Source organism: Caloranaerobacter longqiensis, from assembly GCF_050286925.1.
Classification (GTDB): domain Bacteria; phylum Bacillota; class Clostridia; order Tissierellales; family Thermohalobacteraceae; genus Caloranaerobacter.
Map to the genome: position 1 here is coordinate 1 of NZ_JBFWFX010000007.1, position 57,671 is coordinate 57,671.

Genomic DNA, 57,671 nt, shown 5'->3' on the forward strand with positions numbered 1-57,671 from the left:
AACAATTAGTTCTAGCCATTACTAATATAACTATGAGAAAACTGGAACAGGAAAATATTAAAGGGTTTAGACGTAAGGATATAGAGCTCATGACTAATATAGTTGTTGATAAGCTAGAAGATTATGTGATTAAGAATTAAGGCTAGGGTGTGATGCCCTAGTCTTTTTTTGTTTTTTTGAAAAATTTGATAAAATTTATTGTGTATGTATTAAGATATAAATACAATATATATTGTATGATTTGAAAATAATAAATTGAGGAGGGGTAGTGGTTGAATGAGATAAAGGATTTATTAAATTTAATGGCAATAAAGGTTATTAACGAAAACAGAAAATATTGGTTGATTAGAACTAAAAGCGGTAAGTATTTTGATGAATTTTATTTTGAAAATTTTATAGCTATTGGTTGGAATAAAATATGTGATTTAGAATTAATTAAACAGGGTGGAGATGAATTAAAAAGAGAGGTAATAAAATGTTACCCAGAAGAAAAAAGACCAGGTTATGTTGCAAATCAAATAATAAGATTTGTAAAAGAGATAAAAAAGGGGGATATAGTATTAGTTCCGAATAAAGATTCGAAGTATATTGCATTTGGAGAAATTTTAGATGACTCTATTTATATGGAGGAAATAATTAATGATGAATTGTTAGAAACAATGGATGAATCAGATATAGAAGAGTATTTAAATGATGAAGGAATAGAAGAAGAACCATGCCCATATGTAAAAAGAAGGAAAGTAAAGTGGCTAAAAACGATTAATAGTGATAAATTAGATCCCTATTTATATAGAGTTCTGCATTCTCATAATACAATTAGTGATGCAAATAAATATGCTCATTTTATTGATAGAAGTTTGCATTCTATATTTATAAAAGGTGATAAAGCGCATGTTATTTATGAAGTTAATGAGAAAAAAGAAATTCCAGCTATAGATATAATAAATTTTATTAATAGAGTAATTTCTATTGTTAGTGATTTTAATAATATAACAAATAGCAATTTAAACAAAGAAGATATTGATTTAAAAATAAATGTTCAATCTCCTGGACCGATAGAATTTTCTGGGCCGATAATAACTATTTTAGTTATGGCTTATTTAATAAATTCAATAATTGGTGGCAAGTGGAATATAGACTTATTAGGTCTTAAAATAAATCACGAAACAGAAGGATTGTCCAATAAAATATTAAAGTATTTTGAAATTAAAAATAAACATGAAATAGAAAAAATGAAACAACGCAATGAATTAATCAATTCAATAAATAAACTTAAGATTAAACTACCAGAAATAAATGAAGTATCATTAGATGCAATTGAAAATATAGAAAATATAGATAAGAACGAACAAGATAAAAACGAATGATAATAAAAGCAAGTGCTTAGCACTTGCTTAAATATTTTTCGTATGGGGAACTTACTTTAACAAATTTCTTAATGAATAAAATTGACGTTACTGAAAATAAAATCTCATAGAGATAAACTATGTTAAATAAGACTATTTCTCTTAAATTAAATAAATAGCCAAGTGTATATTTTTGAATCAAAAATAGCAATGAAAATATTAAAATGTAGCTACCTAATTTACTAACAAAATCTAATAAACGTAAAACAAGTTTCATGGTAGCCCCCTCCTTAATTTAATTATAACTCAAAAACGAAAAAAAACAATAAAAAATATTGCGAAATGCATTAAAATCTATAACAGTTTTTTAGCAAAAGATAAGCATAAACAATATATAGTATATAGTAGTTACTATAACTATGATATATAGTATATTCGTTAAAGTAACAGAAAATTATTTTTTTCAATTATATTAGATGCTTTAAATGTGTTAGACGAATTAAAATAGGTGGCAAGCTGCCACCTGTTTTTTTTAATTTTTTGTTACTGATAACATAACGGTACATAAAAACTGTTCACTTTATCAAACCTTAAGTGAACAGTTTTCAAGCAGCCAATTCATTTATATATTCATTTCTTCTTGACCATTTTACAGGTATAATACCATATTCTTTAAATGCATTTAATATTGAATTTGAAACTTTTTTATCTATATCATTTATAAAAGTATACAATTTTGCATCAGATGCTCTTGTTGCTTTTGTATCATTCCATGAAAACATAATAGACTTAGCTAAATTAGTATCTATATTATTAGCAATTTTTATTATTCGTTCAGGCATGTGTCTTGATCTTGGAATTGCAAAATCAAAATTGTAACTAAATCCGCTTTTGCCTACAAAATGTACATTAGGAATATATCTTATATCATTATCTATTAAGAAAGCTTCGACGTCTTCGATAAAAATAGATATTACACTATTTTTAGATAAAACAAATAAATCGTTTACGGCAAGCATAGCTTGCAATAGATTGTGTTTTTTTAACGGATAATCAGAAACATTACATTTGATAGTTAATGCATTATTTTCATCTAAATTAACACCAAAACCGTTTAGTATTGTATTTAATATCTTTTCTCTTTTCGACGTATTGAATTCAAAACCAGAAAGCATTAAATCGCTAATTGTATACCCATCATCAGACAGAACATAACCATTATCAGTTTTAATTATATATATTTGCATATAATCGTTGTGTCTATCGACAAAAGGAGTAGTAAGTTCTAAAACATCATCTTTAACATCATCTTTTAAATTTTTAATAGTTATATTTTCTTTCAACCAAGAAAGATAAGAGTCTATAAAATTTTTTGAATCTATCATTTAAATCACTTCCTGAATAGATGGAATTTTAGTTATATTGCAAAATTTACAAAATTCTAAAAAAGTCTGTGTTAGATTAGATAAATTAGTAAATGTTATCTCTTTAAATTCGTCTAAAGGATATGCCCATTTAATTCCCCAGCCTTCTTTATATATATGAATATGAGAAGGAGATATTACTGTTCCATCTGGATTTCTATGTGGCTTTGTGTCAATATCTAATCTAACAAGATGTATATTTGTCATGTATCTTTTTTGGTAAGTACATCTTGTAAGTTTTAATGTACCCTTTCTATTTATGTCTAATAAAAATTTCTCTTTGCCATCAGACGAAACAACATCTAATTTAACAAAATCTGCTGCTTTAGGGAAAATAATTTGGCTATCCATTATATATTTTTCCATTTTTATTAAATTATCAGCAGTTTCTTGTAATAACATATGTATTCTCTCCTATATAAATAATATTTATGCATTTATTTTAATCTTTTACCTTTTTATATATTTTATTATAACAATATATTGAATATAAATAAATGGTAGGTTAGCGATATTTTTATCTGGCAATAAGTAGTAATTAGCTACTTATTGTTTTTTGTTTTGTAAAAATAGTGTTGTATTACTAATATAGTTAGTAGAAAACAATGCAAAAACAATCATCAAATGCATTGAAAGAGTTTAAATATAGGTGGCAAGCTGCCACCTGTTTTTTTAAAAGTTATTTTGCAGACATTTTGCAGACGTCAAAAATACGTCAAAAATAAAATGTTATTTTAGGTTTATTTATGTTATTATAAAAAAGATAAAATGCAGCTAAATTGCTAATCTAACTTATTTATGTTTATATTTTCGTTTGATTTCGTTCTTGAAAATAGTTATACTAATACTAGTTATATGTATTATTTCAGTTATTTCAATAAAATTAATAAGAAGCAATGATATAAAGATAGATGAAGTAGGACAAGATATTAATGATATAGAAGATGAAGAAAATGTTAATACTTCACAAAAAAATATTGAAGAGGATACAGATAGAATTATAATGGTTCATATAAGTGGTGAGGTTTATAAGCCAGGATTAGTTATTTTGAAAGAAGGTGATAGAGTTATAGATGCTGTTAATGCAGCAGGAGGACTAAAAGAAGAAGCAGATTTAGACAGAATAAATTTGGCTAAAAAACTTGTTGATGAAGAAAAAATATATATACCTAAAAAAATGAAGAGAATTTTATTAACAATTCTCAAGAAAACGTTATATTTAATACGAACGTAAGTACCAATAAAATAAATATAAATAATGCAAGTCTTAATGAACTCATGGAATTACCAGGGATAGGTAAGGTATTAGCAGGCAGAATTATTGAATATAGAACTAAAAATAGATTCAATAGTATAGAAGAGATAAAAAATGTTTCTGGAATAGGAGAGAAGAAGTTTGAAGCAATAAAAGATTTAATAACAGTTAATTAGTTAGGAGGTTAAAGATGGCAGAAACGCTTAAAAGGCTTACAGAGTTAACTAATAGTTCTGGCTGAGCTGCTAAGATAGGTCCTGAGACCTTGGCACAGGTTCTGTGTCAATTACCTAAGACATATGATGACAACCTAATCGTAGGTATTGATACATCTGATGATGCTGCTGTATATAAAATCAATGAAGACATAGCAATAATCCAAACAGTTGATTTTTTTACACCGGTAGTTGATGATCCATATACTTTTGGACAAATAGCAGCGACAAATTCATTAAGTGATGTATATGCTATGGGTGGAGAACCAAAATTAGCTATGAATATAATTTGTTTTCCAAATTGTCTACCTCCTGATATCATGGCTGAAATTTTAAAGGGAGGATATGATAAAGTTAAAGAGGCAAATGCACTTTTAGTTGGGGGACATACTGTAGAAGATAATGAGCCAAAATACGGTCTATCTGTAACAGGTTTTATACATCCAGATAAAGTAATAAAAAATTGTAATGCAAAAGTAGGAGATTTATTAGTATTAACTAAACCAATAGGTTTAGGTATAATAAATACAGCTATCAAAGCACAGATGGTTGACCAAAAAACATATAATGAGGCAGTAAAAGTTATGACTACTCTAAATAAAATTGGGAAAGATGCTATGATGAAAGTTGGTGTAAATAGCTGTACTGATGTAACAGGTTTTGGGCTAATAGGTCATGCATTAGAAATGGCTTTAGGTAGTGATGTTACAATAAAAATATTTAGTAATAAAGTTCCTATTTTAGAAAGTGCAAAAGAATATGCAAAAATGGGATTGATTCCAGAAGGGGCATATAAAAACAAAAGTTTTGTAAATGATAGAGCATATATAAATGAAAATATTAAAGAAGAAATAAAAGATATATTATTTGATCCGCAGACATCTGGAGGACTTTTGATTTCAGTAGATAGAGCAAAAGCAGAAATGCTTATGGAAAACCTTAAAAATAATCCAGTAGATTATGCAATAATTGGAGAGGTTATTAGTAAAGATAAATATCCAATAATAGTTGAATAAAGTTTAATACTTAGGAATGGATGGTGTATTATGAATAACAAAATCAACTTATTTTCAATGCTTCCAAAAGTCGATGAATTACTATCTGATAATAGAATAAAAAGTTTGATGGATGAAATGCCAAGAGAATATGTTGTTGAAGCTATTAGAGAAGAATTAGATATCATTAGAAAAGGCATAAGAAATGGGAAATATAATGTAAATACTTTAAAAGAAGAAATAGAAAAATTATCTTTATATATAGTGAAAAGAGCAACTAATAAAGCTAAACCAAATTTAAAAAGAGTCGTAAATGCAACAGGAGTAGTTATTCATACGAATCTTGGCAGATCACTTATAAGTAAAAGTGTTCTTAATAACGTTGTTGAAGTTGCTAGCAATTATTCGAATTTAGAGTTTGATTTAGACAAAGGAATACGAGGTTCTAGGTACAGTCATATAGAAGAAATTCTTACTAAAATTACAGGTGCTGAAAGTGCATTAGTTGTAAATAATAATGCAGCTGCAGTAATGTTAGTTTTAAGTACATTAGCAAAAGGTAAAGAGGTAATAGTTTCTAGAGGAGAATTAGTGGAAATAGGTGGTTCTTTTAGAGTACCAGATGTAATGGAGCAAAGCGGTGCTAGGTTAGTCGATGTCGGCACAACTAACAAAACTCACCTATGGGACTATGAAAATGCTATAAATGAAGAAACAGCTGCACTTTTAAAGGTTCATACGAGTAATTATAGAATTCAGGGATTTACTTCTAGTGTAGAATTAGATGAACTAGTCGAATTAGGGAAAAAATACGATATACCGGTAATTGAAGATTTAGGAAGTGGCGTTTTAGTTGATTTATCAAAGTATGGATTATGTTACGAACCCACAGTTCAAGATTCGATTAAAAAGGGTGTAGATGTTGTAACTTTTAGTGGAGATAAACTTTTAGGAGGGCCACAAGCAGGAATTATAGTAGGTAAAAAGATTTATATTGACAGAATGAAAAAGAATCCACTAACTAGAGCATTTAGAGTGGATAAATTTACACTTGCGGCATTAGAACCTACTCTTAGTTTCTATCTTGATGAAAATGAAGCTATTAAAAAAATTCCTACACTTAATATGATAACCATGTCTAAGGATGAGCTTAATGAAAAGGCTAAGATTCTTTTTGATAAAATAAAGACAAATATTAATGATAAGTTAGAAATTAAAATAGTCGATCAGTTTTCACAAGTTGGGGGAGGTTCATTACCTCTTGAAAAATTACCGACTAAAGCGATTGAAATAAGCTCATGTTTAATAGGTACTTCTGAGTTTGAAAAAAGTCTTAGAATGTATGAAACCCCTATAATATCAAGAATATACAAAGATAAGCTCTATTTAGATGTACGAACAATACATGAAGATGAATTTGATATAATTGCTAATGCATTAAAGGCTATAGTAGATAACTTATAAAGGGGTGTTTATATGAAAAATGTTATTATAGGTACTGCAGGACATATAGATCATGGGAAAACAACACTTATTAAAGCATTGACAGGTAGAGAAACCGATAGATTAAAAGAAGAAAAAGAAAGAGGAATATCTATTGAGCTAGGTTTTACATATTTTGACTTGCCTAGTGGAAGAAGAGCAGGAATTATAGATGTTCCTGGGCATGAAAAATTTATTAAAAATATGCTAGCAGGCGTAATTGGTATGGATATTGTAATATTGGTTGTAGCAGCAGATGAAGGTGTTATGCCTCAGACCAAAGAACATTTAGATATATTGAATTTGTTAGATATTAAAAAGGGCTTAGTAGCAGTTACCAAAGCTGATTTAGTAGACGAAGATTGGTTAAGTCTTGTAATAGATGATATCAAAATGCAGCTTAAAGGTACTTTTTTGGAAAACAGCCCAGTTATACCTGTATCCTCAACAAAAGGAATAGGAATTCGTGAACTTATAGAAACTATAGATAAGCTTACAGAAGAAGTAGAAGAAAGAGATATTACGGAAACTCCAAGGTTACCAGTTGATAGGGCTTTTACAATATCAGGTTTTGGAACAGTAGTTACTGGTACATTAATATCTGGTAAATTTAAAGAGGGAGATGAAGTCCAAATTTTCCCTGGAAATAAAACAAGTAGAATTAGATCTATACAGGTACACGGTAAAAATACTAGTGAAGCTTATGCTGGCCAAAGAGTAGCAATAAATTTGGCTGGTATAAAAAAAGATGAAGTTGATAGGGGAAATGTGATAGCTCCTATAGGTTCAATGAAATCTACAATGATGTTAGATGTAAAACTACATTGTTTAAAAGATTCTAATAGGATTATAAAAAATCGTGCAAGATTGAGACTATATCTAGGTACTAGTGAAATATTAACAAGAGTAATATTACTTGATAGAGAAGAATTATATCCAGGAGAAAGTTGTTATGCCCAATTAAGGTTAGAAGAAGAAACAGTAGCTAAAAGAGGAGATAAATTTATTATTAGATTTTACTCGCCTATGGAAACAATTGGAGGTGGAGAAATATTAGATTCAAATCCACCAAAAAGAAAGAGGTTTGACGAAGCTATAATAAAGGAGTTTGAATTAAAAGAGAAAGGAAAGCCTGTTGATATAGTAGAAAACTTTATCAATGAAAATAGCAGAGAGTTTCCTAGTATAACAGATGTAGCAAAAAATACTGTTATTCCTCAGGATAAAATAGAGTTGCTAGTAAATGAATTACTGGAAAAAAATAAAATAGTTAGATTTAGCTTATTAAATGATAAACACGTGATTCATAAGGATTATTTTTCTAAACTTACTAAAGATGTTATTGAAGAATTAAATACATATCATAGAAATAACCCATTAAAATCAGGGATGCTAAAAGAGGAATTAAGAAGTAAATTATTAGGGCATATTAAACCTAAACTAGGTGATTTGGTGATAAATAAATTGAGCGAAGACGGTATAATTAAAATTATATTTGATAAAGTTGCATTAAAAGATTTTGTTCCTGAATTTAATGATTTACAAAATGAAATAAAAAATCAGTTAGAGAGTATATACATAAAGGGAAAGTACGCGCCTCCTAGAAAAGATGAAGTAATATCCCAATTAAAATATAAGAAAGAAGAAGTTATACAAGTATATGATGCAATGATAGATCAAGGAATACTTGTTAAAGTAACTGATGAATTAGCATTTCATAAAAAAGTATATGATGAATGTCTAGAAAAACTTAAAAAGTTTATTGAAGATAATGGTTCAATAACATTGTCTCAATTTAGAGATTTACTAGGAACTAGTAGAAAGTTTGCTATAGCTTTGTTAGAAGATTTTGATAGAAAGAAGATTACTAAACGCATTGAAGATAAGAGAGTTTTACTGTAAAATAGATAAAAAGACAAAGAACAAAATCTTCGATTTAAATAAATTATATAAGGTAGATTTTGCCTATATCCATTACGGAAATTATATTTAAATAGTTTAATAAGAAATATAATTTCCTATGGATTATAAAAGAAGGATTTTTGATGAATTTTGTAGAATCATTTCAATGTAGATTGATTTTAAATAAATAATTTGAGGTGATAAGATGGGCAATCATATTTTAATAGTAGACGATGAGCCCTTAATGGTTAAAGGTTTGAAGTATAGTTTGGAACAAGATGGATATAAAATAGATACTGCTTATGATGGTAATGAGGCTTTAAAAAAAGCTTTAGAAAATAGTTATGATTTAATCATACTAGATCTAATGCTTCCAGGAATTGATGGGCTCGAGGTATGTCAAAAAATTAGAGAGAAATCACAAGTACCTATTATTATGCTAACAGCTAAAGGTGAAGATATAAATAAAATTTTAGGGCTTGAATATGGGGCTGATGATTATCTTACAAAACCTTTCAATATTTTAGAGTTAAAAGCAAGGATAAAGGCAATTCTTAGAAGGGTAGTAGCTAGAGAAACGAAAATAAGTGACCAAGTTATTAAAGTCGATAACTTTACGATAAATACTTTGGGTAGAAAAGTAACAGTAAGAGGTAAAGAAATTAATTTAACGGCAAAAGAATTTGACTTACTTTTATTGCTTGCTTCTAATCCAGGTAAAGTTTTTAGTAGAGAGGAGCTATTAGAAGTTATTTGGGGATATGAATATTTTGGCGATTTGAGAACTGTTGATGTGCATATAAGGAGATTAAGAGAAAAAATAGAGAAAAACTCCAGTCAGCCTGAATACATTCTAACCAAATGGGGAGTTGGTTACTATTTTAGGAACAGAGCATAAAAGAAAAAGATTTGTTAGTATAAGGTGGAAGCTTGTGTCCACCTATTTATTATTGGTCTTAATATCACAAATGATAATTAGTATTTTTATAAGTCAGAATATTCTAAACATCTATATACAGGAAAAACGTCAGGAAATATTAACCAAGTCTAATATTTTGTCCAATAGAATTAAGTTTTATTTGACGAATAATAAAATTTTAGTATTAGATAATCTATTAAAAACGCTTGTAGAAAATTATAGTAAAGAAATTAAAGCAAGAATAATAATAGTAGATAAAGATAATATGGTTAAAAGTGATTCGAATAATGAGTTTGAAGGCTCTAGATTATATCATTCCGAAATTCAGAAAGCACTTGCGGGTATAAGTAATTCAAATGTTTACAGTTTTAAAGAGTATGGACATGTTATGTATGTAGCAGTACCAATTATATTTGATGATGAAATAATAGGAGCTACATTTGTATCAGTATCATTAAATGATATATATAATGTAGTTAATAGAATAAATAACAAACTGAGATTAATTTCTTTAGTAAGCATAATTTTAGTAGCAGTAATGAGCTTTATATTTGCAGATTTTATAACAAAACCGATTTCTGAAATGACCAAAGCAATAACTAAAATGGCACAGGGGAATTTAGGACTAAAAGTAGAAATTAAAACAAATGATGAATTTAAGCAGTTAGCTAATGCTTTTAATGTTATGAGTACTAAACTAAGTCAAGTTGATAAACAGAGAAAAGATTTTGTAGCAAATGTTTCACATGAATTAAGAACACCATTATCTTCTATTAAATTACTTTCTGAGTCTTTACTACATCAAAAAGAAGTAGATGCTTCAGTTTATAGAGAATTTTTGCAGGATATAGATTCAGAAATAGATAGACTAAATAGTATAATTGACGATTTGCTTATCTTAGTGGATTTGGATAAAGAAAAATTAACACTTGACTTTAAAACAACATATATTAACTTTTTCTTAGAAAAAATAATTGCTAGACTTAAGCCTTTAGCTGACAATAAGAAAATTAGTTTAGATTATATAGAAAAGGAAAAAATTCAGATAAAGGTAGATACTAATAAAATACAGCAAGCTGTAATAAATATTATTCATAATGCAATTAAATATACTCCTGAGGGAGGTAGAGTAGAGGTTAAACTATATACTGAAGGAGATTATGTAGTGATTCGTGTTAAAGACAATGGAATAGGTATACCTAAAGAGAGTTTGCCCCAAATTTTTGATAGATTTTATAGAGTTGACAAGGCTAGGTCAAGAAGTACTGGAGGTACTGGTTTAGGACTATCAATTGCACATCAAATAGTAAGTTTACATCAGGGAACTATAGAGGTAGAAAGTGAATTAGGAAAGGGAAGTACATTTTATATTAAGATACCTATTGATTTAAACTTAGCTTAATTTGGGGTGTTAAGATGAAAAGTAAAATCTTAATATTAGCTTTGAGTTTTATTTTCTTTTTTACTGGTTGTAATAAAAATAAAACAATTTATGAAGAAACAAATAGTTATTTGCCTATTAGTCCCTTTCCTAAAAAAAATATTCATAATATAACCCTCTATTTTCCAGATAAAGATTTAAACTATTTAGTTCCTGAAATTAGAGAAGTTGATATAAGAAACTATCCGATTGAAAAAATAGTTATTGAAGAATTATTAAAGGGACCACGTAACGAACAATTAACTAATTTAATTCCTTCAGGAACGAGACTAATTTCAACTGACATTATTGGGGAAGTTATATACTTAAATTTTTCGAAGGAATTAATAAAAGAAGGTTTAAGTGAGAAAGAAGAAGCTTTAGTATTATATTCTATTATTAATTCAGCTGCACAGATTGAGAATGTGGATAAAGTACAGATACTTATAGAAGGTGAAGCTAGAGAAGTATTTTATAAATATTTTACTATTGATAAACCTAAAGAGCCTAGTTCATTAATTATCAATAATAAATATGTTAGTCCGATTAGTACAGTTATAGAATATTATAATAATATTATTAGCCAAAACTATATTGAAGTTGCTAATTTATTTCATATTAATGAAGAAAAAAATATGAATTATTATACTATAGGGGCTTATTTTCAGAATTACTATGGTAATATTTCAGAATATTTAGTGAAAGAGTATAAAATAAATAATTATGATAAATTTGTAAATGTTTATGTAGTTTTAGAATTGTTCTATAACAACGATATGAATAAGAAAACTCAGGAGCAGGAGTTTATTTTAATTTTAGAAAATAGTAGGTTTAAAATTAATGAAATATTAAATAAAAATTTTCTTATAGACATAAAGTGAAAAACATTTTATTAAAAATAAAATATTTTTTGTAGGTTTTCATATGTTAAAATAAAAAAGTACTTGAAAATATATTAAAAAATCACTATAATTAATATTGCAGCAGTAATGGGGATAGATGGCGGCTGGTGTCGCCTCTGGTCTTCAAAACCAGTACGGGGCGTTAGGAGCGTCCTGGGTGGGTTCGATTCCCACATATCCCCGCCATTAATTAATATTTAGAGAAGGTATGCGGCATGAAAGTCGCTTTTTTTGTTTTTTGCATTTTTTGTTACATTCTTTGAATTTAATTTTGGGATTGGTATAATTATAGTAGTAGGGTATTGAAAATATATTTACATTTAAGTATAAATTGCTTATTGAAAGGGGATTTCCTATGAGTTCAGGAAAAAATATAATGGTTTGTGTTACACAACAAAAAACTTGTGAAAGATTAATTATGAAAGGATATAAGGCTGTAAGAAGCGATAATGATAAATTATTTGTAATACATGTGGTTAACGAAAAAGATAAGTTCTTGAATAATTCAAGTGATGGAGAGGCTTTAGAATATTTATTTAATGTTTCAAAAAAAGTAGGTGCTGATTTAACTGTATTAAGATCAAAAGACGTAGTGAAAGCTATGACTGATTTTGCTAAAAATCACAATATTACTAATATTATTATGGGTGCTTCGCCAGATGGTGAAGATTTAAAAGATCATAAAATAGCAATGAAACTAAAGCAGATGTTACCATTTGTTGACTTTACTATTATTTAGAAATAGTTGAATTAAACAAACTCTCTTGGGAATAATAAAAATACTGTAAATAATATATTTATCCAAGGGAGTGTTTTCATGGGAAAAAGATTAAATTTACTAGTATTTAGTGGTGATTATGATAAAGCTTTAGCTTCTTTAATTATTGCTAATGGTGCCAAGGATTTAGGTATAGATGTAACTATGTTTTTTGCATTTTGGGGCTTATTAGTTATAAGAGACCCAACCAAATTAGAATTTGAAAAGAAATCTTTTCTTCAAAAGATATTTAGTTTTTTTATACCAAAGGGAATTGAGAATTTGAGTTTATCAAAAATGAATATGGGTGGAATGGGACAGAAAATGTTAAAAAAGATGATGAAAGAAAGTAATAAACCACTACTTGTTGATTTTTTAAATGGTGCTAGAAAAAAAGGAGTTAAATTCTATGGTTGTAAGTTATCACAAGAGGTAATGGGTTTTAAAAAAGAAGAATTAATACCAGAAGTAGAAATTATAGAAGTATATGAATATCTCAAAGATGCTTTAGAGTCAGATATACAATTATTCATCTGAATAAAAATGGGGGGACATTATGTCTTTTATTAAAAGAGCATCTACAGCTATAAAATATTTATTAGATAGTAACGTTCCATTTTCAAAAAAGATATGGATTATATTAGGACTTATCTATTTAATTAGTCCAATTGATTTATTACCAGAACCGATATTAGGGTTTGGGATTATTGATGATATAGTTTTGATATTATACATTCTAGCTAAGCTAGCTGAGGATTTAGATGAATATATAAATAAAGAGAATAAAATAATAGAAAATGTCGAATATGAAGTTAAAAACGAAAAAGATTAAATATATTCATATTTGATGTCTAAAAACTGTGACAATTCGCATAAAAAATGGTAAAATAGACATATAGTCAATCGAAAGGAAGATTATATGTCGAGTAAAATATTTGAAAATCTTACCGCTATAGACATATATATTGAGAATAAACATCAGAAAATTATAAGATGTAAAGGTAAAATTTCTGGTGATGAGTATCTAGTAAATATTTTATTTGACAAGAGTTTATTTAAAAAAGAAGAATTAATTATATTAAAAGAAGAATTTGATTTAGTAGAAAAGGTTGAAGAAACTGAAAAAGGTGTTTATATAATTACTAGGCACGATGTCTATGAGAATATTTATGAACATATTCAAAAAAATAAAATTACCCTTAGCAATCAAATCAATTATGCAACTTTGATTTTAGAGAAAATAAATAAGATTAAACATTTACCATTAGAAGTTATATCATCAGCTGCAAAAAGTAACAATATTAAAGTAGATAAAAGTAATAAGTTGATTTTTACAGGACTAATAATTTTATCTGATGATAAACCTGTATCGTATGGTCAGATTTTAAAAGATATTGCCAATTTATTACATATAATTTTTGACGGTAATGAAATTTATAATGATAAAATATCTAAAGAAATACCACCAGATATACAAAAAATAATTGTAAAGTGTTTGGAAGAAAGATATGCGACTTTTGATGAAGTATTAAAAGATTTGAAATCATCTAAAATATACAGATTGATAAATCCAGAAAGAGAAGAAGGAAGAAAGATTCACTCTGTTAGAACTAATTTAAAAAAGAGAAAAATGAAATTCAAGATTAAAAAAGGTGCTCTTGTTTTAAGTATAATTGCATTTGTGTTATTGCCGTTTGTAGCTATTTCAATAGGCAAGATGATAAAATTAAATAAAGAAATAAAAGTTCCAATGAATAAAGAAATTACTATAGATGACTTAGAAAGCAAAAATAAAACACAAGAAAATGGTATATCTGAGCAAGATGATGTTGTAGATAAAGAAAGTGATAATACTTATGATGATGAAGAACTTTTAAGTTACTTTGATGAGGAGATGATTAATTCATTAGGGGAAACAAATATAGCGAGTATTTCCGAAGAAAAAATTTTTCAAGGTAGTTATTCTCTTAAAGTAGACAATTCTAAGGGTAAAAATGAAGAGTTTTTAATAGGATTAGTTGATTTGAATAACGAGAAATTTGATTATTTAAAAAATAGGAATGTAGATATTTCTATGTGGATAAATTCAAATCAAACACAAGATGCAATTATAACTTTGGAATTAATGAATAAAGATAAAATCCTCAGCAAAGTTAGCAAAAAAATATATATTATTAAAGATAATTGGACTTTATATAATTTAAATATAAATACAGATGCAGGAGATTATATAAAGATTTATATCACATCTGAAAAAGCAAGCGATATATGGATAGATTCATTTTCAGTAGAAATATTAAAGTAGGGCATATTGCCCTACTTATGTATCATTTAAGTTTATTTGCTAAATCACGTTCTGCTTGTTCTATCATTCTTCTAACCATGTATCCTCCTACATATCCTGCATATTTACCACCGTTTTTTAAAACTTCCCTTGTAATTGGGTCTATGTCTTCTCTTTCGTGTATTTTATCAAGACCTAATTCGTTTGCAATTTCTAGTTTTAATTCCATTAAAGCTTGTCGTGCTTCTGGAGCAGGTCTATTTCTTTTTGCCATTTCAACAACTCCTTTCTTTTTTATTTATAGTTTTCCTAATATTTATTTAATTAAATCATGATAAATTTACCAAATTGCAAATAGAATATGAACAAAATCATCGATTTAAATAGATTTAGGTAGATTTTGTTGAAATCCATTACAGAAATTATATTTGATTTTATTCGTAATTTAATAAGGTATATAATTTCCTATGGATTATAAAAAAGAGACATGCACAAAAAAATCGTGTTGCAATATACTATAAATTAGATAAGACAAAAGCGATAATGAATATCAATTGAAAAGGAGGATTATTATGAAGGGTAAAATTAAAAAAGTGTTTCCAGGAGGTAATACTGCAAAAGGATTTTATTCGTATTATAACTATATAATAGAAGATGATGCAAACCGAATTTTTGTTATAAAAGGTGGTCCAGGAGTAGGTAAATCTTCTATGATGAAGAGAATAGCTCAAGATTTATTAGAATTAGGTTATGATGTTGAATATCATCATTGTTCATCTGATAATAATTCGATTGATGGAATTGTTATTCCTGAGCTAAATGTAGCAATGATTGATGGTACAGCACCACATGTAGTTGACCCTAAAAACCCAGGAGCAGTAGATGAGATAATACATTTAGGTGACTACTGGGATGTAGACAAAATGGAAAAAAATAAAGAAAATGTATTAAAAACTAATAGAGAAGTAGGTAGATTATTTAGAACTGCATATAAATATTTAGAAGCAGCAAAACCTATATATGAAGACATAGTTAATAAAAATAGTGAAGCAATGGATTTTGGAAAAGTAAATATAGAAACTCAAAAATTGATCGAAGAAATATTTAGAGATATTAAAGTAAGTGAAGAACCAGGAAAAGATAGACATTTATTTGGTAGTGCATATACTCCAAAAGGATGGGTAGAATTTACAGATACTATTTTACAAGATGCAGAAAGAATATATTACATTAAAGGTGATATTGGAACAGGTAAGAGTACATTATTAGAAAGAGTATATAAAGAAGCACAGAGACGAGGATTAGATGTTGAAGTATATCATACACCACTTATACCAGAAAAAATAGAAACAGTATTTATCAAAGGTATAAATGTTGGATTAACAACTAGCGAAATGTTTAAAGATAAGAATAAAAAAGTTATAGATTTGAATAAATTCTTAGATATGAAGCTAATCGAAAAATATCAAAGTGAGCTTGAATATGATAAAGAAATAATGAATGATTTAATAGAAAATGCAATAAAGGTTATTAAAAAAGCCAAAGAAACACATGACTTACTAGAAACAAACTATGTACCAAACATGAACTTTGATGAGGTAGAGAGAGCAAGAAAAGAGATAGTAAGAAGAATATTAAGATATAAAAATAGAAGAAGCTAATGGTTATACACCAGGGGTTATACTGCCCTTGGTGTTGTTTTTTTAATTCTTGATAAAATACTTATAAAATCAATTTAATATTTTTTACCTATTTTTTGATTTATGGTAATATATAGTTAAAGATTATAAGGGGGATAAGAGTTAAGGAAAATATGTTTACATTTTGATAGAGGATAAGCAAGAAATACAAGACATATATGGAATAAATCAATTATACTATCTAACTAAGTAGGTAAATTAGGGTAATGAGGTCATGGTATCTGTTCCATGTTTTTTTATTTATATGAAAAAACTAAAAGTTAAATAAAGAAAGGGTGGAGCGTGATTAAAAAAAACATATATATTTTTCTAATGATATGGCTATGTAGTGTTATGTTAGTGGGATGTGATAATTATACTAAATTAACTTTTAAAGAAGATATAGATTTTATTAAAATACAGATTGGAGGAAAATATAAAAAGATTACTAATCCAAAGGATATTGATAATTTGATTTCTTTAATCGAAGAATCAAATTTAAGAAAAATTAAAGAAAAACAAAACGTGATATATTATAAAATCAATATATTTATTCATTCAAATGCAAAAGCAGAATATAAGAAAATTACTGTGATTAAAGATATAATATTTTATAATGGTAGCTACTATAAAAGTGAAAGCAATTTAGGGGAGCAGATTGAGAAGATTTATTCAGATATGAATTATCCAGAGTTAATTGATAAGGATGAAGCTAAAAAAATCAAAACTAAGAAAATGAATAGAAGAAATTTATCATTACAAAAAGCTTTGGAAGGTTATTGGATTGATTCAAAAGGAAATTGTTTATATTTTAAAGACAGATGGTTATATCAAGGAGAATATGAGTTTAGGTACATTATAAATTTTATAGAGAAAAATGAAAATTACATATATATTTCAGTATTTGGAGTGAAAGGTTTCTTTACGAAGGGGAAAAAGCTTTTTGACATGCATATAACTATAGATGATACTAAAAACAATTTAAAATTAAAAAAAGAAATGGTCGGAGGATATACATATAATTACAATATGATTTATGTTGATGGTGAGAATTACAAACTTGGAGCTTTTGAATCTAATTTTTTTAGAGATTAAACTAGATATCAAAGCTAAAAATTAAATTATGAAAATTTGTATACATCAATGAAAGTGGGGGATTAAGATGAATATATCAATAAAAGAATTTAATGAGGATATATTTACAATTACAGCAGAAATGATTACAGAATTATTGAATTATCATAGGAAATTAAATAATGCACCAAAGCAGTATTGGCATACACTTGAAGACGGAAAAGAAACTTTGAAAAAATGGATAAATACAGGAAGTGTTTATAATATCTTTTACAATGGAGAAGTAGTAGGGTTTTTCTATGTTAGATATGGTGGACAAAATGTAGCTTGGTTGGAAGATTTATATATAGTAGAAAAATATAGAGGAAAGGGGATAGGAAAATATGCTATGGCTAAATTAGACGAGATTATGACTGAAAAAGGTATAATTTCGATATTTGTTGACGTTATACCAAGAAATATAAGTGCGATGAAGTTTTATATAGAATGTGGCTTTGACCATCTTAATATAATCCAATTAAGAAAAAATTATGATAAGAGATTAGATAAAAAAGATGAAGTACAAATTTTAGGGTTTAATTTAAAGAAATATTAAGAAACAAAAGAACAGCAGACTGTGCGAAAACAAGTGCATAATTCTTTGTATTAAAGTTAAATTTACAAGAATCTAGTTATTAAATTTAATAAACATATATTAACTATCAGCTATATTTTTGTACTATATATTTGCATGAAATATTATACTGAGCATATTTAGAATGATTTTAGAAGTTGTCTTAAAAAAGTATGTACTTTAATCAGATTAAGAGATTTTCAATTGACAGTAGAGTATTCCTTTGGGACTATTAAAAGATATTTTTTGTGTCAGTTACATTTTATAATAAGAGCTAATACCAAAGATATAAACAATAGAGGTATTGAAAATTTATAAAATATAGCATTTGACCATTGTTTTTTATATTTTTCTCTACAAAATTCATGAAATTTCATAATTTTGCCTTCACTATCTTTAGAATCATCTTTAACAAATTCTGGTTTTATTAAGCTGTTTTGTTTTCTGCGATACCTATGATAACTCAATAGCTTTAAAAAACCTACATTACGAATATGAACTATAAGGGCAATACACAGGTAAATTAAACCTAAAATAAAAAAAGCATTTGAAAGTTTGAATATAAATGAATAATTTTTATTTAAGATTATGTACAATAATGTGAATAAAGTGGTTATAGCAGTTAATATTCTCATAAAAAGCCTCCTTATTGTTAATTTTAAAGCCAAATTTATGATACTATAAAAATAATACTATAAATAGTAAAAGATTTCAAATAATAGTTATTAATCATAATATCAAGTTTGTTCTTATTTGCTTTATCCTAATAAGCCTATCGAATAATATAGCCTACATGACCTTCTGTATTATATCCTATATGATTTTCCTTGTATTTATTCACAATACTATCCTAATTTTTTTTTAGTATTTTTACATGTTTGAAATTTATTTCAGATAATATGACTATGTAATTGAAAATGGAATGAAACCTTTGCTTTAAGTAAATTGAGGGAGATTTTGTTAAAATCTGTTAAGGAAATTATATTCAAATTATTCGCAATTTAACAAGATATATAATTTTCTATGGATTATAAAAAAATTGTATTTTGCAATAATAGAACAAAAAGAAATCAGAAAATTAAAAAAATATTGACATTGACAAAAAAATCATATAGTATTATTTTATGGAATATATATTCCATAAAATAGAAAGATATTTAGGTAGTTGTAAAATTAATTAGATGTAGATCAAAAATAGAAATAAAAGTAAAAAAGTTTATTTAAGTTTAGAAAATAAGAAAAAATACCTAGAAAATTATGATGGGGGTGGCATAATAAAACAAAGATGTAGCTAACCAAATTAACAGATTCATTAAAAATAAAATAATTTATTTACAAACAGTTTTCAGAGGGCTTCTCCTTTCTTTGAAGTTACATAATATTTCTAAAAAAAGTAGGAGAACCCTTTAAAATAAAACCAAATAAATATAATTTTTTTTTAGTTGCAGAATTTTGCAACAAACTAAAAAAATATTATAAAGGGGGAAGGGTATGAAAACAACCAAAAAACTATTAGTTATTTTTTTAACAATGACTATGATTATGTCATTGTTTGTAGGGTGTGACAAGAGTGGAAATGATACTAAAGTGGACAACGAAGTAGGAGTAACTGATGATGAGAAAAAAGACGCAGATGAAAAAGAAGAAGAATCACAAAAAGAAGAAAATGTAGTAAAAGTATACAGGGATACTAATAGCAAAACAAAGACTTTAAATCCTCATATTTACGAAACAACTGCTGAAGGCGATACAATGATGTATGTATATGGTAATTTATTAGAAATGATTACAAATGAATCAGGAGATAGTTACGAATTGTTCCCATTCCATGCTAAAGAATTACCAAAGAGGAATGAAGATGGAACTGTATGGACAGTAAAATTAAGGGATAATATTAAATGGGATGATGGAACACCAATTAATGCACATTCGTATGTATATTCTTATAAAATGCTGTTAGATCCAAAGCTAAAAAATCATAGGGCTAATGTATTCTTTGGAGAAGTTACAATTAAAAACGCTAAAAAATATTGGGAAGGAAAAGCTAAATGGGAAGAAGTAGGAATTAAGGCATTAGATGACTATACATTACAGTTTGAATTGGAATTCCCTGTACCTGAAATGGATTTCTATCTTTTATTCACAGATGGAGGAGCCACTTCTCCAGTACATGAAAAATTATATGAAGCTGGTATGAATGAAGATAGAACAGAGACTAATTATGGTACCTCTTTAGAAACTACACCTTCATGTGGAGCTTATAAGCTAGAGGAATGGATTAGAGACCAATATAAAGTATATGTAAAAAGACCAGATACTCCATTATCTGATATTTATGTGCCAGATAGAATCGAGGAAAGAGTTGTAGAGGAAGCTTCAACAGCACTTCAATTATTTGAAAGTGAGCAAATTGATACTACTAGTGTATCTGGAACAAATTACGAGAAATATGAAGAAGATCCAAGATTAGTATTTGCTGAGTCTACAACTGTTTGGTCAATGTTTATAAATATGACTTCTGAAACTAACCCTATTCTGAAGAATAAAGATTTTAGAAAAGCGTTATTCTGGGGTATGGATAGAAATGTAATTGCAAAAGATATAATGAAGACAGCAAAACCAGCACCTTATGTTGTTGCAAGCGGTAAAATAGCCGTTCCTTCAAAAGGATTAAGATATCGTGATACCGATGCAGCTAAATCGATATTGCCTAAGAATAATGGTTATGATCCTGATTTAGCTAAAGAGTATTTTGAAAAGGCTTATAAGGCTAACGGTAATAAACAAATAATTGTAGAGATTCAGTATTTCGATACTAGTGAGAACTTAAAGAAAATAGCAGAATTTTTAGAAGAGAGTTATGAGAACTTATTTGGAAAAGATAAATTAGATATAAAATTGAGAGCCGTACCATGGCAGGGTGTATATGAAAATATGGAGAATGGTAAATTCGATATAGCTTTTGGCGGATGGGCAGGTAGTAGATTTAACCCATGGTCTGGTATGGAAGTTTATACTTCTGAATTTACAAATAAAATCGATAAATTCTATAATAAAAAGTTTGATGAATTATGGGAAAGAACGACTAAAGGCGATTTGATCTTTAAAGAGAAAGAAAGATTAGAGGCCTTAGCTGAGATGGAGAAAATGTTATTAGATGAAGTTCCATTTTCACCTATGTTTGAAAGTCGTGCAGCAGTATTGTTCTTAGATAGAATTAAATTGAAAACTGGCGGCAAATATATTCCAGGTGATGGTTTTGCAGTATTACAAGCAGATATAGTTGATTAATTAGAATATTGTTTAAGTTTAAAAAACCTCGGGCTTTATGCCCGAGGATAGAAATACATTTAATCGCTAATGACGTATTATTTGCTATTGAGAGGTGTAAATGAGATATGTTAAGATATATTATTCAAAGATTAATCGCAATGGCAGCTACATTATTTATAATTGTTAGTCTATCGTTCTTTGTACTTCGTTTGATGCCGGGCAGTTTTATTAGCGATCCGTTGATGCCAGATGATGTTAGAGAAGCGATAGAAGACAAATACCATTTAAATGACCCATTAATAGTTCAATACGGATATTTTCTAAAAGATTTTGCGAGACTAGATTTTGGAGTTTCAGTAGCTATACAGCCTAAAGTTCCAGTAAATAAAATTCTTGCTACAAAAATTCCAGTATCTATGCAAATCAATATTTTTTCATTAATACTAACAATACCGCTTGGAACTATATTTGGAATTATGGCAGCTTTAAAGAAAAATAAAGCTGCAGATCATATTATTTCAGTAATGGTTATATTATTTATATCTATTCCATCATTCGTATTCGCTTCTACATTACAATATTTCATTGCATTCAAATGGGATTTATTACCGATATTAGTATCAACCGAAAAAACTTTAACTTGGTCGAAATTTGCATCAATGATTCTTCCGATTTTGAGTTTATCGTTTGGTGGTATAGCAGTTATTACAAGATATATGCGTTCAGAATTATGTGAGGCTTTAAACGCTGAGTATATGCTTTTAGCAAAAGCAAAGGGGTTAAATCAATTACAGGCAACTATAAGACATGCTATCCGTAATTCATTTATCCCTCTTGCAAACATAATTATTCCTATGTTTACTGGGATTATATTTGGTGCATTGGTAACAGAAAAAATATTCGGTATACCAGGAATGGGTAGTGTAATGATTGACGCTATTAACTCAAATGATCATCCAGTTGCTATTGGAGTATTGTTCTGGTATACATTGATTGTTCTTATAACTATTTTAATTGTGGATCTTTCATATGGAATAATAGACCCTCGAATTCGTGTTGGAGGTAGAAAGTAATGAAAACGGCAGTAGATAAAAAAATAAATAAAAGCGATTTTGAATTTGTTCAGTTAGATACTGAAATTCATGATCAAGAATTTGAAGGACAAGCTATTGGTTTTTTTAAAGATGCAATGCTTAGATTTGTAAAAAATAGAAGTGCATTAGTAGCGGCTATTATTATTTCGATTATAGTAATTCTTGCAATATTCGGTCCAATGATGAATAAATATACTTATAGAGAACAGCACATAGAATGGGCTTATTTGCACCAAGAATTCCTGGCCTTGAGAAGATTGGTATTTGTGATGGTACAAAAGTGATGAGAGTGAGAAAAGAAAATTTAGAAACTAAGTATAAAGGTTCAGTCGTTGAAATTATTAAAGAGTATAAAGAGAAAAATGTAGATATGGCTGAGGTTAGAATCGATATGTACAAATATAAAAATGCAGAAGATAAATATTTTTGGTTTGGAACAGATTCTTTGGGACGTGATCAATGGACACGTTTATGGAGAGGTTCTAGGATATCTTTGATTATAGCTTTGTTGGCTGTTAGTATTAATGTGATTATTGGGGTTACATATGGTTCTATTTCAGGGTATTATGGCGGTATGGTTGATATGATCATGCAGAGGATTATTGAAATTCTTTCAGGAATACCACAATTGGTAATTGTTATATTGTTTGTTTTATATATAGGCCCTGGTATCATACCGATAGCTATATCGATGGTACTTACAGGATGGATAGGTATGAGCCGTATGATAAGGGCACAATTCTATAAATATAAAAGAATGGAGTATGTGTTAGCTTCTAGGACAATGGGAGCGAGAGATGCGAGACTTATTTTTAGACATATTCTTCCAAATGCTATTGGGCCAATTATTACTATGGCTACATTAGCTATTCCGGGAGCTATTTTTGGTGAAGCGTTTTTAGCATATTTAGGATTGGGCCTTCAAGCTCCAGAACCTTCAATTGGTGTATTGTTAGCTGAAGGGCAAAAACAATTATTAAATCATCCTCATTTGACTGTGTTTCCAGCTATTGTAATTTCTGTTTTAATGGTTTCATTTAACCTATTTGGGAATGGTTTAAGAGATGCATTTGACCCAACACTAAGAGGACATGAATAGAAGTGAGGTTGTTGTTATGGAGAAGAGAGAGAAGATATTACAAGTCAAGGATTTATATATAACTTTCAATACTTATTCAGGTAAAGTTCATGCCGTACGTGGTGTGAGTTTTGATTTATATAAAGGAGAAACGCTAGCTATAGTTGGAGAGTCGGGTTCAGGAAAATCTGTTACCAATAAAGCGATAATGGGATTATTGTCTAAAAATGCCAATATAGAAAAAGGGGAAATAATTTACAAAGGCGAAAATTTAATTGAATATTCAGATAATGACTTTACAAAAATTAGAGGGACAGAAATTTCTATGATATTCCAAGATCCTATGTCATCATTAGATCCTATTATGAAGATAGGTAAACAGATTACAGAGGCATTGAGGATTAAATATAAGATTAAAAAAGAAGAAGCTAAACGCAGAGCTATCGAATTAATAGAAGCTGTAGGTATACCTGAACCTGAAAAGCGTTATAATCAATATCCTTTCCAGTTTTCTGGAGGAATGAGGCAAAGAATTGTAATTGCAACAGCTCTTGCTTGTGATCCGCAAATATTGATTTGTGATGAACCTACAACAGCTTTAGATGTAACAATTCAAGCACAAATATTGGAATTAATCAAAAAAATTCAAGAAGAACGTCAATTATCTGTTATATTTATTACTCACGACTTAGGAGTAGTTGCTAATGTTGCTGATCGTGTAGCAGTTATGTATGCTGGTAAGATTGTTGAGTATGGAACTGTTGATGAAATATTTTATGATCCTAAGCATCCATATACGTGGAGTTTATTGGCTTCAATGCCAGATTTAGATACTACTTCTTATGACGAGTTATTTGCAATACCTGGTACACCACCTAACATGTTATACCCACCAAAAGGTGATGCTTTTGCACCTAGAAACAAATATGCTATGAAAATTGATTTTGAAAAAGAGCCTCCAATGTATAAAATAAGTGATACTCACTATGCAGCTACTTGGCTTCTTCATCCTGATGCTCCTAAAGTTGATATGCCTGATATTCTTAAGAAACGTATCGAGAAGCAGAAGAAAAAGGCAGGTGTTATGAATGAAGCACTTTGATGAACAGCCAGTTTTAGAAGTTAAAAATTTGAAGCAGTATTTTACTAGTGGATTTGGTAGAAATAAGATAGTTGTAAAGGCTGTAGATGGTATAAGTTTTAAAATTTATAAAGGTGAAACTTTTGGGTTAGTTGGAGAATCTGGATGTGGGAAGACTACTACAGGACGTTCTATAATAAGGTTATATAAACCTACTGGTGGAGAAGTATATTTCAATGGGAAGTTAATTTCAGGGAAGCTATCTAAAAATGAGATAAGAGAAGTAACTCGTGGGATTCAGATGATTTTTCAAGATCCTATTGCTTCTTTAAACCCTAGAATGACTGTTAAAGAAATAATTGGTGAAGGATTAAAGATTAATAAACTATGTAAAAATGAAGATGAAATGATGGAAAAAGTGTATGAAATGCTTGAAACTGTTGGTTTGACAAGAGAACATGCTAATCGTTATCCACACGAGTTTTCTGGGGGGCAAAGACAGCGTATAGGTATTGCAAGGGCGTTAATTACAAAACCAGAATTAATAATTGCTGACGAACCTATTTCTGCACTAGACGTATCAATTCAGGCACAGGTTTTAAACTTATTGAATAAGTTAAAAAAGAAATTTGGATTAACAATTTTATTTATAGCCCATAATTTATCAGTTGTTAAATATTTTTCAGATAGAATCGGAGTAATGTATTATGGGAAAATAGTTGAACTAGCTGATGCTGAGGAACTATATAAACATCCAATTCATCCATATACTAAGTCGCTGCTTTCAGCTATACCATTACCAGATCCTAATTATGAAAGAAATAGAAAGCGTATTTTTTATGATCCAAGTATTCATAATTATGATAAAGAGAAGCCTGAGTTGGTTGAAATAAGGCCAGGACATTTTGTTTATGCTTCTAAGTCAGAAGTCGAACAATATAAAAAAGAGTTGTCTGAACAACCTAACTCCTATGCTTAATAGGAGTTAGGTTTTCTAGAAATACGAGGAAAAATGGAGAGGTATAATAATGGGTTTGAAAATGTCTTTCTCAGAAAAGGATTTGTTTATGGTTAGTAAAGATAATCATGATAGATAGATTCATTGGTAAAAAAGATTTCATTCAATTGTCAGATGGAGAGAAAATAGATTTTTGGTTATTAGAAAGTAAAAATTCAAAAGCAAATTTAATATTCTTTCCACCAAATGGGGGAAACATTTCATTTATGGTAAATCTGTTTCATAGATTGAATTCAGAATGTTTATAAATATTTATTCTTTTAATTATAGAGGTTATGGTAATAGTACAGGCAATCCTTCGATTGAAAATATTTTAAAAGATAGTGAGCAAGTTATTGAGAAAGTTTATAGTATAGCTGATAAATCTATTCCTACTATTTTAATGGGCTATTCATTAGGTTGCTTTACATGTTTGAATTCTTATAAGAGTTCAGTAATAAATAATTGGATAAAAGGTTATGTCTGTATATCTGCATTTTCTGGAATTGAAGATTTGACTATAGTTTTTGGTGCTACAAGTAATGATGCAGTGATAGATCCTAAGTTAAAAAGATTAGATAATCAAAAATCAGTTAGTAGAATAGATGTACCTATTTTATTTATTCATGGTGCACAGGATAATTTTATACCTAAATTTATGAGTGAAAAATTATATAAAATATGTCCATCTCGTAATAAAAAATTATTATTAATAGAAAATGCAGGACATAATGATATATTTAAAGATAATAATTTGGATAAAATTATCAATGAAATTAAATTAATGATTAAAAATATTGAAAGGTAATGGACTATATAAGGAGTGAAAGGAATGATAAAAGAAAGAAGAGAAACATTTAATGAGGTAGCAAAAGAATATGAAAGAATTAGACCTACATATCCAAAAGAATTATTTTATGACATAGTCGAATATTCAGAGATAAAAGAAGATAGTGAAATACTAGAAATAGGTTGTGGAACAGGTAAAGCAACACAAGGTTTTGTAGATCTTGGTTATAAAAATATAACATGTATAGAACTAGGAAGTGAACTAGCAAAACTAACAAAAGAAAAGTTTAGAAAAGAACGTACAATAAAAGTATACAATTCATCTTTTGAAGAATGGAAGGAAGATGGAAGTAAATTTGATTTAGCAATATCTGCAACTGCCTTTCATTTTATAAACCCTGAAGTTGGGTATCCTAAAGTAGCAAAATTATTGAATGAAAGAGGCTCAATAGGATTTTTTTGGACTATACATGTACAATCATATGATAACTTATATTTAGATATAAGTTATATAAAAAATATGCTTCTGATTTAGATGATACAAAAATGCCTACTCCTGAAGAAGTAATAAATCAGACTAAAGATACAATTCAAAGAACAAATTTATTTAAAGATTTAATGATCAAAGAATATAGTTGGGATGATTTTTATACATCCGATGAATATATTAGTTTACTAAATACCCACTCAAGGCACAGATTATTACCTGAAAATGATAGAGAAGCTTTATTTAAAGGAATAAAAGATATTATAGAAAAATATGGTGGTAATATTAAAAAGAAACAATTAGTAGCTTTATTTCTAGCAAAAAAATTATAATAAACAGCATATAACATAGACTCACAGTAATAGGTATAACATTTAGAAACAACAAGACTTATTAACAAATTAAATTTTTAAAAATTTAAGAAAAAAGCTCATGATAAGATAGTAGTTGGGTGGATTTAAAATTTAGTAGTAACAAAGAACTTAAAGAATTTTATTTAAAAATTTTTAGAATTGACTAGACTAGCGATAGAATATTAAAATATAATATAGTAAAAAATAAAGTAACTAATTTTGGAGGTTAATATATGTTAAATAGAGTAAAAGCTGTAATATTTGATTTAGACGGTACTATTGTAGATTCAATGTGGATTTGGGAACAAATTGATATAGACTTTCTGGCTAAAAGAGGTATTAAATTACCAAATGATTTGCAAAAGGCCATTGAAGGAATGAGTTTTACAGAAACAGCAATATATTTTAAAAATAGGTTTAACCTAAAAGAATCAATTGAAGAAATTAAAGAAGAATGGAATGCTATGGCTTATGATTTTTATAAAAATAGAGTTCCATTAAAAAAAGGCGTAAAGGAGTTTATAGAGTACCTTAAACAAAAAGGTATTAAATTAGGGATTGGAACAAGTAATTCTAGAGAATTGGCAATAGAGGTATTAAAAACTCACAATATACTTCATTACTTTGATACTATAAGAACATCCTGTGAAGTTGAAAAAGGTAAGCCACATCCTGATGTTTTTCTAAAGGTAGCTGAAGACTTAAAGGTAGACCCTAAGGACTGTCTAGTTTTTGAAGATACTTATGCTGGGGTATTAGCTGCTAAAAGAGCAGGAATGAAGGTTTTTGCTGTTGCAGATGAGTTTTCTTTTCCGTATAAAAATGAGATATGCAGCTTAGCTGATAAGTATATAGAAGATTTTAAAGAAATTGCTTAGGATAAAAGAGTCAAGCGGCTAGAATATTTTAGCCGCTTTTAAATTAATTTATATCAATTTTTTTAATACTGTCCTTTCCTTCTTTAATTTTTGGAAGAGTTATTTTTAATACTCCATTTTCATATTTAGCTTTTATTTCATCTTCTTTTACATTTTGAAGCCTAAAAGATCTTTGGAAAGTCCCATATCTGCGTTCTCTTCTAATATAACCTTCTTTTTCCTCATTGATTATATCTTTTCTATTTGCTTTAATAGTTAAATATCCATTGTTAACTGTAATATCAATTTGATCTTTTGAAAAACCAGGAATATCAGCTTCTATAATATATTCTTTATCTGTTTCTCTTATGTCAGTTCTCATTGATAATCCACTAACATTAAAAAAATCAGGTAAATCTAAAAAGAAATCATCATCGAAAAAGTTTTTAATAAAGCTTCTCATATGATTTCTTCTTCTATTATAAGGTGTCAAGTTGGGCATAACTTTAACCTCCTTATAGACTTATGATTTGTACTTCTTCTATATATTTTATACAAAGTTTTGTAAATTAGTCATAATAAATAATTACAGAAAAATATCTATTAGATAGAAAAAATAATAATTAACAAAAGATGATAACTATATTATTTTAGTCTATAATTATATTTAAGAATATTTATTTTCATTAATTTTTTTAACTTTCCCTTGGATAAAAGAGGTGATTTTATGGAACTAAGATTTATTTTAGGACGAGCAGGTAGTGGTAAAACATATCAAATTTTTAAAGAGATAAAAGATAGAATATTAAAAGGAACAAATAATAAATTGATTTTACTTGTTCCAGAGCAATTTACACTACAAACTGAATACGATTTTATTACTAAAATGGATATGCCGGGAATTATAGACCTTGAAATACTTAGTTTTGAAAGGCTTACTTATAAAGTATTTAGCCAAGTTGGCGGATTGAAAAAAATAGAAGTAAATGAGCTTGGTAAAACAATGATTTTAAGAAGGTTATTTGAGAAATATTCAAAGGATTTAATACTATATAATAAGGCTTCAAAGCAAGATGGCTTTATTTCTGACTTTTGCGCACTTATTAAAGAATTTAAAAGAAATGAGATAACACCCAATCTGCTTAAAGATAAAATAGATTTATTTCAAGAGGATAATATTTTAAATAAAAAGTTAAAAGACATTACTTATATGTATGAAAAATTTAATGAGTTTATGAAACGTAAGAAGTATTTTGATGAAGAAGATAAACTTGATTTACTTATAGAGAATATAGATAAAACTTCATTTTTAGATGGTGCAGAAATTTGGATAGACGGTTTTGATGTTTTTACTAGTCAAGAGTATCATATTTTAAAAAAGTTGCTTGAAAGAGCTTCAAGATTAAATATAGCTTTAACACTAGATTTAGACGATTTTGCTAGAGATTATGATGTTTTTGCCCCTACTAGAAAAACCTATGAAATATTATCTAAAATAGCTAAAGAAGCAAAAATTTCAACTACATATGTTAGTAGAGATTTAAAGCTAACAAAAAGCCCAGAACTGGTATACTTAGAAGGTGAATTTTTTTCTTATCCATATAAAAAATATAGAGATGAAGTTTCGAATTTTAAAATTTTTAAAGCTACAAATCCATATACAGAAGTTGAATACTTAGCTTCAGAAATTATATCACTTGCAAGAGATAAGGGGTATAGATGGAAAGATATAGCGGTAGTACCATCTTCAATTGATGAATATGGAATGATTATAAAAAGAGTATTTTCTGAGTACAAAATACCTTATTTTATTGATGAAAAGAGAAGTATATTAAATAATCCGATAGTCAAACTTATATTAACATCATTAGATATAATTATTAAAAATTTTAAATATGAAGATGTATTCAATTTTATAAAAACAGGTTTTACAAACCTAGACAGGATTGAATATGAGGAGTTAGAAAATTATGTTTTAAGTTATGGTATAGAAGGAGATAAATGGTTTAATGATTTTACTTATGGTGAAGAAGAATATGATTTAGTCTTTATAAATGAAATCCGAAAAAAGTTTATAAATCCTTTTGTAAAATTCAATGAAGAAATGAAAAAAAGAAGGAAGGTCAGCGATAAAACTAAAATATTATTTGAGTTTTTAATGGAAATAAATATCGAGGAAAAACTTGAAGAGAGAATACAAATATTGAAAGAAGCAGGTGAACTTGAACAAGTAAATGAAAACACCCAAATATGGAATATAGTTATAGAAGTGTTTGACCAATTAGTCGAAATACTAGGTGATACAATAATAAGCATTAAAGATTATAAAAAGATTTTAGAAGCAGGATTTGGAGAGTATGAGGTGGGAATTTTGCCACCTACTATTGATAAAGTACTTGTTGGTAATTTAGAAAGATCTAGAAGTCATGATATAAAAGCACTTTTTTTAATTGGTGTAAATGATGGTTTGTTGCCGTCTTCATATAGAGAAGAAGGGATACTGACAGAAGAAGATAAGCTTTCAATGAAAGAAGTTTCTATTCAAGTTAATGACGATATAGATTCAAGGATTAAAGAAGAAAGATTTTCAGTTTATAAATCAATAGCTAAACCAACTGAATACTTATGGGTAAGCTATCCGATAGCCGATATAGAAGGTAAAGCCTTAAGACCATCAATATATATAGAGAGATTTAAAAGACTATTTCCAAATATAATTGAGTTTAGCGACATAACGAAGAAAAGCGAAAAAAATATAGATTTAATATCAAGACCTGAATCTACTTATAAATACATGATTGAAAATTTAAGAAGATATTTAGATGGAGATAGTTTAGATGACATATGGTTAGATGTATATAATTGGTATTTCAACAATAACGAGTGGAAAGATAGATTAAGTAGTTTAATAGATGGGCTTTCTTTTGATAATCAAGAAAGCTACATAGGAGAAGAAAAGGCAAAAGCGCTTTATAGTATGCCATTTAAGTCGAGCATATCAAGACTAGAAAAATTTGTTAACTGTCCATTTTCACATTTTGTGAACTTCGGATTAAAACCTAAAGAGAGAAAAGAATTTAAAATAAAAGCTCCTGATATGGGTAGATTATTTCACTCTTCAATTGAAATATTTGCTAAAAAACTCAAAGACAGAAATATTTCATGGGAGAATTTAGACAAAGAACAATGTGATAATTTAGTAGATATAGTAATTGATGAGTTAGCTCCTGAATTTGAAAACAATTTACTTCAGAGTACTTATAGATATAAATATTTAGTAAAGAAATTGAAAAGAATTAGTAGACGGGCTGTATGGACTTTAACTGAGCATTTGAAAAGGGGAGAATTTAAACCTTTAAGATATGAATTAGAATTTGCTGATAGGAATAATAGTCAAATTCCACCGATTATTATTCAATTGCCAAATGGTGAAGAAATTAAACTTGAAGGTAGAATAGACAGAGTAGACATATATAAAGATTCAGATGGAAATTATGTAAAGATAATAGATTATAAATCAGGAAATAAAAAATTCAGTTTATCAGATGTCTATTATGGATTGCAGATACAGTTAATAGTTTACCTAGATGCTATTTTAGAAAACAAAGATAAGCTAGTTAAAGACGAATTATATCCTGGAGGTGTTTTTTACTTTAGAATAGACGATCCTCTAATCAATGGTGAGGGCATTGAAGAAGCTGAAATAGAAAATGAAATAATGAAAAAATTAAAATTAGATGGAATTATTTTGAAAGATGTTAAAGTAATTAAAGCAATGGATAGAGATATTGAGCAAAATGGAAAATCTTTGATTATTCCAGCTTCTTTAAATAAAAATGGTGAAATAGGGAAAAGATCTTCTGCACTTTCTAAAGAAGAATTAACAGCACTTATAAAACACGTACGTAATATTATTGCTGAAATTGCTATTGAAATACTCAAAGGCAATATTAAAGTTGAACCTTGTAAAATAGGAGATTTTACGTCTTGTAAATACTGTCAGTATATTTCCATTTGTCAGTTCGATACAAAATTTGAAAATAACAGTTATAGAAATATAAAGAAATTAACTAATGAAGAGGTTTTAGAAAAAATAGCAGAGGAAAGTAGAGGTGAAAAAAATGCCTAATTGGACCTCTGACCAATTAAGTGCGATTAAATTAAGAGATAAAAACTTGTTAGTATCGGCAGCTGCTGGTTCTGGAAAAACTGCTGTATTAGTTGAGAGGATAATTAGAATAATAACTGAAGATAAGATAGATATAGATAAGCTTTTGATAGTTACATTTACAAATGCCGCTGCTGGAGAAATGAGAGAAAGAATTTTAGATGCATTGACAAAAAAACTTGAAGAAGATGGTGAAGATGAATATATAAGAAAACAGATTTCTTTATTAAATAAGGCTTCAATAACAACCTTACATTCTTTTTGTAGAGATGTCGTAAGGAGAAATTTTCATTTAGTCGATATTGATCCTAAGTTTAGAATTGGTGATGAAACTGAGTTGAGTATTATTAGACAGGAAGTTTTGGATGAGATTTTAGAGAAAGAGTATGAAAAAGAAAACGAGTATTTTATAAAACTTGTTGAAGGATATGGAAGAGATAAAGAAGATATAAAACTTAGAGAGTTAATATTAAAAATATATTATTTTATTCAGAGTAAACCGTATCCAGAGAGATGGTTAAAAGAAAGTATCGAAATGTTTAATGTAGAAAAGGAAGAATTAGAAAAAGGTAAATGGATTAAAACTATAAAAGATATATTATATATTGAGCTTGATGGTGCTAAGCATATGATAAATAACGCTATTGAAACTTGCAAAAAAATAAACGGTCCAGTTGAGTATTTAGATGCTTTATATGATGATATGCAAAATATAGATTCACTTGAAAAAAGTCTGTCAAAAAGTTTACAGAATTTCTTTGATGAGATAAATAGTATAAAACACAAAAAATTGAAGTCTATTAAAGGAGATAGAAAGCTTGAAGTAAGCGAAGAAAAAAAAGAAAAGGTAAAAAAATTGAGAAATGATTATAAAAAAATAATCGATTCTATAAAAAATAAGATGATAACTAATGATATAGAATCTAATGCTAGATATCTGAAAGAGATTTATCCTATAATGAAATACCTTTATAAAATAGTTATAGATTTTGGGGAAATGTATAGAAACAGGAAATTAGAAAGAAGTATACTCGATTTTAATGATTTGGAGCACTATACGTTAAAAATATTGGAAAATGAAGATATACAAAGAGAATATCAGAATAAATTTCGATATATTTTTGTTGATGAGTACCAAGACAGCAACATTGTACAAGAAACTATATTAAACTGTATAAAAAGAGACAATAATTTATTCTTAGTAGGAGACGTAAAACAGAGCATATACAGATTTAGATTAGCTGATCCTAGTTTATTTATAGAAAAATACAATACTTTTTCAAAGAATATAGAAGATGTTAATGTAAGAATAGATTTGTCTAAAAATTTCAGAAGTAGACAGGAGATATTGGAAGGTGTAAATTATATTTTCAAAAAAATAATGTCAAGCAAATTAGGCGAAGTAGACTATACAGAAGATGCTTATTTATATAAAGGATTAGATTTTGGTGAAATTTGGGATTCAAGTATTGAAATAGATATTGTTGAAAAAGACGCCTCTGAACTTGACATTGATGAAGAGCTTGAAGAATTAACTGATATAGAAGTTGAAGCTAATATAATCGCTTCGAAAATAAAAGAACTTATAGGTAAAAAGACATATGATCCTAAAAAACAGGAATTCAGAGATATAATGTATAAAGATATTGTAATTTTATTGAGAGCAACTAAAAATTGGGCTTCAATTTTTACGGAAGTATTGTTAAAAGAGGGAATTCCAGTATATTCTGATGATAATACTGGTTATTTTGAAGCTTTAGAAATCAAGATTTTTATAAATTTACTCAAGTTGATTGACAATAAAAGACAGGATTTACCTTTATTAAGCGTAATGAGATCGTCTATTGCTAATTTTTCAATAGATGATTTGATAGCCATTAGAGTAAATAAAAGAGAAGGAACTTTTTATAGGGCTTTAGAAGAATATATAGTTACAAAAGATGATGAATTAAAGCATAGATTAGTGAAGTTTATTGAAAAGTTGGATAAATGGGCTGAAGAGTCTAAGTTTATGAAACTTGACGAATTTATATGGAAATTATTAAGAGAAACTAATTTTTATTATTTTGTAGGTTCTATGCCGGGCGGAAAACAGAGACAAGCTAATTTAAGAATTTTAGTTGATAGGGCAAGTCAATTTGAAAAGACATCAATTAATGGCCTCTTTAATTTTATTAGGTTTATAGACAAGCTAACAAAAAATAGTGGAGACATGTCAGCAGCAAAAACTATTGGAGAAAATGAAAATGTTGTGAGAATTATGAGTATACACAAGAGTAAAGGGCTTGAGTTTCCAGTAGTAATATGTGCTGGATTGGGGAAAAAGTTTAATCTGATGGATACTAGAGAAGATATTTTGCTTCACAAAGATTTAGGAATAGGACCTAAGTTTATAGACTCAGATAAGAGAATTTATATAGAAACTCTACCTTTGATAGCTATGAAAGAAAAAATGAAGTTAGAGAGTTTATCAGAAGAGATGAGAGTACTTTATGTTGCATTGACACGTGCAGTAGATAAGCTTATCTTATTAGGTTCAGTCAAAAATATTAATAATAGAAGTTTAAAGTGGTGTGATGGTACAAATCTTTATAATCTTGCAAAATCTAATTGCTATTTAGATTGGATAATGAGCGCTTTATCAGAACATAGAGATGGAATATTAATTCATCAGTTAGCTGGTTTGGAAACAGATGAGAATACATTAGACAACCATAATTCAAAATGGAAAATAAATATCATTGACAGAAGCAGTATTTTAATGAAAAAAAATGATGAACTGATGAAACGTAAAGAAATATTAAAAAAACTTAAATGTTTTAAGTTAGAGAAATCTTCTGAATATAGAGATGTTATTAATTTAAGGTTTAATTGGGAATATAAACAGGCAGAGGCAGTTGAGATACCTTCTAAACTTTCTGTTACAGATATAAAGAATCTTTCTTTTAAAGACATTAAGGATGCAGTTATGAAAACGCCGTCATTAATTAAGAAACCTAGATTTTTAGAAAGTAAAAAAGGTTTTACAAAAGCTGAAAAAGGTACAATAATGCATTTTATGATGCAGCATTTATCATTTAATGCTGACATAAACGAACAATATATTAAACAGCAAATAGATGATATGGTTGAAAGAGAATTACTAACTGAAGAAGAAGCTAAAGTTATTGATATATCTAAAATTTTAAACTTCTTTAAAAGCAGTATTGGACAGCGTATTATATCAGCAGAAAAACTGTATAAAGAAGTTCCTTTTGTACTTAGAAAAAAGGCTAAAGAAGTTATCAAAGATATAAGCAGTTGTGATGAAGAACTGCTTATACAAGGGGTGATTGACTGTTATTTTGAAGAAGAAAATGAGCTTGTATTAGTAGATTACAAAACGGATTTTGTATATAGCGGTTATTTAGAAAACATAATTAAAAAATATAAAGTTCAGATTGAACTGTATAAAGAAGCGTTAGAAAAAATAACAGGTAAAAAAGTAAAAGAAAGTTATCTTTATCTATTTGAACTTGATAAGGAGGTAAGAGTAATATGAGGATCCTCCATACATCAGATTGGCACTTGGGTAAGTATTTAGAAAATTATAGCCGATTAGATGAACAGGAGAAATTTATTAATGATTTGGTAGAAATAGTAAATGAAAAAGAAGTCGATTTAATTATTATAGCAGGAGATATTTATGATAATGGGAATCCACCTGCAAGGGCTGAAAAGCTTTTTTATGATGCTTTAAAGAGATTATCTAACAATGGGGAGAGGATCGTATTAGTAATTGCAGGAAATCATGATAGCCCCGAAAGACTTATTGCAGCAAATTCTTTGGCAACAGAGCAGGGAATTATTTTGTTAGGAAAGCCAAATAGTACAGTTGAAACTGGTATAGTAGGAAAACATAAAGTTATAAATTCCTGTGAAGGGTGTTTAGAACTTGAAATAAAAGGGGAAAAAATAGTGATCATAACTCTTCCTTATCCTAGTGAACAGAGGTTAAATGAAGTTTTGGGGGATATGTTAGATGAAAATGAAATGCAGAAAAGTTATTCAAATAAGGTGGGAAAGATATTCGAAAATCTATCCAAATACTTTAGAGATGATACTATAAATATTGCAGTAAGTCATATTTTTGTGGCAGGAGGAGATACTTCAGATTCAGAGAGACCAATACAGTTAGGTGGAGGTCTTACTGTTGATATAGATAAACTTCCATTTAAAGCACAATATGTAGCTTTAGGGCATCTTCATAAACCACAAAAAGTTAAATCCGAAAAGATAAGAGCGTATTATTCAGGTTCTCCTATACAATACAGCAGGAGTGAAATAGGATACAGCAAATGTGTATATGTAATTGATGTTAAACCTAAACAAGAGCCAAACATAGAAGAAGTATATTTAAAAAATTATAAACCTATAGAAATATGGAAGGTAAATGGGATAGAAGAAGCAATAAAGAAATGCGAAGAAAATAAAGATAGAGAAGTATGGGCATATTTAGAAATTGTTACTGATAAGGTTATTTCAAAATCAGAAATTAGAGAGATTAAAAAGATAAAACCTGATATATTAAGTATTATTCCTGTAATAAAGGATAAAGCTGAAGTGATAGAAGAATTCGAGGATTATAGTGAGAGAAATATAGTAGAGCTATTTACTGAATTTTATATAAGAGAGAAAAATGTAGAGCCTAGTGAGGATTTAATAAAACTTTTCACAAAAATAATTTATGAAGAAGGTGACGAAGGTGAAACCTATTCTTCTTAGAATTTCAGGATTAAACAGCTTTATAGAAGAGCAAACTATAGATTTTTCAAAACTAACAGAAAAAGGATTGTTTGGGATATTCGGTCCGACTGGCAGTGGGAAATCTACCATTTTAGATGCTATAACTATAGCACTTTATGGGCAGATATCAAGAGGGACAAAGGAATTTATAAATACAGATTGTGAGAAATTAAATATAAGTTTCATATTTGAAGTTGGCTTAGGACAGTCGAGAAAACGAGTAAAAGTAGAAAGACAGCTTAAAAAGAGTGATAGCGGAACTAGGACTACATTAGCAAGATTATGTTACTTAGATGAGAATGGAAACGAGACCAATATAATAGATAAAGTTTCCGATATTAATGAAGAGATAATCAAGCTGATTGGATTAAATCACAGCGATTTCATAAGATCGGTTGTATTGCCGCAAGGACGGTTCAGTGAATTTTTAAAATTAACTGGCAGTGAAAGACGTAATATGTTAGAAAGAATATTGGGCTTGGAAAAATATGGTACAGAATTGACTAATAGAGTTAAAAAAGCAAAAAGAGAGGAAGAATCAAAATTAAACGTTATACAAGGTCAGTTAAATAAATACGAAGATGTTAGTGAAGAAAATCTAAAACTATTAAAAGAGGAATTAAAGGTTATAGAGAAAGAAGAAATAAAATTAAAAATAGAAAATGAAAAGTTAGATAAAGAGTATGAAAAATTAAGTAAAATATGGGACTTACAAGTAGACTTAAAAAAATACAAAGAAATAAAAGAAAAATTAGAGTTTAAGAAAAAAGAGATTGAATTAAAAAGAGAAAAATATTTAAAAGGCAAAAAGGCACAAGGTTTAAAACCTTATATAAATAATTTGGATAAAACACTAGAAGAGATTAAGAAAAATGAGCAGGAATTAGAAAAATTAGAGTTAAGCTTACAAAATGTTTTAAAAGAAAAAGAAATCTTAGAAAGAAAATATTCAGAAATAAGTTTAATGAAAGATAATAAATTGCCAAGTCTTATAGAAAAGGAAACGGAGCTAAAAAATGCCGTTGAGTTACATAAAAGAAATGAAGAACTAATTTTAGAAAGAAATAAACTTAGAGAAGAATATTCAAAACTAAAAAAAGTATTTGATTCCTGTGAAAAAGCATTAAAAGATTTAAAATTAAAAGAAGAACAGAAAAATAAAGAACTTATAAAAATAGAAGAGAAAATGTCAACTATAAAAGTAAGTAGTGAACTTAGAGATAAAGTGATAAAAGGTTTGGAACTTGAAAAGAAGTATTTAGATTTAAGTAAAAAAATAAATGAACTAGAAGAAAAAGGTAAAAAAATCAAAGATATTACGGCTTTAAATCAAGATAAATTGAAAGAAATAGAAAAATTACTAAATGAAAAAAAAGAAATACATAAAGTTTATGAAAATAAAGTAAAAGAGCTAGAAGCTAATAGGCCAAAAGACCCTAAATCTTTATTAGAAGATGGAAAGAAGATAGAAAATCTTCAAAACAAATACAATGAGACAAAAGAAAATAAGCAGAAGAAAGAAAAAGTTTTAAAAGAATTAAATGAACTCAAAGAGCAAAGACAAAAAATCGAAAAAAGTCTTAAAGCTTTTAAGGAAGAACTAGATTTGATAAATCGAAAGATTGATATTCTAAAAAAAGAAATTGATAAATTAGAGTTAATTAATCATATGAATAATATAGTTATTAATTTAAAAGAAGGAGATCCTTGTCCAGTATGTGGTTCTTTGCATCATCCTAAAAAAGCAGATGTAGTTGATATATCTAAAATTGAGAATATACAAAAAGACAAATTGGAACTTGAAAAAAGAGAAGAAGAGTTAAACCTTAAAATAGAAAGCCTAAGTTCAGAAGTTTATAAGGTTATAGCAAAAGAAGAAAATTTAACTGAAGAAGTACAAAAATTAGATGAATTAATTAAAGATATAGAGTTAGAAACTATTAAGCAAGAAATAGAAGATCATAAGAGAGAATTAGAAAAAAATGAAGCATATTTAAACAAGTGGAACGAAGAATATGAAGAATATAGGAAAAAGATAGATGAGTTGAAAGAGAGTTTGGGTAGATTTGAGAGAGAAAAAGCAGTTTTATTGGAAATTATCAGGAAAGATAATGAGACGATTAAAGAAATTTTTAGAGAATTAGAAGCTAGTAGAGAAGAATATGACAGAGTGGAAAAGAAATATAAAGAAGTCAAAGATGCACTAGAAATTGAAAGTTTTATTAGTACATTTGAAGAGATTAAGAAAAAAGATTTAGAGTATGAAAAATTAGAAAATAAAGTTAAGGAAATAAGAGAATCAATAAAAGAAATAACAGATGAAATGAAAAAGTTAAACGATGAACGTAGTAAGATTAATAATGAAATGAATTTAATAATGGAGAATGGTAAAAATTTAACTTCAATAATAGAAGAAAACAAGATTAAGATTCAAACTGTTTCGCTAGGTAAAAATCCTTTACTATATCTAGAAGAAGTTAGAAAATTAAAAGAAGATATTATTAAAAAAGAAGAAGAAATTAGAAACAATTTAAAAAATAGAGAAAAAACACTAAAAGATTTACAGCTTAGTAAGGAAGGACTGTTAAAAACAATTAAGACGCTAAAAGATGCAGAAAATAATATCAAAAATGAACTAGCGGTTGTTATGAACAATTTAGGATTTGAAAACATTGATGAAATAAGGTCAAGCTATATAGATAGAGATATATTAGAACAATTAGAAAAAGAGATAAATGATTATGATGATGAAGTAAAAAAGGTTAATGATAATATAAAAAGAGTTGAAACTCAATTAAATGGTGAGACTCTAAGTGAAGACAACTGGAATGCCTTTATTGAAAATAGAAAAAGAAAAAAAGAAGCTCATAGTGAAATAAAAGAGCAGTTAGGTATGAAAAAAGAAAAAATAAGAAAAATGGAAAAAGATATTATTGAAGTCAAGAAATTAGAAAAAGAACTTAAAGATACTCTGAAAAAAGTTGATATGTTGAATGAAATTTCAGATCTCATAAAAGGAAATAGATTTGTTGAATATGTTGCAATAAGTCATTTGAAGTATATTGCTAGAGAAGCTTCAAAGAGATTGATGGATATAACTAATAATAGGTATAGTTTAGAACTTGACAGCAAAGGTAATTTTGTTATATGCGATAACTATAATGGTGGTGTAAAAAGAGATGTAAATACACTTTCAGGAGGGGAAACCTTTATTACTTCATTATCTTTGGCTTTAGCTTTATCAACGCAAATACAGCTAAAAGGAAATACATCTATAGAATTTTTCTTTTTAGACGAGGGATTTGGTACTCTTGATAGTAGTATTTTAGATGTAGTTATGACTTCGCTAGAGAAACTTCAAAAAGAAAAGTTATCAGTAGGAATAATAAGTCATGTTGATGAACTAAAAGATAGAGTACCTGTCAAATTAATTGTTGAGCCAGCGATATCAGGTGTTTCTGGGACTAAAGTAAGGATAGAGTATAGTTAAAATTGTTTAAAATATTTAATAAAGGATATGGAATGTTTTTGTAGAAGTATGAAGTATATTGTTAAATATTTGATTGAGGATGGTGAAATTATGAAGCAAAAGTTTTTTGTAGACAATAGAAAAAAACTTATGAATAAGGTTGAAAATGGTTCTATTATTATTTTATTTTCAGGTAATGCACCTTATCGTAGTGCAGATCAAAAGTATCCTTATACACCTAATAGGAATTTTTATTACTTAACAGGATTAGAGAGGGAAAATTTTATTCTTTGCATGTTTAAAAAGAATGATAAAGTTGAAGAAACACTATTTATAGAAAAATCTGATCCTAAGCTAGAAAAATGGGTTGGTAAAAAGATGACTAAAAATGAAGCTGAGGAGATATCAGGCATTAAGAATATTCAGTTTAAAGAAGATTTTCAAGAATTCTTAGCAATGAATATAGCAGTGAATAATATCGATACAATTTACTTGGATTTAGAGCGTAGAGAATGGAATTTAAATACAAACCCAGCTATTATTTTCGCAAATGAGGTAAGAGAAAGATATCCATATATTAATATAAAAAACATTTATAAAGATATTTGCAATTTAAGAACTATAAAACAGAAAGATGAAATAGAAAAGATAAAGAAAGCAATTAGTATCACTAAGGAAGGTCTTGAAAATGTACTGAAAAACTTAAAGCCTGGTATGATGGAATATCAAGCTGAAGCATATTTCGACTTTAAAGTAAAATCCTTAGGTGTTAAGAACTTAGCTTTTAAAACAATAGCTGCTTCTGGGGTTAATGGTACAATACTTCATTATGAACAAAATAATTGTAAAATAGCTGATAATTCTCTAATATTATTTGACTTAGGTGTTGAATATGAAAATTATTGCTCTGATATAAGCAGAACTTATCCTGTTAATGGTAAATTTACTGAAAGACAAAAGCAAATTTATAATATTGTATTAAATGCACAGCTTGAAACTATTAAAGCTATAAAACCTGGCATGCCTATAAAGAAATTGAATGAAATTGCAAAAGATGTATTAATTAGAGAATGTAAAAAAATAGGTTTAATAAAAGAAGATAATGAAATAACCAAGTATTACTATCATGGAGTAAGCCATTATTTAGGGCTTGATACACATGATGTAGGTAGTTATGAAAGAGAATTAGAACCAGGAATGGTTTTAACAGTAGAACCAGGTCTATATATTGAAGAAGAGGGAATAGGTATAAGGATAGAAGATGATGTTTTAGTAACAGAGGATGGTTGTGAGGTTTTATCAAAAGATATTATTAAAACAGTAGAGGAAATAGAAGAATTTATGAAGAATAAATAAAGAGGGCGTTAGCTCTCTTAAATTTTTTAGGAGGTTTTTATGAGAAAAGGAAATGTTATTTTCTTAATATTTTTTGTTTTTATGTTAATTATTATTGTATCTTGCAATAATATTAACAAGGATAGAGTCGAAGAGAATAAAGCTGCTGAGAATAAAATAGAAGATAGGAAAATAGAACAGACTAGTGAAGAACTAATAAGAAAAGAGAAAGGTTTTATATTTCCAAATAGTCATATTGAAAAGTTAACAGAAGAACAACTACTAGGGGTATCAAATAAACTCCTTGAATATGCTAGAAATGAGATTTTTGCACGAAAAGGACATATATTTAAAAAAGAAAAGTATAGAAATTATTTTGCTAAAAAAAGTTGGTATAAACCAATAACTACCGTAGAGTTTAGTAGTTTAAATAGTATAGAGAAATATAATGTAAATTTTATTAAATTCTTTGAAGACAGATATAGAAAAATCCATGAAAAATATGAAAATTATAAAACTAATTATGATGTTTATCCATGCAATAAAGAAATAAATGTAGATATTAATGGAGATGGCAAAACAGAGAGAATTTTATTCAAGCTGGAAAATATGAATAGTTATAAACTTTATATCAATGATTTAGTGATAGAAGGGGAACTAGTCTATTCTAGCAAATACTTTGCTATAGTTGATATTGATAAGAATGATAACTTCAAGGAGATTATAATAAGTGATTATGGACCTAGTGATGATTATGTATCGTATTTTTATTGTTATGATGGACAAAACATTATTAAAATGGGACAAACAGAAGGGCTATTCGAATATGGCATAAAAATAGATGGGGCGGGTAAATTTTCAGCAAGAACTAGGGGCAAGATATTACAGACTTGGTTTTTTGATAAATATTACACTCTATCAAAAGAGCATAAATTAATAGAAGTACCTCAAGACATCTATATTACTGATTATGATGTGTTTGTGAAAAAACCAATAAAGTTATTAAGAAGTAGGAACAATAGTGATGATTATTTTGTTTTACATGAAGGACACAAAGCTACTATAGTTGGGACCGACGATAAAGAATGGTGTTTAGTTGAAACTTCTACAGGTGAAAGAGGATGGTTTGCAGTAGATAAATTTTCGATTATACGAAGTGAAGGGTTAGATGTTTATAAAATATTTGCAGGCTTATGTTATGCTGATTAAACAATAAGAAATAATAAAAGGCAGACAACATAGAACAAATAAAATTAATTAAGGAAAAAATTGAAATAAATTGGTTTTTTTTTATATAATTAATAATGATATTTGAAAGATAAAAATAATAGCAAAAGTTATTGTAAATATAAAAATAAAAATATGAAATGAGTGTTAACTTGGGGGGGAGTCTATGAATAAAAGAATTTTTTTGTTTATATTAATTATTTCAATCATATTAACAATGGGCTGTACAAACAAAGATATATTGACTAATAGCGACCAAAAAACAGACATAGAAAAAACGATTGAATATCTTGCTTCAGAAAAATTTAAAGGCAGATTAACTGGTACAGAAAATAATAAAGAAGTAGAAAGATTTTTAGCTGAAAGCTTTGAAAAAATTGGTTTAGAAGAATATAAAGACAATAGTTTTTTTGTGTCATATAAGCATAATTTTTATAATCCAAAAAATCAAAAATTCGTTATGGTTTTAGAGTTTGATAATAATACTAAAGAAGAGCTAATATATGGCAAAGATTTTTTACCTCAAAATATGATTGCGAATTTAACTATAGAGGGTAATTCTACATTCGATATAAACGATAAAAATATTCAAAATTCAGTTGTAGTATTAGATAATCTAGCTGATTTGCAAAAAATATTCAACAAAGCCAAAGCAGTTTTAATAAAGAAAAAAATTTTTGACAAATATATAGTTGTCAGAGATAGCGGCTTTCCAATAATTCAAATAAGTGAAAGAGTATATGATTTGATAAAGGATAGAAATTGCAAAGTGAAAGTAAAATACAATTTAAAGAAAGAAAAAATCGAAGCGAATAATATTGTCGGGATTATAAAAGGGGGAAATAATGAAAACGCATTAGTTATTTCGGCTCACTTTGATCATGTTGGGGCTGCTGCTGATAAAGTGTTTTACGGGGCTGTTGATAATAGTTCTGGAGTGGCAGTTTTGTTAAATTTAGCAGAAAAATTAATTGAATATTCGAAAAAGAATAAATTAGATTATGATATAATTATATGTGCTTTTAATGGTGAAGAATTTAATCTACAAGGCAGTAGGGCTTTTGTAAATGAAATATTGCATAGATATGATAAAATCTATAATATAAATATCGATAGTATTGGGTATAAAAATGGAGACAAGCTACTTATAACAGGGGATGGTATAGTAAGTGGCTATCTTATAGATGATATTGATAGATTTTTTACTCAAAATGGTTATCAATGTCAAATCGAAACAGAAGGTGCATATATTAGTGACCATATTTCTTTTTCAGAAAAAAATATACCATCTATTAATTTAAGTGATTCAAATGTTAATGTTATACATACAGAAAATGATACAACTGATAAAATAGACTTTGAGTATTTAAATAAAATAAGCGACACACTTTTTGATTATATAATTTTGAATATTGAGAAGTTATTTAACATTTATAATGAAGAAAAGTCTATTACAGAACATATTCAAAATGATAAAGAAAGAGAAGAGATGGAAAAAATAGATAAGGAAAAAGAAAAACTAAAATTTGGGCAGTATAAGTTTGTCAATATAGATGATGAGATATATTTAATATATAAACAGGAGGAAACATTTAGTGATATTGAGGAAATAAACAAAGTTTTTCCAAATTTTAAAATACAAAAAAACATTGATAATTATGAGTTTAAATCAGCGACTGTGATAATTGATACTTTATTTCCCAAAATATCAGAGCATGTGATAGGTCAGATATATGAAGATAAAGAGATATCTAGTGACAGGATAAAGTATTTTTCACTTAATTATTTAAATAAAGCGGATGAAGATAATTTTATTGAAATAAATGTTAAAATTCAAAATGAAAAGTATGGATACATTAATAGTTTTTTTGGTGAACATAAAATAGAGAGAAAGCAGATTGTTGTGAATGGGCAAACCTTTGATATATTGTATGATGGAGATTCAAAACATATTGTTTTTGTTGAAACTCAATATAGCAAAAATAATAAAGATTATATTATAGGTATAGGAAAGTATTCAAAAACGGTTGTTAAAATAAAAGGTGAAACTAAAATTGCCAGAAAATTCGATTGGTCTGATGATTCTTTAGAAGATATAATAGATTTTCTTAAGAAAATAAATATAGATAATTTAGCGATATAAGATTTTGTTAGTTAATTATTTCGGTTGGGTGGAGTTTTTAAATTTAGCTCCACCTATTCTTTATTAGAATGTGCTATTCTTGCACATGCAGCTGCTACAATGCCACCTACTAAATCATCTAAAAAAGTATTGACTTTATCAGTAGTTTTACCAAGTTTGTCTAATTTGCCTATAATTCCAAATTTCATTTTATCTATATACCCATAGTTAGTAAAACCTATCGAACCATACACATTTGTTATACTTAGTGCTAATATTTCATCTATGCCATATAGTGGTTCATCTTTTTTTATCATAGACAGTAAAGGTTCTTTTAATAAATTTTTTTCAGCTAAAATATCGAGTTGTATTCCGGTTAATATTGCATTTTGTACTTCGCGTTTAGATAATACTTTTTCAATGTTAAAAATTGCGGTTTCTATAGAAATATCTGCATAGTCTTTTTGTAGTTCATAGACAAGATTAGCCATGTCTTCGATAGTAACTCCTCTTTCTTCAAGCATTTTTTTAACTATTTCTTTCAAAACAAAACCTCCTAAATAGATTCATAATATATATTTTATGCAGAAACCTTTGATTGTATTAATTAATATCAAATTATGATGTACGTTAATTTGTGATAATTAAAACATAATTTTGAATACTACCCTTTCCATATTGACTTGGGTAACATAGAGTTTTTATTTTTTGTAGCAAGAATATCTAAATTTTAATATCTATCTTAAAATTATGAAAAAGTTCTTGCAAATTGCTTTTTTTTATATATATTATAAATATATACTATTTATTTAATTTTAAGGGGATGTCAGAAAAGGGGGATACTATGAAGATAACTTTGGGAGAATGCCTTAAGATAGCAAAAGCTATAGAGGAAAAGATAGAATCATTATTAGCTGAAAGAGAACAGGTTGCCATAGTGCGCTATTTTAAAGATGAAGAGCCAGAATATCCAGAACGTACCGTAGAAGAAATAAGTGCAGAGATAGCTGCTCTAGCTGCTAAGTCTAGGTATTTACGTCAAGTAGTAGCACGTGCTAATCTGGATACCAAAATAGATTTTGAGGTAAATGGAGAAAAAATTAGTCTTGCAGAAGGTTTGTTACTTTTAATGCAACTATTGCGAGAAAGAACTTGTTGGAAGAGTTTGGCTGATAAACAACAAAAGACAAGAAATACAGATTATTATGCTAATGTTGAGTATGTAGAAGTTACTTATGATTTAGCAGAGGCAAAGAAAACATACAAAAACTATGAAAAACAAATTCGCAAATTACGTCTTGCCATAGATAGAGCAAATATAAATACTGAAATTGAAGTTCCAGATGACAAAATAGAATATTAAGCTAATATCTGCTAGGATTGCCAGGTACTAGGACTTCCTGGGGTTGCCGTACGGAAGGATAAATATAGTACGGCAAAAATAAAATTATGCTTTTGGTTTTTAGTGCTAGAAACAGCTCGTATGAGTTATGTGTTATGTGTTAGGTGTTATATGCGTATGACTGGAGATTATGTGTTAAGTTTCTGATTGGTTTATGAAAACAAAGCTAATTAATCTAGTACCTGTTGCACCTAGCAGATTTATATATCTATTAGTTATAAAAATAGGAAAGAATCAGGAGATTGTTGTGAGCTGTTCTCTCCTGATATTTTTTTATGCGATTTTGATTTCTTTTGATATATGTTATTATTTTGAACGATTTTATATGTTTTATTTAAAAAAGGTGGTGAGGTTAATGAGTAAATTATTTTTCTTTAACGGAAAAATCTTAACTATGGAAGATAACTATAAAGAAGTTGAATGTGTAGTAATAGAAGATAATAAAATAATTTTTTGTGGCAATTATGAAGAAGGTAAAGAGCTCATTAATGAAGATACTAAATGTATAGACCTTAAAGGAAGAACTCTTTTACCTGGATTTAACGATAGTCATATGCATTTAATTAGCTATGGCTTATCAAAGTATAAAGCAGACTTATCTAATGCTGATTCTATACCAGATATGCAGAAGACTCTAAAAGAGTTTGTTAATAATGAAAAAGTTAAAGTCTTTAAAGAATGGGTATTAGGACATGGATGGAATCAAGAAAATTTTATTGAAGGTAGATTGCCTAATAAAGATGATATAGATAAAGTAATTAATGACAGACCTGTATTTTTATCAAGAGCTTGTTACCATATATGTGTGGTTAATTCAATGGCTTTAAAACTTGCTGGAATAACTAAAGAGACTATAGACCCTGAAGGGGGGAGAATAGATAGAGATCCTATAACAGGTGAACCTACAGGGATACTTAGAGAAAATGCTGTATATTTAGTTTATAATCTTATACCTTTTACAGAAGATATAGGAGAGATAAAAGAAATAATTCAATCAGCTATAAATGATGCTAATAAGGTAGGAATTACTTCAATACAAACCGATGATTTTTCGCATTTAAAATCATATAAAAAGATTTTAGATGCTTATCAAGAATTAAAAAATGAGGAAAAACTTAATGCAAGGATAAATCTTCAAATGCTACTAGATACAAAAGATAAACTAATAGATTTTTTAAAGTTGAACAAAAAAACTGGTGATGGAGATGAAATGGTTAGGTTTGGACCATTAAAACTCTTGGCAGACGGGTCTTTAGGTTCAAAAACAGCAGCGTTAGAAGAACCTTATAGTGACGATACTAAAGCTAAAGGTGTATTAATATATACTACTGAAGAAATAGAGGAAATACTTACTTTAGCACATGTAAATGGTCTTCAGCTAGCAGTACATACAATAGGAGATAGAGCTATGAAGCAAGTTCTTGGAGTATATTCTAGACTAAATAAAATGTATTATAGAAAAGATGCTAGGTTCAGATTAATTCACTGTCAAATAGCATCTAAAGATATAATAGGCCAGTTTAAGAAACTAAATGTTATTGCAGATATACAACCTATCTTTATAAAGACAGATATGCAGATTGCAGAGAAGAGGGTAGGAAAAGAGAGATTAAGATATAGTTATGCATGGAAGACTATGTATGATGAAGGGATATTTCTATCTGGAGGTTCTGATGCACCTGTTGAATCATTTAATCCTCTTTATGGTATTTATTGTGCAGTAACTAGAAAAGATTTAAATGGTAATCCAGAAAATGGATGGTGTCCAGAAGAAAAATTAGATTTATATACGGCACTAAAGCTATTCACAATAAATCCAGCTTACTGTACATTTGAGGAAAATATAAAAGGCTCTATAAAAGTAGGAAAGTTAGCTGATTTAGTTGTTTTGTCTGAAGACATAACTAAAATACCATTGGATAAAATTAAAGATGTTAAAGTTGATATGACAGTATTAAACGGTAAAGTAATATTTAGCAGAAGTTAAAGCGGTGCAAAATTAGCACCGCTTTAATTAATCAACTTTAATTAATCAAGCTTATATTCCATATGATATTTTTCAGCTAAAGTTACAATTCTATTTTTATATTCAGTCATATATTCTTTTGATTTTTTTAGAAACTCGCTTGATTTTAAAAGCAATTCGTTATCTTTTTCTTCAATACCTTTTTGTAATAGCTCTAGTGCTTTTAGCTGATATTTTGCTCCTTCGATATAGAGATTATGTATCTCTTTTAATTCTTTAGTTTTAGGAGATATTTTCATTAATTTATTCAAGAAATCTTCATATGTTGGAATTATTTCGTCTTTTAAAGCTGAATAGAACGTACCATAAGTATAATTATTATTAGAAATTAGACTATTATATTTTTCAAGAGCATTATTTTCTATTTCAACTACTGGAGGAAGTTCTGCATTTATATAGTTAAATAAATCTCTTTTATTCTGATTTACACATCCAGTCAGCATAAGAACAATAATTAAAATTATGATACCAAAGCGTTTCATAATAACCTCCTTACTTTAAATTTAGTAATTTTAAATTATTGCTATTTATGTATTTAATTTTACCATTTTTATCAATAATTTTATAGTACTTATTAGATAAATTTAGGTAGTAATCAGCAAACTGATCTGAACTTTCAATAATTCCAACAATTTCGTTACTTTTGGTAATACCTTCACCTTGAATAAAATACTTATATTTATCACTCCAAAAATAATCTAATTCTAAGTTTTTTTCATTTATTAAAATAAATTTTTCTGGTATAGAATCTATATTTGCTTCCTCACTTTCGAAAATTTGAATAATTTTAGATGCTTTGATATGTAAATCTAAATTTTCATCTGTTATTTGTTCGATGATTCCATATTCAATAAGTTTAAACCATTTAGGATTTTTAAGTTTTGGTTTTGTCCATTTTTCATAGAAATATCCTTCGTAGTTTGTAGAAAATCTAAATACTTCTTCATAGGAACTGTTTCTTTTAGTAAAAATTCTTGTATACTTATCGTAGAAAAATGCACCGATGTTTTCTTCTAATTCTTCCTCAACTATAATGAATATCAGATTTTTAGGTTTATATCTTAAAGTGTTAATTTTATTAATATAGGCAAGATTTTCTATTTTATCTACATAAACATAGATGTCATTATGTTTTTTGTATATTCCAATTACACCTAAGTCCTTTGAAATATTAATAGCAATAATTAAGTCTTCTTCTTCATTATCTATTACATCAGCAGGATAAATTTTTACCTCAATATAGTCGATATAGTCTAGCCAATTGTCATATCCTAAATCTTTTAAGACGATTTTTTTTATTTTATTTTGAGCATCTTTTTTTAGTTTTTCATCTTTTGAAAAAAAGTTATCGACTAATTTTTCTGAAATATTACTACTTATCAAAAGAATTTCATTAAAAGTTGTTTTTACAACAGAAGCATTATAGTATTGCTGACCAATAAAAATTGTGATTATAAATAATATTAAAGTTAGAAATGCGATAGTTCCTTTTTTCATCTTTTCACCACCTTTAATACCTTCTATAAATGGATAAAAAAGTTATTGACAAATTATCAAAATGATATTATAATAAATATACTGCTTTAAGCAAATCTAAATGTTCCTTTTCAAAGAATCTAATCTATGGATCCTACTAAATCCATATAACCCTTTATGATAAATATTATTTAATATGTTTTCCAGATATTCTAATAAATAGCTATAGAAGAGGGTTATTTTATATATAGTTAAATAACCTATCTTGCTTATGCTCTGAAAAATAATTAAGAATATTTAAAATTTTCAGATAAAACAAGAGAAGGAGGTAGACTATGAATCAATTAAAAGAAAAGAGAGAAATTTCATTAAAGAGAGCGGCTGAGTTAAAATCAAGGATTGATGATTATTTAGAAGTTAGAGAGTCCATACCTAGAGGTCTTTATATGCAGGATAAATTTGAAGAATTAAAAAAGAAAATATTAGATGTGCTTGGTGGAACACAGGAAGATTGGAATGATTACAAATGGCAATTATCTAATAGGATAACGGATGTTGAAACTTTAAGTAAAATAATAAACTTGTCTGAAAAGGAAAAGAGAGAAATTGAGGAAGTTGGTAAAAAATATAGATGGGCTATATCACCTTATTATGCAAGTTTGATGGACCCTGATGATAGATTTGACCCAATAAGACTTATGGCTATACCAGCTTTTGCAGAACTGGCAAATGATAGTGGTGAAAGCGATCCTATGGGAGAAGAATATACAAATCCTGCAGGTAGTATAACGAGAAGATATCCTGATCGTTTGATTATTAATGTTACTAATGAGTGTGCTATGTATTGTAGACATTGTCAAAGAAGGAGAAATATCGGACAAAAAGATGAACATAAATCTACAGCTGTTATAGAAGAATCAATTAAGTATATTAGAGAAAACAAAGAAATTAGAGATGTACTTATTACAGGTGGAGACCCTCTTACATTACCTGATCATAGATTAGAATGGATACTAAAAGAGTTAAGAGCAATTCCACATGTTGAAATAATAAGAATTGGCTCAAGAACTCCAGTAACTATGCCACAAAGAATTACTGATGAGTTAGTAAATATGTTAAAGAAATATCATCCAATTTATCTAAATACTCATTTTAATCATCCAAAAGAAGTAACTGAAGAAGCTAAAAAAGCTTGTGAAAAATTAGCAAATGCAGGTATACCATTAGGTAACCAGGCAGTTCTGTTGAACGGTATTAATAACGATAAATTTGTTATGAGAGCTTTAAATCATGAATTATTGAAAATTAGAGTTAAGCCATATTATATATTCCATGCTAAACATGTAATTGGTACGTTACATTTTAATACTTCTGTAGATGATGGATTGGAAATTATGGAATATTTAAGAGGATATACTTCAGGTATGGCTGTACCGACTTATATTATAAATGCACCTAAAGGACAAGGTAAAACACCTATATTACCGCAGTATTTAATTTCTAGAGGTAAAGATTACTGTATGATAAGAACATGGGAAGGTAAAGTAGTAAAATATGAAAATCATCCAACAAAAGATATTAGAGAAATATTAAGTTAATATGGTTTTTAAGACTAAAAAAAGGAGCATTTTGCTCCTTTTTCTAATACTTTTCCATTTCTGATCCGTCATCATATTCATCTATAAAATCATCGTCAAAAAATTTACTGTATTCTTCTTCTATGACATCATCCAATTCTCCGTTTTGTAGGCTTTCAAGCTTTTCAATTACAAAATTGTATGAATCAACTAATCCTTCGCTGTCAAAAATTTCACTTATTTCTTCTAACGTTTCTATGGCAATATGTATTATATCAGAAAGGTCATTGACTTCGATACCTGACTCTTCATATTCTTTTTCTGAGATAAGATTTGATATTAGTTCTAATGCTTGTTCAACATCACTATTATTGCTGTAATAAATTTCATCATATAGTTTGTTTAGTTCGTTAACTTGTATTTTATTCTTATCCATCTAGAAACCTCCCTGTTTTTTATTTATAATATATATGTGTTTACTGCATTATATGAATGATAAGTTATATTATTCCATGAAAAATTTAGCTTAATTCGGGGATTTTGTTAACTAGCAATTAAATTTTAAATCATTAATAAACTAATTTCAATACCTAAATTGATTTTAATTTTTGGAGGGATTCAAAATGAAAAAATTTGAATATAAAATTGAAAACTTTAAAGCACATGGAGCTGTAAAATTAGTATTAACTCCTGAGCATGAGAAAAAAATGAATGAGTTAGGGCAGCAAGGCTGGGAATTAGTATCAATGAATAGTATTCTCAATGGCAGAAATATTATAGCTGTATTTAAAAGAGAAAAAATTGATTAGGGTGATGGATATAGATGTTTAAAGGTGAAATTTTAGAAAAAGGATTAGGACAGTTGTATATTTATATAGGAATAGTGATACTTACTTTTACCTTAAAAAGATATGGAAGAAAAAAATATAGATAGTAAATTTAATTACTTTAGAAGTTATAGCTAAAGCTGTGATTAGATACAATAATTTTTTTAAAACCTCCTTCATATTATAATGTAAAAGCATGAAAGGGGGAGGTATTATGGATTTTCAAATTTATGATATTTCTGTTGTTCCTTTAATAATGTTTTTGACTAAGCTAGCTCAGGAGTTAGGGTTACCTAAAAAATTTTGTCCTCTGGTATCTTTAGTGTTAGGTATAATTATTGGTATAGCTTACTTTGCACCTAATAATATTTTAAAAGGGATAATTATAGGAATTTTTTTAGCGGCATCATCAGTGGGTTTTTATAGTGGACCTAGGAATGTATATCAAGGATGTAAGTTAAAATGTATTGAAAAAAATAAGATTAAAAGAAAAGATGATAATGCAACATAAAAAAAGTGTAGCGATACAATAACAACACAATTTTATAAATCTTCCCTTGACTATCGATACAATTTTGATATAATTGATACTGGTAAACAATACATTACATCAATAGGGGGGACTTTTTTTGCAGAACAATAGTGTAAGAAAATTAACTTATGGTGGATTAATGATAGCTCTTGTATTTGTAGCTACAGCTATTATACCCCAAATTCCAGTTCCTTTTACTGAAGGTTACATACATGCTGGAGATAGCATGATTTTTGTAGCTGCAATTTTATTAGGTTGGAAATATGGTGCTATAGCAGGAGGTTTAGGTTCTTCTTTAGCTGATGTATATTTAGGATATACACGTTGGGCAATCCCAACTTTGATTATTAAAGGAATAATGGGAGCAATAGTGGGTTTTGTAGTTAAAGATATGGAAGATGGTAGTTTAGCAAAAGTTAAAAAGTTATTAACAGTTATTATAGGTGTTGGATGGGTATTTTTTGGTGCAGCTTTGAAGGATTATTTAGCTGTTAAGTTAGGAAATCTTCAAAACTCAGAACTTGCAAATTATTTAGTTGAAAAGTTTGATCTAAAAGGTATTAATGAGTTACAGGCGTTGGTTGATAAAGTGCAAACTTCATTGTTAGTCGCTATTATTTCAATTCCGTTATTTATCGTTATATTGAGTTTAATACTAAAAAGGCAAGGGAAAGAAATGGTTAGTGTAAGCAATCTTATGGGGATGACTTTAGCTGGAATATGGATGGTTATAGGATATTATGTAGCTGGAGGAATTTTAAAGGGAAATATGATAGTTCCTATTTTTAGTGTACCAGCTAATATTCTACAATTTGTTGGAGGGCTTATAATTGCTTATCCTGTTGTTTTAGGCTTAAAAAGAACAAATCTTATTAAAGGGATTTAGTAGTCTTAGACTTTACAGTCTGAGACTTTTTCTTTATACTTATAATCATAAAATAAATAAGAAAGAATAAAATATATGTAGCTTTATACGGGAGGGATTAGATGAAATTAACTGTATTAGGTAATAATGGACCCTATCCTAGACCAGGAGGAGCTTGTTCAGGATATTTGTTTGAAGCGGATAACAGAAAAATTTTGATTGATTGTGGGAATGGAGTATTATCTAGACTACTTAAAATATGTAGCATTAAGGATATTGATATTATTATACTTACTCATTTGCATAGTGACCATATAAGTGATATTATGGTTATGAAATACGCAATAGGTGTCAATAAAATGAAAGGCAAGTGTAATATAACTATACCTTTATATACACCTACTGATGATTATGAAATGGTAAAAAGGCTCAATTATAATAATTCGTTTAACATAATTCCGATAGAAGAAGATACCATTATTAATTTAGACGATATTGAGATTACTTTTAAAAGAATGAAACATCCAATTAAGACTTTTGCTGTCAAACTAAGAAAAGGTAGAAAAACTTTTGTATATTCATCAGATACTTCATATAATGAATCTTTAATAGATTTTTCAAAAAATGCTGATTTACTGCTTTGTGAAGCGGGAGTACTTGAAGAAGATAGAGAAGACAATGCTCCTCATTTATCTGCTAAACAAGCTGGTGAGATTGGTAAAAAAGCAGGAGTAAAAAGATTGATATTGACCCATTTTTGGCCAGAATACAATTTAGAAAGAGTAAAGATAGAAGCTAGTCAAACATTTGATTCAATTTTAGAACTTAGTCAAGAAATGAAAACTTATTATATTTAAATATTAAACTAATAAAAAGAGGATTAGAGTATCTCTCTAATCCTCAAAATTTTATACCCCAAAATCTTTCTTCTTCTAGAAGAACTTTTTGAGTTAATCCGTTATTTTGTAAATTCGATGTCATGTTTTTATGATGAGGAGTTTCTATAAATTTGATACCTAAAAGTATTGCTAAACAAAATACTAAGAGTATCAAATCGACTAGTGTTCTATTCTGTTTTAACATAAATATTCCTCCTACTAGATATAAAATACTATCAAGTATACTGTAGATATTAAAACAGATATAATCATAATTGGAAACCCTACTTTAATAAAATCTATGAATGTAAGTCTATATTTTGTTTTTTCTAGCATTCCAGCAACAATTACATTAGCTGATGCACCAACTAAACTACCGTTGCCCCCTAAGCAAGCTCCTAAAGCTAATGCCCACCAAAGAGGAATAGTGTTAATATTTGACATAGCTCCAATACTTTTTATTAATGGAATCATTGTTGCAACAAAAGGAATATTATCAATAAACGCAGAAGCAATAGCAGACACCCAAATAATCATTAATGTAGTTAAAAAAAGATTACCTTTTGTTACGAAAACTACTTTTTCTGCTAAAGCTTCTATTATTCCAACTTCCTCAAGAGCACCAACTAGAACGAATAGCCCTGCGAAGAAAAAGATAGTAGTCCATTCTAATTCAATTAAAATTTCCTCCGGATTTATTTTACTTAAAACTAGTAATGTAGAAGCTCCTATAAGTGCTACTGTAGCAGATTCAAATTCAAAAACTTGATGTAATGCAAATCCTATAATAGTAAATCCTAAAACTATTAGACTCTTTTTAAGTAGAGAATAGTCTTTTATAGCTTTGTATTCGTCAAAATTCATTATTCGTTTTTTATGTTCTTCATCGACATTAAGCTCTTTGCCATATATTAATTTTAATATAAAAATTACAACTATAAAGATAATTACTACTACTGGACCTAAATTAAAAAGAAAATCAAGAAATCCTAAGCCAGTTGCACTTCCAATCATAATATTAGGAGGGTCTCCGATTAATGTGGCTGTTCCACCAATATTTGCTGAAAGTATTTCAGGTAGTAAAAATGGTATAGGGTTAAGGTTTAATGTATCTGTAATAACTAAAGTAACTGGAGCTAATAACAGAACTGTAGTTACATTATCTAAAAGTGCTGATGAAATAGCAGTTATTATTGAAAAGGATAAGATAATTTTCCACGGATCACCTTTAGCTAATTTTGCTGATTTAATAGCGATATATTGAAATACTCCCGTTCGTTTAGTTATAGTTACAATAATCATCATGCCGATTAATAATCCTATCGTATTAAAATCGATAGATTCAAAGGCATATTCCTGACTAATTACTTTAAGACCTAGCATTATTGCCGCACCTAATAGTGCAACTGCAGTTCTGTTAATTTTTTCTGAAATAATGAAAGCATAAGTTAATATAAATACAATCGCAGCGATATAAACGTGAGAATTTGTTAGCATATCAACAACTCCTTTTAAATATATGGGCACGATTATTATTTTACTCCTATATCAAAATAATTTAAAATCTTATCTGTAACTCTAATATGTTAAATTAACTAATATTCCATTATTATTTTAGAATATCTCTAAAATTCATACTTATACTAATTATTTTAAAAATACAAAAATGGCCAAAGACCGTTAGAATGTTGACAAATTTAGACGGTCAAAGGCCATTTTTGAAATTAAAGAGTATCTGGATCTTTTTTGAAATAAACTCTTTCACAGTTTTCTTTTGCTGTCTTTATAATGTCTTGTATTTCTTTAATCTTAGATTTTATTGAATCGGCATATTCACGAGGTACATTATAATAAAGGTAAAGGTCTTCAAAATTTCTAATGGTTTTGTTCATTTCTCTATTTATATCAACAAACAAATCAAAAACTCTAGAGTTTTTTGCATTTTTAAACTGCTCGATATCAATTTTTATCGTTTCAATTACATCTTCTTCACATTTGAAAGTACCTGCAGGTTCAGGATAAGGTTCTATCCTTTCTAAAAAGTATTTATTATTTTTATTAACGTTATATACATATGAAATCTTTGTTCCATCTAAGTCAAATGTAACATAGCACATGTAAGAGTTTATTATATCAATCTTAGCTCCCATTTGCGTAAGTATCATATCATGTCTGTTAATTTCAGCTTTCATATATTTTCTCATAAATATACCTCCTTAATCAACTTAAAATAATTATATCACAATTTTGAAATTAGAAACATTTAACAAAAAATTTTTTTAAATGATATAATTATTTTAAAGTAAATTTCAATGGGGTTTTAAGTATGAAAAGACCATTTTCTTATTTTTTATTTCCATATATCCTTGGAATTTATTTTGGATATAAATTTCATATTGCAACAAAGTTATTACTTATAGGGTTACTGCTTTCTGTAGTTTTGATTATATTATCAATTTCAAAAGAAAAGTTATTTATATATTCTTTGGTTTTATCAGTTTTTTTTATTGGATATTATAATACTAATAGCATAATGAGGGGAGATAGATTAGATTTTTTATATGATAATAAAGTAGAATATACAGGTATAATAAAAAAAGAAATTATTAAAAATTCGTCTTACTCAAAATATGTGTTAATTACTGATTATATTAAAATTAATGGGACTACTTATCATATAAAAGAAAAAGTGCTGCTGAATATTAA

The 57,671-nt window shown here is 27.8% G+C and carries 54 protein-coding genes and 1 tRNA gene (1 of these 55 running past the window's edge); 43 read left to right on the forward strand and 12 right to left on the reverse strand.

Annotation, left to right across the window (positions count from 1 at the left end; translation table 11 throughout):
* Positions 1–272 precede the first annotated feature (272 nt).
* On the forward strand, positions 273–1,367 hold the full coding sequence (locus AB4Y15_RS07440) for a restriction endonuclease (protein ID WP_427339449.1): 1,095 nt from the start codon (positions 273–275) through the stop codon (positions 1,365–1,367).
* Between the two features lie 584 nt (positions 1,368–1,951).
* Here AB4Y15_RS07440 and AB4Y15_RS07445 read toward each other — a convergent pair.
* Positions 1,952–2,731, reverse strand: a complete 780-nt coding sequence (locus AB4Y15_RS07445) for a DUF1828 domain-containing protein (RefSeq protein WP_427339451.1) — start codon at positions 2,729–2,731, stop codon at positions 1,952–1,954.
* Positions 2,732–3,172 carry a DUF6978 family protein gene (locus AB4Y15_RS07450; protein ID WP_427339452.1) on the reverse strand — a complete coding sequence of 147 codons (441 nt, stop codon included), beginning with the start codon at positions 3,170–3,172 and terminating at the stop codon, positions 2,732–2,734. It abuts the gene before it with no gap.
* A gap of 412 nt (positions 3,173–3,584) precedes the next feature.
* On the opposite strand from AB4Y15_RS07450, the gene AB4Y15_RS07455 reads away from it, so the two are divergent.
* From AB4Y15_RS07455 to AB4Y15_RS07515, 13 genes are all read left to right on the forward strand, one after another.
* A complete protein-coding gene (locus AB4Y15_RS07455) occupies positions 3,585–4,004 on the forward strand; it encodes an SLBB domain-containing protein (RefSeq protein WP_427339453.1) in 420 nt (139 codons plus the stop codon).
* A gap of 44 nt (positions 4,005–4,048) precedes the next feature.
* Positions 4,049–4,201 (forward strand): ComEA family DNA-binding protein, encoded by a 153-nt coding sequence (locus AB4Y15_RS07460; protein WP_427339454.1) that lies wholly within the window; start codon positions 4,049–4,051, stop codon positions 4,199–4,201.
* 14 nt (positions 4,202–4,215) lie between these two features.
* Entirely contained in the window at positions 4,216–5,256 is a 1,041-nt protein-coding gene (gene selD, locus AB4Y15_RS07465; protein WP_427339455.1) for a selenide, water dikinase SelD, read from the forward strand.
* Positions 5,257–5,286: 30 nt separating this feature from the next.
* The gene (gene selA, locus AB4Y15_RS07470) at positions 5,287–6,699 is read left to right on the forward strand and encodes an L-seryl-tRNA(Sec) selenium transferase (RefSeq protein WP_427339456.1); all 1,413 of its coding nucleotides are present in this window, start codon (positions 5,287–5,289) and stop codon (positions 6,697–6,699) included.
* Between the two features lie 12 nt (positions 6,700–6,711).
* Positions 6,712–8,619: a selenocysteine-specific translation elongation factor gene (gene selB, locus AB4Y15_RS07475; RefSeq protein ID WP_427339457.1), complete on the forward strand. Its 1,908-nt coding sequence runs from the start codon at positions 6,712–6,714 to the stop codon at positions 8,617–8,619.
* Between the two features lie 205 nt (positions 8,620–8,824).
* The gene (locus tag AB4Y15_RS07480; RefSeq protein ID WP_427339458.1) at positions 8,825–9,517 is read left to right on the forward strand and encodes a response regulator transcription factor; all 693 of its coding nucleotides are present in this window, start codon (positions 8,825–8,827) and stop codon (positions 9,515–9,517) included.
* Between the two features lie 157 nt (positions 9,518–9,674).
* Entirely contained in the window at positions 9,675–10,940 is a 1,266-nt protein-coding gene (locus AB4Y15_RS07485; protein WP_427339459.1) for a sensor histidine kinase, read from the forward strand.
* A gap of 14 nt (positions 10,941–10,954) precedes the next feature.
* On the forward strand, positions 10,955–11,839 hold the full coding sequence (locus AB4Y15_RS07490; protein ID WP_427339460.1) for a GerMN domain-containing protein: 885 nt from the start codon (positions 10,955–10,957) through the stop codon (positions 11,837–11,839).
* 110 nt (positions 11,840–11,949) lie between these two features.
* Positions 11,950–12,046: transfer RNA gene (locus AB4Y15_RS07495), tRNA-Sec, on the forward strand.
* Positions 12,047–12,215: 169 nt separating this feature from the next.
* On the forward strand, positions 12,216–12,599 hold the full coding sequence (locus AB4Y15_RS07500) for an adenine nucleotide alpha hydrolase family protein (protein ID WP_427339461.1): 384 nt from the start codon (positions 12,216–12,218) through the stop codon (positions 12,597–12,599).
* 78 nt (positions 12,600–12,677) lie between these two features.
* Complete coding sequence (locus AB4Y15_RS07505; RefSeq protein ID WP_427339462.1) at positions 12,678–13,154, forward strand: DsrE/DsrF/DrsH-like family protein; 477 nt, start codon at positions 12,678–12,680, stop codon at positions 13,152–13,154.
* A gap of 19 nt (positions 13,155–13,173) precedes the next feature.
* Positions 13,174–13,449: a YkvA family protein gene (locus AB4Y15_RS07510; RefSeq protein WP_427339463.1), complete on the forward strand. Its 276-nt coding sequence runs from the start codon at positions 13,174–13,176 to the stop codon at positions 13,447–13,449.
* Positions 13,450–13,536: 87 nt separating this feature from the next.
* Positions 13,537–14,922, forward strand: coding sequence for a hypothetical protein (locus tag AB4Y15_RS07515; protein WP_427339464.1), 1,386 nt, complete (start codon positions 13,537–13,539; stop codon positions 14,920–14,922).
* Between the two features lie 22 nt (positions 14,923–14,944).
* Here AB4Y15_RS07515 and AB4Y15_RS07520 read toward each other — a convergent pair whose 3' ends face one another.
* A complete protein-coding gene (locus tag AB4Y15_RS07520; RefSeq protein ID WP_427339465.1) occupies positions 14,945–15,175 on the reverse strand; it encodes an alpha/beta-type small acid-soluble spore protein in 231 nt (76 codons plus the stop codon).
* Positions 15,176–15,473: 298 nt separating this feature from the next.
* Between AB4Y15_RS07520 and AB4Y15_RS07525 the strand changes: the two genes are divergently transcribed.
* The 3 genes from AB4Y15_RS07525 to AB4Y15_RS07535 all read left to right on the forward strand — a co-directional run bounded on the left by AB4Y15_RS07525 (position 15,474) and on the right by AB4Y15_RS07535 (position 18,249).
* Positions 15,474–16,562, forward strand: a complete 1,089-nt coding sequence (locus AB4Y15_RS07525; RefSeq protein ID WP_427339467.1) for a PRK06851 family protein — start codon at positions 15,474–15,476, stop codon at positions 16,560–16,562.
* Between the two features lie 321 nt (positions 16,563–16,883).
* Positions 16,884–17,675: a hypothetical protein gene (locus AB4Y15_RS07530; protein WP_427339468.1), complete on the forward strand. Its 792-nt coding sequence runs from the start codon at positions 16,884–16,886 to the stop codon at positions 17,673–17,675.
* 67 nt (positions 17,676–17,742) lie between these two features.
* On the forward strand, positions 17,743–18,249 hold the full coding sequence (locus AB4Y15_RS07535; RefSeq protein WP_427339470.1) for a GNAT family N-acetyltransferase: 507 nt from the start codon (positions 17,743–17,745) through the stop codon (positions 18,247–18,249).
* Between the two features lie 269 nt (positions 18,250–18,518).
* On the opposite strand, the gene AB4Y15_RS07540 is transcribed toward AB4Y15_RS07535, so the two are convergent.
* Positions 18,519–18,902 (reverse strand): DUF3899 domain-containing protein, encoded by a 384-nt coding sequence (locus AB4Y15_RS07540; protein WP_427339471.1) that lies wholly within the window; start codon positions 18,900–18,902, stop codon positions 18,519–18,521.
* Positions 18,903–19,758: 856 nt separating this feature from the next.
* Here AB4Y15_RS07540 and AB4Y15_RS07545 point away from each other — a divergent pair.
* From AB4Y15_RS07545 to AB4Y15_RS07595, 11 genes are all read left to right on the forward strand, one after another.
* Positions 19,759–21,558, forward strand: coding sequence for a peptide ABC transporter substrate-binding protein (locus AB4Y15_RS07545; protein ID WP_427339473.1), 1,800 nt, complete (start codon positions 19,759–19,761; stop codon positions 21,556–21,558).
* 107 nt (positions 21,559–21,665) lie between these two features.
* Entirely contained in the window at positions 21,666–22,613 is a 948-nt protein-coding gene (locus AB4Y15_RS07550; protein WP_427339474.1) for an ABC transporter permease, read from the forward strand.
* Entirely contained in the window at positions 22,613–22,918 is a 306-nt protein-coding gene (locus AB4Y15_RS07555; RefSeq protein ID WP_427339475.1) for a hypothetical protein, read from the forward strand. Before AB4Y15_RS07550 ends, AB4Y15_RS07555 begins: the two co-directional genes overlap by 1 nt.
* Positions 22,918–23,733 (forward strand): ABC transporter permease, encoded by an 816-nt coding sequence (locus AB4Y15_RS07560; protein WP_427339605.1) that lies wholly within the window; start codon positions 22,918–22,920, stop codon positions 23,731–23,733. The genes AB4Y15_RS07555 and AB4Y15_RS07560 overlap by 1 nt, the downstream gene beginning before the upstream one ends.
* Positions 23,726–24,814: an ABC transporter ATP-binding protein gene (locus tag AB4Y15_RS07565; RefSeq protein WP_427339476.1), complete on the forward strand. Its 1,089-nt coding sequence runs from the start codon at positions 23,726–23,728 to the stop codon at positions 24,812–24,814. The genes AB4Y15_RS07560 and AB4Y15_RS07565 overlap by 8 nt, the downstream gene beginning before the upstream one ends.
* Entirely contained in the window at positions 24,801–25,772 is a 972-nt protein-coding gene (locus tag AB4Y15_RS07570) for an ABC transporter ATP-binding protein (protein WP_427339477.1), read from the forward strand. The genes AB4Y15_RS07565 and AB4Y15_RS07570 overlap by 14 nt, the downstream gene beginning before the upstream one ends.
* Before the next feature lie 107 nt (positions 25,773–25,879).
* A complete protein-coding gene (locus AB4Y15_RS07575) occupies positions 25,880–26,059 on the forward strand; it encodes a hypothetical protein (RefSeq protein WP_427339478.1) in 180 nt (59 codons plus the stop codon).
* Positions 26,050–26,598 carry an alpha/beta hydrolase gene (locus AB4Y15_RS07580; protein WP_427339480.1) on the forward strand — a complete coding sequence of 183 codons (549 nt, stop codon included), beginning with the start codon at positions 26,050–26,052 and terminating at the stop codon, positions 26,596–26,598. Before AB4Y15_RS07575 ends, AB4Y15_RS07580 begins: the two co-directional genes overlap by 10 nt.
* Positions 26,599–26,622: 24 nt before the next feature.
* On the forward strand, positions 26,623–27,114 hold the full coding sequence (locus tag AB4Y15_RS07585; RefSeq protein ID WP_427339481.1) for a class I SAM-dependent methyltransferase: 492 nt from the start codon (positions 26,623–26,625) through the stop codon (positions 27,112–27,114).
* An 11-nt stretch (positions 27,115–27,125) separates the two neighbouring features.
* Positions 27,126–27,398, forward strand: a complete 273-nt coding sequence (locus AB4Y15_RS07590) for a hypothetical protein (protein ID WP_427339482.1) — start codon at positions 27,126–27,128, stop codon at positions 27,396–27,398.
* A 254-nt stretch (positions 27,399–27,652) separates the two neighbouring features.
* Positions 27,653–28,297, forward strand: coding sequence for an HAD family hydrolase (locus AB4Y15_RS07595; RefSeq protein ID WP_427339484.1), 645 nt, complete (start codon positions 27,653–27,655; stop codon positions 28,295–28,297).
* Between the two features lie 43 nt (positions 28,298–28,340).
* On the opposite strand, the gene AB4Y15_RS07600 is transcribed toward AB4Y15_RS07595, so the two are convergent.
* The gene (locus AB4Y15_RS07600; protein ID WP_427339485.1) at positions 28,341–28,778 is read right to left on the reverse strand and encodes an Hsp20/alpha crystallin family protein; all 438 of its coding nucleotides are present in this window, start codon (positions 28,776–28,778) and stop codon (positions 28,341–28,343) included.
* A 225-nt stretch (positions 28,779–29,003) separates the two neighbouring features.
* Between AB4Y15_RS07600 and addB the strand changes: the two genes are divergently transcribed.
* The 7 genes from addB (at position 29,004) to AB4Y15_RS07635 (ending at position 45,403) form a co-directional block, all read left to right on the forward strand.
* Positions 29,004–32,405 (forward strand): helicase-exonuclease AddAB subunit AddB, encoded by a 3,402-nt coding sequence (addB, locus tag AB4Y15_RS07605; protein WP_427339486.1) that lies wholly within the window; start codon positions 29,004–29,006, stop codon positions 32,403–32,405.
* Positions 32,398–35,985 carry a helicase-exonuclease AddAB subunit AddA gene (gene addA, locus AB4Y15_RS07610; protein ID WP_427339487.1) on the forward strand — a complete coding sequence of 1,196 codons (3,588 nt, stop codon included), beginning with the start codon at positions 32,398–32,400 and terminating at the stop codon, positions 35,983–35,985. The genes addB and addA overlap by 8 nt, the downstream gene beginning before the upstream one ends.
* Entirely contained in the window at positions 35,982–37,208 is a 1,227-nt protein-coding gene (locus AB4Y15_RS07615) for an exonuclease SbcCD subunit D (protein WP_427339489.1), read from the forward strand. Before addA ends, AB4Y15_RS07615 begins: the two co-directional genes overlap by 4 nt.
* Positions 37,171–40,719 (forward strand): SbcC/MukB-like Walker B domain-containing protein, encoded by a 3,549-nt coding sequence (locus AB4Y15_RS07620; protein ID WP_427339490.1) that lies wholly within the window; start codon positions 37,171–37,173, stop codon positions 40,717–40,719. The genes AB4Y15_RS07615 and AB4Y15_RS07620 overlap by 38 nt, the downstream gene beginning before the upstream one ends.
* A gap of 48 nt (positions 40,720–40,767) precedes the next feature.
* Positions 40,768–42,054 (forward strand): aminopeptidase P family protein, encoded by a 1,287-nt coding sequence (locus AB4Y15_RS07625; protein WP_427339491.1) that lies wholly within the window; start codon positions 40,768–40,770, stop codon positions 42,052–42,054.
* Between the two features lie 39 nt (positions 42,055–42,093).
* Positions 42,094–43,242 carry a YARHG domain-containing protein gene (locus AB4Y15_RS07630; RefSeq protein ID WP_427339493.1) on the forward strand — a complete coding sequence of 383 codons (1,149 nt, stop codon included), beginning with the start codon at positions 42,094–42,096 and terminating at the stop codon, positions 43,240–43,242.
* Positions 43,243–43,426: 184 nt separating this feature from the next.
* Positions 43,427–45,403: a M28 family metallopeptidase gene (locus AB4Y15_RS07635; RefSeq protein ID WP_427339494.1), complete on the forward strand. Its 1,977-nt coding sequence runs from the start codon at positions 43,427–43,429 to the stop codon at positions 45,401–45,403.
* A 53-nt stretch (positions 45,404–45,456) separates the two neighbouring features.
* Here the strand turns inward: AB4Y15_RS07635 and AB4Y15_RS07640 are convergent, their stop codons facing one another.
* Positions 45,457–45,906 carry a phosphatidylglycerophosphatase A family protein gene (locus tag AB4Y15_RS07640; RefSeq protein ID WP_427339607.1) on the reverse strand — a complete coding sequence of 150 codons (450 nt, stop codon included), beginning with the start codon at positions 45,904–45,906 and terminating at the stop codon, positions 45,457–45,459.
* Positions 45,907–46,226: 320 nt separating this feature from the next.
* Here AB4Y15_RS07640 and AB4Y15_RS07645 point away from each other — a divergent pair, with 320 nt between their 5' ends.
* A complete protein-coding gene (locus tag AB4Y15_RS07645; RefSeq protein WP_427339495.1) occupies positions 46,227–46,745 on the forward strand; it encodes a DIP1984 family protein in 519 nt (172 codons plus the stop codon).
* A 394-nt stretch (positions 46,746–47,139) separates the two neighbouring features.
* A complete protein-coding gene (locus AB4Y15_RS07650; RefSeq protein WP_427339496.1) occupies positions 47,140–48,771 on the forward strand; it encodes an amidohydrolase in 1,632 nt (543 codons plus the stop codon).
* A gap of 41 nt (positions 48,772–48,812) precedes the next feature.
* Here AB4Y15_RS07650 and AB4Y15_RS07655 read toward each other — a convergent pair whose 3' ends face one another.
* On the reverse strand, positions 48,813–49,292 hold the full coding sequence (locus tag AB4Y15_RS07655) for a hypothetical protein (protein ID WP_427339498.1): 480 nt from the start codon (positions 49,290–49,292) through the stop codon (positions 48,813–48,815).
* Positions 49,293–49,302: 10 nt separating this feature from the next.
* Positions 49,303–50,307 (reverse strand): hypothetical protein, encoded by a 1,005-nt coding sequence (locus tag AB4Y15_RS07660; RefSeq protein ID WP_427339499.1) that lies wholly within the window; start codon positions 50,305–50,307, stop codon positions 49,303–49,305.
* A gap of 314 nt (positions 50,308–50,621) precedes the next feature.
* Between AB4Y15_RS07660 and eam the strand changes: the two genes are divergently transcribed.
* A complete protein-coding gene (gene eam / locus AB4Y15_RS07665; RefSeq protein WP_427339500.1) occupies positions 50,622–51,884 on the forward strand; it encodes a glutamate 2,3-aminomutase in 1,263 nt (420 codons plus the stop codon).
* Between the two features lie 43 nt (positions 51,885–51,927).
* Here eam and AB4Y15_RS07670 read toward each other — a convergent pair whose 3' ends face one another.
* Complete coding sequence (locus AB4Y15_RS07670) at positions 51,928–52,299, reverse strand: hypothetical protein (protein ID WP_427339501.1); 372 nt, start codon at positions 52,297–52,299, stop codon at positions 51,928–51,930.
* 187 nt (positions 52,300–52,486) lie between these two features.
* Between AB4Y15_RS07670 and AB4Y15_RS07675 the strand changes: the two genes are divergently transcribed.
* The 4 genes from AB4Y15_RS07675 to AB4Y15_RS07690 all read left to right on the forward strand — a co-directional run bounded on the left by AB4Y15_RS07675 (position 52,487) and on the right by AB4Y15_RS07690 (position 54,944).
* Positions 52,487–52,672 carry a DUF4177 domain-containing protein gene (locus AB4Y15_RS07675; RefSeq protein WP_427339502.1) on the forward strand — a complete coding sequence of 62 codons (186 nt, stop codon included), beginning with the start codon at positions 52,487–52,489 and terminating at the stop codon, positions 52,670–52,672.
* 232 nt (positions 52,673–52,904) lie between these two features.
* The gene (locus AB4Y15_RS07680; protein ID WP_427339503.1) at positions 52,905–53,201 is read left to right on the forward strand and encodes a hypothetical protein; all 297 of its coding nucleotides are present in this window, start codon (positions 52,905–52,907) and stop codon (positions 53,199–53,201) included.
* Positions 53,202–53,319: 118 nt separating this feature from the next.
* A complete protein-coding gene (locus tag AB4Y15_RS07685; RefSeq protein ID WP_427339505.1) occupies positions 53,320–54,108 on the forward strand; it encodes an ECF transporter S component in 789 nt (262 codons plus the stop codon).
* A 101-nt stretch (positions 54,109–54,209) separates the two neighbouring features.
* Positions 54,210–54,944 carry an MBL fold metallo-hydrolase gene (locus AB4Y15_RS07690; RefSeq protein WP_427339507.1) on the forward strand — a complete coding sequence of 245 codons (735 nt, stop codon included), beginning with the start codon at positions 54,210–54,212 and terminating at the stop codon, positions 54,942–54,944.
* A 43-nt stretch (positions 54,945–54,987) separates the two neighbouring features.
* Here AB4Y15_RS07690 and AB4Y15_RS07695 read toward each other — a convergent pair whose 3' ends face one another.
* From AB4Y15_RS07695 to AB4Y15_RS07705, 3 genes are all read right to left on the reverse strand, one after another.
* Positions 54,988–55,170 (reverse strand): hypothetical protein, encoded by a 183-nt coding sequence (locus tag AB4Y15_RS07695; protein ID WP_427339509.1) that lies wholly within the window; start codon positions 55,168–55,170, stop codon positions 54,988–54,990.
* Positions 55,171–55,184: 14 nt separating this feature from the next.
* A complete protein-coding gene (locus AB4Y15_RS07700) occupies positions 55,185–56,462 on the reverse strand; it encodes an ArsB/NhaD family transporter (RefSeq protein WP_427339511.1) in 1,278 nt (425 codons plus the stop codon).
* Between the two features lie 227 nt (positions 56,463–56,689).
* A complete protein-coding gene (locus AB4Y15_RS07705) occupies positions 56,690–57,169 on the reverse strand; it encodes a hypothetical protein (protein WP_427339512.1) in 480 nt (159 codons plus the stop codon).
* Between the two features lie 122 nt (positions 57,170–57,291).
* Here AB4Y15_RS07705 and AB4Y15_RS07710 point away from each other — a divergent pair, with 122 nt between their 5' ends.
* Positions 57,292–57,671, forward strand: partial view of a DNA internalization-related competence protein ComEC/Rec2 gene (locus tag AB4Y15_RS07710; RefSeq protein ID WP_427339514.1) — the start only. 1,945 nt of this gene lie beyond the right edge of the window; the window shows 380 of its 2,325 coding nt (coding positions 1–380); the start codon lies at positions 57,292–57,294; its stop codon lies beyond the right edge, outside the window.

Coding starts and splice junctions, on each gene's coding strand:
- AB4Y15_RS07445 (WP_427339451.1), bottom strand. CDS start 2,731: ATGATAGATTCAAAAAATTTTATAGACTCTTATCTTTCTTGGTTGAAA.
- AB4Y15_RS07450 (WP_427339452.1), bottom strand. CDS start 3,172: ATGTTATTACAAGAAACTGCTGATAATTTAATAAAAATGGAAAAATAT.
- AB4Y15_RS07460 (WP_427339454.1), top strand. CDS start 4,049: ATGGAATTACCAGGGATAGGTAAGGTATTAGCAGGCAGAATTATTGAA.
- selA (WP_427339456.1), top strand. CDS start 5,287: ATGAATAACAAAATCAACTTATTTTCAATGCTTCCAAAAGTCGATGAA.
- selB (WP_427339457.1), top strand. CDS start 6,712: ATGAAAAATGTTATTATAGGTACTGCAGGACATATAGATCATGGGAAA.
- AB4Y15_RS07480 (WP_427339458.1), top strand. CDS start 8,825: ATGGGCAATCATATTTTAATAGTAGACGATGAGCCCTTAATGGTTAAA.
- AB4Y15_RS07490 (WP_427339460.1), top strand. CDS start 10,955: ATGAAAAGTAAAATCTTAATATTAGCTTTGAGTTTTATTTTCTTTTTT.
- AB4Y15_RS07500 (WP_427339461.1), top strand. CDS start 12,216: ATGAGTTCAGGAAAAAATATAATGGTTTGTGTTACACAACAAAAAACT.
- AB4Y15_RS07505 (WP_427339462.1), top strand. CDS start 12,678: ATGGGAAAAAGATTAAATTTACTAGTATTTAGTGGTGATTATGATAAA.
- AB4Y15_RS07510 (WP_427339463.1), top strand. CDS start 13,174: ATGTCTTTTATTAAAAGAGCATCTACAGCTATAAAATATTTATTAGAT.
- AB4Y15_RS07515 (WP_427339464.1), top strand. CDS start 13,537: ATGTCGAGTAAAATATTTGAAAATCTTACCGCTATAGACATATATATT.
- AB4Y15_RS07520 (WP_427339465.1), bottom strand. CDS start 15,175: ATGGCAAAAAGAAATAGACCTGCTCCAGAAGCACGACAAGCTTTAATG.
- AB4Y15_RS07525 (WP_427339467.1), top strand. CDS start 15,474: ATGAAGGGTAAAATTAAAAAAGTGTTTCCAGGAGGTAATACTGCAAAA.
- AB4Y15_RS07535 (WP_427339470.1), top strand. CDS start 17,743: ATGAATATATCAATAAAAGAATTTAATGAGGATATATTTACAATTACA.
- AB4Y15_RS07540 (WP_427339471.1), bottom strand. CDS start 18,902: ATGAGAATATTAACTGCTATAACCACTTTATTCACATTATTGTACATA.
- AB4Y15_RS07545 (WP_427339473.1), top strand. CDS start 19,759: ATGAAAACAACCAAAAAACTATTAGTTATTTTTTTAACAATGACTATG.
- AB4Y15_RS07550 (WP_427339474.1), top strand. CDS start 21,666: ATGTTAAGATATATTATTCAAAGATTAATCGCAATGGCAGCTACATTA.
- AB4Y15_RS07555 (WP_427339475.1), top strand. CDS start 22,613: ATGAAAACGGCAGTAGATAAAAAAATAAATAAAAGCGATTTTGAATTT.
- AB4Y15_RS07560 (WP_427339605.1), top strand. CDS start 22,918: ATGAGAGTGAGAAAAGAAAATTTAGAAACTAAGTATAAAGGTTCAGTC.
- AB4Y15_RS07565 (WP_427339476.1), top strand. CDS start 23,726: ATGAATAGAAGTGAGGTTGTTGTTATGGAGAAGAGAGAGAAGATATTA.
- AB4Y15_RS07570 (WP_427339477.1), top strand. CDS start 24,801: ATGAAGCACTTTGATGAACAGCCAGTTTTAGAAGTTAAAAATTTGAAG.
- AB4Y15_RS07575 (WP_427339478.1), top strand. CDS start 25,880: ATGATAGATAGATTCATTGGTAAAAAAGATTTCATTCAATTGTCAGAT.
- AB4Y15_RS07580 (WP_427339480.1), top strand. CDS start 26,050: ATGTTTATAAATATTTATTCTTTTAATTATAGAGGTTATGGTAATAGT.
- AB4Y15_RS07585 (WP_427339481.1), top strand. CDS start 26,623: ATGATAAAAGAAAGAAGAGAAACATTTAATGAGGTAGCAAAAGAATAT.
- AB4Y15_RS07590 (WP_427339482.1), top strand. CDS start 27,126: ATGCCTACTCCTGAAGAAGTAATAAATCAGACTAAAGATACAATTCAA.
- AB4Y15_RS07595 (WP_427339484.1), top strand. CDS start 27,653: ATGTTAAATAGAGTAAAAGCTGTAATATTTGATTTAGACGGTACTATT.
- AB4Y15_RS07600 (WP_427339485.1), bottom strand. CDS start 28,778: ATGCCCAACTTGACACCTTATAATAGAAGAAGAAATCATATGAGAAGC.
- addB (WP_427339486.1), top strand. CDS start 29,004: ATGGAACTAAGATTTATTTTAGGACGAGCAGGTAGTGGTAAAACATAT.
- addA (WP_427339487.1), top strand. CDS start 32,398: ATGCCTAATTGGACCTCTGACCAATTAAGTGCGATTAAATTAAGAGAT.
- AB4Y15_RS07615 (WP_427339489.1), top strand. CDS start 35,982: ATGAGGATCCTCCATACATCAGATTGGCACTTGGGTAAGTATTTAGAA.
- AB4Y15_RS07620 (WP_427339490.1), top strand. CDS start 37,171: ATGAAGAAGGTGACGAAGGTGAAACCTATTCTTCTTAGAATTTCAGGA.
- AB4Y15_RS07625 (WP_427339491.1), top strand. CDS start 40,768: ATGAAGTATATTGTTAAATATTTGATTGAGGATGGTGAAATTATGAAG.
- AB4Y15_RS07630 (WP_427339493.1), top strand. CDS start 42,094: ATGAGAAAAGGAAATGTTATTTTCTTAATATTTTTTGTTTTTATGTTA.
- AB4Y15_RS07635 (WP_427339494.1), top strand. CDS start 43,427: ATGAATAAAAGAATTTTTTTGTTTATATTAATTATTTCAATCATATTA.
- AB4Y15_RS07640 (WP_427339607.1), bottom strand. CDS start 45,906: ATGCTTGAAGAAAGAGGAGTTACTATCGAAGACATGGCTAATCTTGTC.
- AB4Y15_RS07645 (WP_427339495.1), top strand. CDS start 46,227: ATGAAGATAACTTTGGGAGAATGCCTTAAGATAGCAAAAGCTATAGAG.
- AB4Y15_RS07650 (WP_427339496.1), top strand. CDS start 47,140: ATGAGTAAATTATTTTTCTTTAACGGAAAAATCTTAACTATGGAAGAT.
- AB4Y15_RS07655 (WP_427339498.1), bottom strand. CDS start 49,292: ATGAAACGCTTTGGTATCATAATTTTAATTATTGTTCTTATGCTGACT.
- AB4Y15_RS07660 (WP_427339499.1), bottom strand. CDS start 50,307: ATGAAAAAAGGAACTATCGCATTTCTAACTTTAATATTATTTATAATC.
- eam (WP_427339500.1), top strand. CDS start 50,622: ATGAATCAATTAAAAGAAAAGAGAGAAATTTCATTAAAGAGAGCGGCT.
- AB4Y15_RS07670 (WP_427339501.1), bottom strand. CDS start 52,299: ATGGATAAGAATAAAATACAAGTTAACGAACTAAACAAACTATATGAT.
- AB4Y15_RS07675 (WP_427339502.1), top strand. CDS start 52,487: ATGAAAAAATTTGAATATAAAATTGAAAACTTTAAAGCACATGGAGCT.
- AB4Y15_RS07680 (WP_427339503.1), top strand. CDS start 52,905: ATGGATTTTCAAATTTATGATATTTCTGTTGTTCCTTTAATAATGTTT.
- AB4Y15_RS07690 (WP_427339507.1), top strand. CDS start 54,210: ATGAAATTAACTGTATTAGGTAATAATGGACCCTATCCTAGACCAGGA.
- AB4Y15_RS07695 (WP_427339509.1), bottom strand. CDS start 55,170: ATGTTAAAACAGAATAGAACACTAGTCGATTTGATACTCTTAGTATTT.
- AB4Y15_RS07700 (WP_427339511.1), bottom strand. CDS start 56,462: ATGCTAACAAATTCTCACGTTTATATCGCTGCGATTGTATTTATATTA.
- AB4Y15_RS07705 (WP_427339512.1), bottom strand. CDS start 57,169: ATGAGAAAATATATGAAAGCTGAAATTAACAGACATGATATGATACTT.